A 56,391-nucleotide genomic window follows, 5' to 3' on the forward strand; every position below is an offset into this window, starting at 1 on the left:
CCGCGCTGGATCGCCGGCCCGCGGCAGACCAGCAGCGGGCAGGCACTGTGGTGCGCCAGGTACGCCGCGGTCGATCCCCAGCCGTGACCCAGTGCGACCTCGTCGCGGTGGCGGATCACGAGCAGGCAGGCCTGCATGGATTGGCGTAGCAGAGCCTCGGCGGCGTTCTCGTCCGCCAGTTCGGTGTGCAGCGGCAGGTCGGGATGCTGGGTACGGATGCGGCGGGCGGCCAGGTCGAGCAGGTGGTGGCCGTCGTCCGGATCGGGGCGCATCATGCGATGTCGCTGCGACTCACCGTGCCGCCCCGGCCATGCGTGCACAACCGTCAGCGGCACCTGTCGATGCGCTGCTTCGGCGGCGGCGACATCCACGATATCCAGTCCGGCCGGCACTCCATCGACGCCGACCACGACGGGCAGCTTCTCCTCTACCGACACGACACTGTACATGACTTCACGCTAGGTGACCGAACAGTCACGACAGCAGGGCCATTGGACCCTGTCTGCGGCCCTTCGACGGGCGTGCCATGGGAGGAGGAGGTCCACACCATGAACAAGAAGATCATCGTCGGGTACGACGGATCGTCGGCCTCCCACGCCGCGATGACGTGGGCGCTGGACGAGGCAACCCGCACCGCGAACCCCGTGGAACTCGTCTACGTCGACGAGTACCCGATCTGGCAACCCGCGGCGAGCATGGTCCCGTCGCCGGGCGGGCGCCCGCAGTCCTACACCGGTGAGGTCATCGAGCCGATGCTCGAGCGAGCGGCCACCGCGGCGGCGCAGAGTCACCCGCTCGTGACCGTGACGACCGCGATCGTGCCGGCCTATGTCGTCCCCGCCCTGGTGGAACGCTCCGCCCGGGCATCCCTGGTGGTGCTCGGCGGCGACGGGCGCGCCGCCGCCGCGGTCAGCGGTCGCGCCCACTGCCCGGTCGTGGTGGTGCGCGGCGAACCGGCAGCGGCCGGGCCGGTGGTGGCCGGCGTCGACGACTCCGCGGTGGCCGCCGAGGTGCTCGCCTTCGCCGCCGAGCAGGCCGCGGCCCTCAAGGCGCCGCTGCACATCATCCGGGCGTGGAAGCCCGTTACCGGGCTGTGGGAGCAGTCCGCGATGGACGCCCACACGGTGACCGCCGCCGAACGCGAGCCGTTCGACACCATGGTCACGCTGATCCGCGACACCTACCCCGACCTCGAGGTCGAAGCCGAGGCGCTGGTGGAGAGCCCCGCCCGGGCGCTGACGCATGCCGGGGCGACGGCGCAACTCCTGGTCGTCGGCGCGCGCCGGCGAGGACCGCTGCGGGGCGCGCTGGCCGGTTCGGTAAGCCGGCACCTGCTGCGCCACGCCGGCTGCCCGGTCGCCGTGGTGCCCGACCGCATCGGACGGATCTAAGCCCATGAACACCGGGCCGCACGACATGACAGCCCTTCCCGACCTGCTGCACGAGCAGTCCCGGGGCGGCCCGGTGCGCGAGCGACGCCCGGTCTACGTCGATCTGCTCCCGCCGTGCAACGCCGGATGCCCCGCCGGGGAGAACATCCAGGCGTGGCTGGCCCTGGCGCAGGCGGGATCCTACGAGCAGGCCTGGCGGGCGCTGGTCGCCGACAATCCGCTGCCGGCGGTGTGCGGCCGGGTGTGCTATCACCCCTGCGAAGCCGCCTGCAACCGGGCACAGCTGGACAGCCCGGTCGCGATCCACAGCGTGGAACGCTTCCTCGGCGACCTCGCGCTGCACCGGCGATGGGCGTTCGCCCCACCGCCCGAGCCGTCCGGACGGCGGGTGCTGATCGTCGGCGCCGGCCCGTCCGGGCTCTCCGCCGCCTACCACCTGGCCCGGCTCGGTCACCACGTGGAGATCCACGACGCGGGCGCCGACCCCGGCGGCATGATGCGGTACGGCATTCCGGCCTACCGGCTGCCGCGCGACGTGCTGGCCGCGGAGATAGCCCGCATCGCCGCCCTCGGCGTGGTGATCGAGACCGGGCATCCGGTGCGGGATCTGGAGGCGGAGCGCCGGGCCGGCCGGTTCGACGCGGTCTTCGTCGCCGTCGGGGCCCACCTGTCACACCGGGTCGACATCCCCGCTCGCGAGGCCGGGCGCATCATCGACGCGGTCGGCCTGCTGCGCAGCGTGAGCTCCGGCGAACGGCCCGTCCTCGGGCGGCGGGTCGCGGTGTACGGCGGCGGCAACACCGCGATGGACGCGGCCCGTGTCGCCCGGCGGCTCGGCGCCGACGAGGCCCTGATCGTCTACCGGCGAACCCGGGAGCAGATGCCCGCACACGCCGAGGAGGCGCAGGAGGCCGAACGCGAAGGCGTGAAGATCAACTGGCTGCGCACGGTGCAGGCCTTCGACGGCCCGGAACTGACCGTCGAGGTGATGGAACTCGGCGCGGACGGCCGTCCGGTGCCGACCGGACGCACCGAAACGCTCGCCGCCGACACCCTGCTGCTCGCCCTGGGACAGCGCGCCGACACCGCCTTCCTCAGCGGGATACCAGGAGTCGCATTCGGCCCCGGCGGCACGGTCGTGGTGTCGCCGTCGTTCATGACCGGCTGCCCCGGGCTCTTTGCCGGTGGGGACATGATCCCCGCGGAACGAACCGTCACCGTCGGGGTGGGACATGGACGCAAGGCCGCCCGACACATCGACGCCTACCTGCGCGGCGTCCGAAAGACGGCACCGGACAAACATCCGGTCGCAGCGTTCGACCTGCTGCACCCCTGGTACTTCGCCGACGCCGGACGCCGGGCCGAACCCGAACGCGACCTCGCCCGCCGCGTCACCGACTTCACCGAAGTGGTCGGCGGCCTCGACGAGGCAGCCGCCCGGTTCGAGGCTCAGCGCTGCCTGTCGTGCGGCAACTGCTTCGAATGCGACGGCTGCCTGGGCGCGTGCCCGCACGATGCGGTGATCAAACTGGGCCCGGGCGACCGGTACCGGTTCGACTACGACCGGTGCACGGGCTGCGGCACCTGCTTCGCCCAATGTCCGGTGCACGCCATCGAGATGCTGCCGGAGGTGCCCCGATGACCCCCGCCACGCCGAACCGGGCCACGATGGACGGCAACGAGGCCGCCGTGTCGGTCGCTTACCGGCTCAACGAGATCTGCTGCATCTACCCGATCACCCCGTCCTCGCCGATGGCCGAGCTCGCCGACCAGTGGTCGGTGGCCGGGCGGCGCAACCTGTGGGGAACGGTGCCGGTCGTGGTGGAGATGCAGAGCGAGGGCGGCGCGGCGGGCGCTCTGCACGGCGCCCTGCAGAGCGGCGCGCTGACCACGACGTTCACCGCCTCCCAGGGCCTGCTGCTGATGATCCCGAACATGTACAAGATCGCCGGAGAGCTGACGCCCGCGGTGCTGCACGTGGCGGCCCGCTCCCTCGCCACCCAGGGATTGTCGATCTTCGGGGACCACGCGGACGTGATGGCCGCCCGGGCCACCGGCTTCGCCATGCTCGCGTCCGCCTCGGTGCAGGAGGCCCACGACTTCGCGCTGATCGCCCAGGCGGCGACGCTGCACAGCCGGGTGCCGTTCGTGCACTTCTTCGACGGGTTCCGCACCTCGCACGAGCTGAACACCATCGAGACCCTCGACGACGACGATCTCCGTGCCCTGATACCGGCCGACCTGGTCCGGGCACACCGGGCCCGGTCGCTGTCGCCGGAACGCCCGGTGATCCGGGGCACCGCACAGAACCCGGACGTCTACTTCCAGAGCCGCGAGACGGTCAACCCGTACCACGCCGCCGTGCCCGCGGCGGTGCAACAGGCGATGGATCTGCTCGCCGCGCGCACCGGCCGCGGATACGGCATCGTCGACTACTGCGGCGCGCCGGACGCCGACAAGGTCATCGTCATCATGGGCTCGGGAGCGCAGACCGCGGCACGGACCGTCGCCTACCTCAACGCCCGGGGCGAACACGCCGGTGTCCTGCAGGTCCGGCTGTTCCGGCCGTTCCCGGTCACCGCGTTCGCCGCCGCGCTGCCGTCCACCGCCCGCCGGATCGCCGTGCTGGACCGCACCAAGGAGCCCGGCTCGGCCGGTGAACCGCTGTTCCTCGACGTGGTCGCGGCGCTGGCCGCCTCGGGCCGGCCGATGCTCGCCGTGATCGGCGGCCGGTACGGCCTCGGCTCCAAGGAGTTCACCCCGGGCATGGTCGCCGCCGTGCTGTCCGAACTGGGGCGCGAGCGGCCCCGGCAGCACTTCACCGTCGGCATCAACGACGACGTGACCGGCAGCAGCCTGCCCTGCCACGACCTGGACATCGAGGAGCCCGGCACGACCCGGGCGGTGTTCTTCGGGATCGCCTCGGACGGGACGGTCGGCGCCAACAAGAACACCATCAAGATCCTCGCGGCCGAATCCGGCACCCACGCGCAGGGCTACTTCGTCTACGACTCCAAGAAGTCCGGCGGTCTGACCGTCTCCCACCTGCGGTTTGGCCCCTCCCCCATTCACGCGCCGTACCTGATCGGCCAGGCCGGATTCGTCGCCTGCCATCACGCCGGGCTGCTCGACCGCGTCGACGTGCTGGGCCGGGCCGCCCCCGGCGCCACGGTGCTGCTGAACACCGCGGCCGACGACGTGTGGGATTCGCTGTCGCGCCCCGTGCAGGACCAGGTCATCGCCAAAGGGCTGCGCCTGCACGCCATCGACGCCGACCGCGTCGCCGCCGACGCCGGGCTGCCGGGCCGCAGCAACACGATCCTGCAGACCTGCTTCTTCGCCCTCTCCGGGGTGTTGCCGCCGGACGAGGCGGTTCGGCGGATCAAGCAGGCGATCGACAAGACATATGCCAAGCGCGGACCGGGGGTCGTGGCCCGCAACCACGCCGCCGTGGACGCCGCACTCGACCAGCTGCGGCCGGTCCCCGTACCCCCGGCAGCAGGCACCGGCCGGGAGCCGCCGCCGCTCGTCCCGGCCGGTGCCCCCCGCTTCGTCCGCGAGGTCACCGCCGCGATGATGTCCGGCCGCGGCGACGAGTTACCGGTCAGCGCCCTGCCGGTGGACGGCACCTACCCCGGCGGCACCACCGCCTACGAGAAACGCAACCTCGCCGACCTGGTCGCCACCTGGGATCCGCAGATCTGCATCCAGTGCGGCAACTGCGCGTTCGTGTGCCCGCACAGCGTCATCCGCTCGAAGCTCTACGACCTCAAAGAGCTGGCCGGCGCGCCGGACGGGTTCGCCACGGCGCCGCTGAACGCACGCGGGCTGCCCGACGCCGGCTACACCCTGCAGGTCTATCTCGAGGACTGCACCGGCTGCGGGCTGTGCGTGCAGGCCTGCCCGGTCACCGGCGCGATCGACCTGCGCCCGCGGGAACCGCAGCTGGCGGCAGGGCGGGAGAACATCACATTCTTCGAAGAGCTTCCGTACGCCGACCGCTCGCGCGTGGATTTCGGGACCGTCCGCGGCGCCCAGTTCCTTCAGCCGCTGTTCGAGTTCTCCCTGGCCTGCACCGGCTGCGGGGAGACGCCGTACCTGAAGGTGCTGTCCCAGCTGTTCGGTGACCGGCTGATGGTCGCCAACGCCACCGGCTGCTCCTCCATCTACGGCGGCAACCTGCCCACCACGCCGTGGACCCGCAACGCCCAGGGACGGGGCCCGGCCTGGTCCAACTCGCTGTTCGAGGACGACGCCGAATTCGGCCTCGGCTTCCGGCTCGCCGCCGACCTGCACTGCGGCCTGGCCCGGACCCGACTCGGCGAACTGCGTGACCGGCTCGGCCCGGACCTGGTCGACGCGACACTGACGGCGCCGCAGCGCACCGAATCGGAGTTCGCCGCCCAGCGCTCGCGTCTCGCCGAACTCGCCGGGCGGCTGGCGGCGCTGCCGGACGCCGACCCGGCCGTCGCCGATCTGCGCAGCGTCCTCGACCATCTGGTGCGGCGCAGCGTCTGGATCGTCGGCGGTGACGGGTGGGCGTACGACATCGGCGCGGCCGGCCTCGACCACGTGCTGGCCAGCGGCTGCGACGTCAACGTGCTGGTCCTCGACACCGAGGTGTACTCCAACACCGGCGGGCAGAAGTCCAAGGCGACCCCGTTGTCGGCGGTGGCCCGGTTCGCTGCGGGCGGCAAGACCACCCCGAAGAAGGATCTGGCATTGCAGGCGATCGCGTACGGCAACGTCTACGTCGCCCGCATCGCGATGGGCGCCGACCCGCAGCAGACCCTGCAGGCGCTGCGCGAGGCCGAGGCGTACGACGGCCCTTCGCTGGTCATCGCGTACGCGCACTGCATCGCCCACGGCATCGAGATGCGCGACGGGCTCGGCCAGCAGCAACTGGCCGTGCAGACCGGCTACTGGCCGCTGATGCGCTACGACCCGGTGCTGCGCGCCGCCGGCGCCAACCCGTTCCTGCTCGACTCGCCCCGGCCCACCCGGCCGCTGTCCGACTTCACCGGCCGCGAGTTGCGGTTCCGGCAGCTGCGCGACAGCGACCCGGCCGAGGCGGACCGGCTCGCCCGGCTCGCGCAGCAGGCCACCGACCAGCGGTGGCGGGTGTACGAGGAGATGGCGGCCCACGGGCCGGAGCGGTTCCCCGCCGACGCCCGCCCGGCTCGGCCGGTCACCGGCGATCCGCGGCACGCCGGCCCGCCGCCGTGATCTCCGCCGCCACGCCGCGCGCCCACGCCCGGATCCGCGGTGGGTTGCGGAAGTCGCCGGCGTGGCCCTCCTGCGCCATCCGCCGGGCCAGGAACCCGAGCCAGCCGTGTGCCTCCGCGCTCATCCGGCCGCCGAACGTCACGTGCTCGCGGGCCCCGAGCAGTCGCACGGCCACCGCGGCCTGGTGGTTGGGCGGCAGGTCGGTGTCGTCGGCGGTGTGGTCGAGCGGGCCGCTGCTGAACAGCCAGACCGGACGGCCCGCGAACCCGCCGGCGAAGCGCTGGGCGAACGCGCGGGCATCGGTGTGCCAGCCGCCCGCATACATCGCCGCACCGAGCACGAGCGCTTCGTACCCGCCGACGTCGTCGACGTCGGCGGCCGCCAGCACCCGGGTCTCGAGCCCGGCCGCGCGCAGCTCCTCAGCGATCCAGCCGGCGATCTCGGCGGTGGAACCGCCGCTCGTCGCATACGCCACCAGTACCGTCATGCCGCTTCCTCCTCCGGTCGCAGCGGATACGCGGACCGGAGCAGCTTCGCGCGGCGGTGACGCCGGCGACCAGTGCCGTTCGGCCCCACCTGTCAGCACCCTGTACCGGAAGGAGCTCACCATGACCACGGCACCCAGGATCCCGGAAGCACCGGCGCACGCCCGCCCGGCCCGGGCGACCGCCCTCGCCGGGTTGTGCCTGACCCTGGCCGGCGCCGGCATCCTGATGGGCAGCATCACCGCCGAAGCCCTCTTCGACGGCGCCTATTCCACCCACGCGGACACGCTGAGCCACCTCGGCGCCTCGGAACCGCCGGACAGCGTCGTCACCCAGCCGTCCGCAACCATCTTCGACGTCACCATGCTGGTCACCGGGGCGCTGATCCTGACCGGCGCGTGGCTGATGCTGCGGGCGTCCGGGCCGAAAGCGGCGGGCGTGTGCACCGCGCTGCTCGGCACCGGCGTGCTGGGCGTGGGCTTCTTCCCGCTCACCCGTCCCGGCCCGCACACCGTGTTCGCGCTGACCGCGTTCGTCGCCGGCGGGCTCGCGGTGATCCTGTCGGCGCGCGGCACCGGACAGCCGTTCCGCGCGCTGTGGACCACCCTCGGGACGATCTCGCTGGTGGCCATCGCCCTCGGAATCTTCTTCCTCGACTGGGCACCGGTGGCGCGGCTGGGCGAGGGCGGCATCGAACGGTGGAACGCGTACCCGATCGTGCTGTGGCTGGTCGCCTACGGCAGCTACCTGATCGCAACCGCCCGCGGACGGGAGTCGATAAACATCGATGAGTGACCTAGGCTTCCGGGAGCGCTCCCAGTCGTCTAGTCCGAAGGTGTGCCGATGAGGCGTTCCGCCGCTCTGTTGTCCACCGCCGCGCTGGTCGCCGGCGTCGCCGCCGCTCCGGGCGCCGCACCCGCCGGGGCGCATCCGCCCCGATGCGGCGGCTATGTCGGGCTGACCTTCGACGACGGCCCGGCGGCCGGCACCACCCGGGCGCTGCTCATGGCGCTGCAGCGGGCCGGGCTGCGGGCCACCATGTTCAACACGGGTAAGAACGTCGAGGCCGATCCCGATCTGGCGCGGGCACAGCTGGCCGCCGGGATGTGGATCGGCAACCACAGCTGGGATCATCCGTTCATGACGCAGCTGACCCCGGACGAGCAGGCGTCGCAGATCTCGCGTACCCAGGACGTCATCCGCCGCGTCACCGGCGTGGTGCCCGACCTGTTCCGGCCGCCCTACCTGGACACCGACGACGCGCTGCGGGCGGTGCAGCGGCAATTCGGGCTGACCGAGATCAACACGGATGTGGACTCCCGGGACTGGGACGACGCGAGCGTCGACGACATCGTGGCGAGCGTCGGGCGGATGCAGGCCGGCGACGTCATCCTGATGCACGACTGGCCGGCCAACACCATCGCCGCGATCCCGCGGATCGCCGAGGACCTGCGCCGGCGCGGCCTGTGCGCCGGCCGGATCTCGCCGGTCACCGGGCGCGCCGTCGCACCGGACCACCGGGCCCTGGGCGCCGCGCACACCGCGGGCCGGGTCGAGGACCGCGGCGCGGCCGTCCGCTACACCTGGCCCGGCGTCTATTTCGAGGGCCGCTTCCGGGGCACCAGCGTCGGCATCGCCCTCGACGACGCGGTGAACGACTACGAGATCCAGGTCGACGGCGGCGCCTCGGTGAATCTGGTGCGGCCGGGCCGTACCACGCATTGGATCAACGGCCTGACGGCCGAAAATCACAGCGTACGGGTCGCCAAGCGCACCGAGAGCCCGTGGGCGGCCGGCCAGTTCGGCGGGTTCGTCGCCGGGCCCGGAGGCACGCTGCTGGGCAGGCCGGCCCCGCGTAGCCGGCAGATCGAGTTCATCGGCGACTCGTGGACCGCCGGATACGGCAACACGTCGACCGAGCGGGACTGCACCGGCAACGGCGGCGTCGACCGCAACAGCAACGCGAACCAGTCGTTCGGGGCGCTCACCGCCCGGACGCTGGACGCCGACTACCAGATCAACGCGTGGTCCGGGCGGGGCATGGTCCGCAACTACAACGGCGGCGACCCGGGCACCGACTTCCGCACCTGGTACGACCGCACCCTGCAGGCCGCCGGCGACGAGCCGTGGCGGCCGCGCGGATGGAGGCCGCAGGTCGTCGTGGTCGGGCTGGGCATCAACGACTTCTCCACCCCGCTCAACCCCGGCGAACGGTGGACGGACGAGGCCGCGCTGGCGGCGGACTTCCGTGCCGCGTACCACGGGTTCCTCGACAAGCTCCGGGACAGGTACGGCCCGCGCACCCGGATCGTGCTGACGTACCCGTCGCTGGGGAACACCACGGCACTGGCCGACGCGGTCGAGCAGGTCGTCGCGGAGCGGGCGGACCGGCGGGTGCGGTCGCTGCACTACGACAACGCGGCTCTCGGCCTCGACCTGCTCGGCTGTGACTGGCACCCGTCGGCCCGCGACCACGAGTTGCTCGCCGGGGCGCTCACGCCGGTCCTGCGGAACTTGATCTGACCGGGAGTTGCTGCGCCGCCACTCTCAGGCCGGCCGCCCAGCCCGGGGCCCGGCCGTGCGGCGGCAACCGCACGGCGTGCACCGGGTGGCCGCTGGCGGACAGGGCCCAGGCGATCAGTGAGTTGGAGTTCCACATGTCGCCGGTGCCCTGCTCGTCGCGGCCCCAGGTGGCGCACGGGAAGTCCGGCAGCAGCCGCAACAGCCGCTCGGTGCGTTCCGCGTCGACGGCCAGGTTCTGCGGGCTGGCGACCGCGTACGCCAGATCCGGGATCCGGCCGTCGCGCCAGCATCGCACTTCGTACCGGAACAGCCGCGAGTGGCCGAGCAGCCGAAGACCGACGGGTCCTTCGGCGACCACACCGCGGCCGTCCGCCGCGTTGCCCCAGACAGGGGCCATCTCCACCGTGTACGTGCGGTCGTCCGCCCGTACACGGAGCGCAGAGTGATACAGCTCGTACCCGGTCACCGCCCGGTAGAGACGGCCGGCGCGGCGGACCGGCCACGGGCCGCCGGCGCCCAGCGGCAACCAGTAGAGATCGACGTGGCCGGTAGATCGCGGGCTGGTCATCGGCGGAAGTGGTGCTGCCGGGCGTGGGTGGCGGCCTCGACGGTCGCGGCAGCGGCGAGGACCGCCACCCATCGTGTCGTCCACGGTCCACGAAGTCATCGTGGCCTCCTCTCCTCCACCCGACGGTAGGAGCCGCAGGAGCCACCCAGCAGAGGCTAAGGACCCGTAGCCGTCCGTCCGCCCGGCGCAGCTCAGCAGATCCGGGGCAGCTGCTCACCGGCGAGCAGGTCGAGCACCCGTCGCGAGCCCATCGCGGTGCGGACCACGACCGGACCGCCGTCGGTCACCACGCCGATGCGGACCGCGCCCGCGCCTTCGGGGTGGGCGCGCATCGCGGTCAGCACCGTGTCCGCGTGCCCGGGTGCGACGAACGCGACGAGGCAGCCCTCGTTCGCCACGTACGCCGGGTCCAGGCCGAGCAGCTCACAGGCGGCCCGGACCGGCTCGGGCACCGGCAGCGCCCGCTCCTCGATCTCCATACCGACACCGGACGCCGCGGCGATCTCGTTGAGCGCCGAGGCCAGCCCGCCGCGGGTGGGGTCGCGCAGCGCGTGCACGCCGTCGCCGGCCGCGGTCAGCATCGTCGCGACCAAACGGTGCAGGGGCCGGGTGTCGGAGGCGACGTCCGCCTCGAAGCCGAGTCCTTCGCGAGTGCTGAGCACGGTGACGCCGTGGCATCCGATCGGCCCGGACAGCAGGATCACGTCGCCCGGGCGGGCCCCGGCAGCCGTGGGGGCCGGGCCGGGCAGGCGCCGGCCCAGGCCGGTGCTGACGACGAAGAGCCGGTCGGCGGCGCCCCGGCCCACCACCTTGGTGTCGCCGGTGACCACCGGCACCCCGGCCGCGTGGGCGGCGGCACCGACCGCGGTGGCCACCCGCCGCAGCACGTCGAGCGGCAGCCCCTCCTCCACGACGTAGGCGATGCTCAACGCCACCGGCATCGCCGCCCGCATGGCGAGGTCGTTGACGGTGCCGTGCACGGCGAGCGCGCCGATGTCGCCGCCGGGGAAGAACAGCGGGTCGACCACGTACGCGTCGGTGCTGATCGCCAGTTCGCACTCGCCCACCGCGAGTACCGCGGCGTCCTCGAGCGGGCCGCCGGGCGCGGCCGCCCCGAGCGCCGGCACCAGCAACCGGGTGATCAGGTCGGCGGAGAGCCGGCCGCCGGAGCCGTGCCCGAGCAGCACCCGCTCGGTCTCGGGCAGCGGCGCCGGGCACACGGCGGCGGCGGGATCGGCGGGGTTCATGACGGGCCTCCCGGTTGCGGCGCCCGGCGGCGCCCGGCGGTGAAGTAGGCGGCGCAGGTCCCCTCGGCCGACACCATGGGCGCGCCCAGCGGGGTGCGCGGCGTGCACGCGGTCGCGTACGCGGTGCAGTCGGTGGGTAGTCTCGCGCCGGTCAGGATCTGGCCGGCGATGCAGGCCGGGTGTTCCCGGGTGGTCAACCGGCCCACGTCGAAGCGTTGTCGCGCGTCGAACGCGGCGAACTCGTCAGTCAGGGTGAGCCCGCTGCCGGCTATGGTGCCGATGCCGCGCCAGGCCCGGTCGGTGACCCGGAAGACTCGCCGGATCACGTCCTGAGCGCTGGTGTTGCCGTCCCGGCGCACCGCCCGGGCGTACTGGTTCTGCACCTCGTGGCGGCCCTGCTCCAGCTGCCGGACCGTCATCAGGATGCCTTCCAGCAGGTCCAGCGGTTCGAAGCCGGTCACCACGATCGGCACCCGGTGAGCGGCGGCGAGTGGCTCGTACTCGGTCCAGCCCATCACCGCGCAGACGTGCCCGGCGGCGAGGAAACCCTGCACCTCGCAGCCGGGGGCGCGCAGCACGGCGGTGATCGCCGGCGGGACCAGGACGTGGCTGACCAGCACGCTGAAGTTCGTCAGACCGAGCGTGCCGGCGTGCAGCACCGCCATGGCGTTGGCGGGGGCCGTGGTCTCGAATCCGACGGCCAGGAAGACCACCTGCCGGTCGGGGTGCCGCTGGGCCAGGGCCACGGCGTCCATCGGCGAGTAGACCACCCGTACGTCCGCGCCGCGGGCCCGCAGCGCCAGCAGGTCGGTGCGGGATCCGGGCACGCGCAGCATGTCGCCGAAGCTGGTCAGGATGACGCCGGGCAGCGCGGCGATCGCCATGGCCCGGTCGAGGACCTCGAGCGGGGTGACGCAGACCGGGCAGCCCGGACCGTGGATCATGCGGATGCCGCCGGGCAGCAGTTCGTCGATGCCCTGCCGCACGATGGTGTGGGTCTGCCCGCCGCACACCTCCATCAGCGTCCACGCCCGGGTGGTGACCCGGCGCAGCTCGGCCAGCAGCGCCCGGGCCAGGTCCGGATCGCGGTACTCGTCGAGGTACCTCATCGGCCGAGTTCCTGATCGAGCAGGTCACCCATGGCCCGCAGCACCTGCAGGGTGCGCCGCGCCTCGGCGGCGTCGACGACACTGATCGCGAACCCGACGTGGACGATCACGTAGTCGCCGGGACCGGCCTGCGGGGTGTACGCGAGGCAGACCCGCTTGCGGACACCGCCGAAGTCGACGGTGCCCATCCGCAGGCCGTCCTCGTCGGCGACGTCGGTCACCAGGCCGGGAATGCCCAGACACATGTCAGCCTCCTCGGCCGAGCCGGGCCGCGGCGATCACCGCTTGGCCGTAGCCGATCCCGCCGTCCCCGGCGGGCACCTCCCGGTTGAGCAGCCCGGTCAGGCCCACCGCGCGCAGCGCGGCGGGTAGCTCGCCGGCCAGGATCCGGTTCTGCAGGCAGCCGCCGGACAGGCAGACCGTGGTCACGCCGGTGCGTTCCGCGGCCCGGGCGCACAGCTCCACGGTCACGGCGATCACCGCCCGGTGCACGGCGGCGGCGAGCTGTTCGGCCGGTTCCCCGTCCGCGCTGCGGCGCAGCAGCTCGCCGAGGGTGCCGGACCAGTCGTAGACCCAGAGCCCACCGACCCGGGTGAGCCGCCAGGGCAGCGGCGCGGCAGGGCTGCCGGCGCGGTGCGCCGCCGTCTCCAGCAGGACCGCGGCCTCGCCCTCGTACCCGGCGTCGTCGCAGAGGCCGAGCAGGGCGGCGGCCGCGTCGAAGAGCCGGCCCGCGCTGGACGCGTGCGGGCTGCGTACCCCACGCGCGATCATCCGGCGGATCAGCGCCTGCTCCACGGCCGGGATCCGGGCGAGCATCGCCGGCAGCGGGCCGGGCGGCAACGGGAACTCTCCGCCGTACAGGTAGCCCAGGGCCATCCGGGCCGGCCGGCGCACCGCGGCCTCGCCGCCGGGCAGCGGTGCGGTGCCGAACCGGCCCAGCCGCCGGAATCCGGCCCAGTCGGCCAGCAGGAGTTCCCCACCCCAGAGCCGGCCGTCGTCGCCGAGCCCGAGCCCGTCGTAGGCGATGCCGAGGAACGGCGCCTCGATGCCGTGCTCGGCGGCGCAGGACACCACATGCGCGTGATGGTGCTGCACCCCCATGCGGCGCGCGGATGGCGCCACCCGGGCGGCATACGCGGTGGACAGGTAGTCGGGGTGCAGGTCGTGGGCGACCACGTCGGCCTCGAACCGGTGCAGGTGGCTGAGCTGCGCGACGGTCGCCTCGAAGGCGGCGAGGGTGTCCGCGTCGGCGAGGTCGCCGCCGTGCGGGCCGAGCAGGACCCGGCCGCCGCGGGCCAGCGCGAAGGTGTGCTTGAGCTGGGCGCCTACGGCCAGGATGGGGCGTGGCGTGGCGACCGGCAGCGGCAGCGTCCCCGGGGCGAAGCCGCGCGCCCGGCGGATCATGCGCCGGCGCCCGGCGGTCACCTGGACCACCGAGTCGTCGTAGCGGGCTCGGATGGGCCGGTCGTGGCGCAGGAACCCGTCGGCGATCCCGGCCAGCCGCCGGGTGGCGTCGTCGTCGTCGATCGCGATCGGCTCGTCGGCCCGGTTGCCGCTGGTCACGATGAGCGGCCGGCCCAGGGATCGCAGCAGCAGATGGTGCAGCGGGGTGGACGGCAGGAACAGCCCGGCCCGGTCGAGGCCGGGGGCGACCTCGGACGCCAGGTCCGCGCCCGGCCGGATGGGCAGCAGCACGATCGGCCGCGCCGGGCAGGTCAGGGCCGCGAGCTCGGCCGCACCGAGGTCGGCGACCAGCCGGGCACCGGCGATGTCGAGCACCATGACGGCGAACGGCTTACGCGGCCGCCGCTTGCGGTGCCGCAGCCGCCGCACGGCGGCCTCGTCCGTGGCGTCACAGACGAGCTGGTAGCCGCCGAGGGCCTTGACCGCGATGATCAGGCCGACGGAGACGGCGCCGGACGCAGCCAGCAGGGCCTGCTCGCCGTCCGCGCACCGGTTGCCGGCCGTCCAGATCAGGTGCGGGCCGCAGGCGGCACAGGCGACGGGTTCGGCGTGGAAGCGCCGATCGGCCGGATCCCGGTATTCGGCGACACAGCGGCGGCAGAGCGGGAAGCCGGCCATCGCGGTGCGGACCCGGTCGTAGGGCAGCTCGTCCACGATGGTGGCGCGGGGCCCGCAGGCGGTGCAGTTGAGGAACGGGTAACGGTATCGCCGGTCCGCCGGGGTGAACAGCTCCCGGAGGCAGTCGTCGCAGGTGGCGAGGTCGGCGGGCAACCCGGCGAAGTCCGCGGCGGTGTCGGTGCCGCTGCTGGCGACGATCCGGAAGCCGGGGTCCGGCGGCACCGCGGCGGGCAGGAGGACGATCTCGTCCAGTTCCGCGGCCGGTGGAGCCTGCTCCCGCAGCAACGCCACCAGCCGGGTGACCGTCTCCGGTGAGCCGGCCACCTCGATCAGCACGTCGCCACCGACGTTGCGGACGGCACCGCGCAGCCCCAGCCCGGTCGCCAGGCGGTGCACGAACGGCCGGAACCCGACACCCTGCACGGTGCCGTGCACCCGGACCTGCCAGGCCTGCGGCGTGTCGACGACGGTCATGACCCGGTCACCAGCGTGCAGATTCGGTCGGCGACCGGATCGATCGCGGCGGCGACGGGCGCGCTGAGCCCGGCGCCGACCTGAAAGCACCCGCCGAAGGTGACCAGGACGACAAGGCGCTGCGGCATGCAGTCCAAGGCCTGGGCCAGGGCGATGGTGGCGTTCAGGCCGATGCCGTGCCCGGACGCGGCGGCGGGGTCCGGCCGCAGGCCGTCCGGCAGGGTGACCTCCTGCCATCGACCGATCTGACCGTCCTGCCCGGGGGCGACGTCGACCACGACCGCGAGTCCGGCGCCGGACCAGGCGTCCAGCATCCGGGTCGGCTCGCCGTCGTTGACGCGTAGCCGGACCCCGGCGAGCCGGTCGTCGTGGGCGGCGCGGAACGCGAGTTCGGCGACGACCGCGACACCGAAGCCGTCGTCGTGGCGGTACTCGTTGCCTACTCCGATCACCACTGGTGCGCCCATGTCAGCTCCGGTCCATGCGCAGGTCGAGGAAGTGGGTGGCGCACGAAATGCACGGGTCGTAGTTGCGGATCGCCTGCTCGCACGCGGCGGTGAGCTGCTCGTCGCCGAGATCCAGGCGGGCGGTGACGAACCGGGTGAGGTCGTCCTCGATCGCGGCCTGGTTCTGCGCGGTGGGTGGCACGATTCGGGCCGAGGTGATCAACCCGTCGGCGTCGAGCGCGTAGCGGTGAAACAGGGTGCCGCGCGGCGCCTCGGTCGCGCCCCGCCCCACACCGGCGCGGGGTGGCACCGCGACGGCGGGCTCCGGCGGCGGCTCGTAGGCGTCGATCAGGCGGATCGCCTCCTCCACGGCGTACACCGTCTCCACCGCGCGGACCACGATGCTGCGGTACGGGTTGCGGCACTCGCCACCCAGCCCGGCGTCGCGTGCGGCTTGCGCGGCCAGCGGCGACAGCAGGCGGTGGTTGAGGGTGTACCGGGCGGCAGGCCCGGTGACGTACCGGCCGCGCCCGGCGAGCCGGGCATGCAGCGCCGTGGAATGCGGCACCTGCTCCTCGATGACGTGCTGCTCGAACTGGCCGGCGCCGAAGCCGAGGCCGCCGGTGGTGACGACGGTTCCCGACTCGATGGCGTACTGATCGGGGTCGGTCAGCGCCAGCATCTCGTGGTCGTGATGGAAGTCCGGGAAGTCGAAACCGGCCACCCACCGTACGGTCTCCAGGGCCTGATCGAGCGCGTGCCGCAGCCGTTCGCGGACCGGGGTGAAGGCGGCGGGTGCCGGCGCGTGGTAGAAACCGCCGACCCGCACGTTGATCGGGTGGATGGCCCGGCCGCCGATCACCTCGACCAGGTCGTTGCCGGCCTTCTTCAGGGACAGGCCGCGTTCGACGAGATCACGGCGGTCCTGTGCGAGCGCCAGGGCGCTGCCGTAGCCGAGGAAGTCCGGCGCGTGCAGCAGGTAGATGTGCAGGGTGTGGCTTTCGATCCACTCGCCGCAGTACAGCAGCCGGCGCAGGGCGGTGACGGCGGGCGGCACGGTGACGCCGCAGGCGTCCTCGACGGCCGCGCACGCGCTCATCTGATACGCCACCGGGCAGATGCCGCAGATGCGGGCGGTGATGTCGGGGGGTTCGGTGTGGCGGCGTCCACGCAGGAACGCCTCGAAGAAGCGCGGCGGTTCGTAGATCTCCAGCCGCACGTCTTCGACGGCGCCGCCGCGGACCCGCACGTGCATCGCGCCCTCCCCTTCGACCCGGGCGAGCGCGGGCACGTGGACGAGACGTTCGTAGCGGTGGCTCATGACCGTTCACCCGCCGTCGTCTCGAAGGCGGTGACGTTGAAGGTCCGATACATCCGGGCGATGTCGTCCGTGGCCGTGCCGGCGGCGCGCAGCAGGGCGGCCTCGGCGGCGCCGTTCGGTGTCTCGGCCGGACCGAAGCAGCCGAAGCAGCCGCGCCGGAACGCCGGGCAGATCGCCCCGCAGCCGGCCCGGGTCACCGGTCCCAGGCAAGGTTCGCCGTAGGCGACCACGACGCACACGTTGTTGCGGCGTTTGCACTCGAAGCAGACACTGTGGCCGGGCAGGTCGGGCCGCCGCCCGGCGAGCAGCGCATCGATCGTCTCCAGCAGTTGGTCCTTGGCGATGGGGCAGCCGTGCAGCTCGTAGTCGACGTTCACATGAGCGGCGATCGGCGTGGAGGTGGCCAGCGTGTCGATGTATTCCGGGCGGGCGTAGACGACGGAGGCGAACTCGGCGACGTCGGCGTGGTCGCGCAGGGCCTGGATGCCACCGGCGGTGGCGCAGGCGCCGATGCAGACCAGCACCCGCGACTGCTCGCGGATCCTGCGGATGCGCGCCGCGTCGGCGGCCGTGGTGATCGACCCTTCGACCAGGGAGATGTCATAGGGGCCGGGCAGCGCGTCACTCGAGGCCTCCAGGAAGTGCGCTATCCGGATCCGGCCGGCGACGGTGAGCAGCTCGTCCTCGCAGTCGAGCAGGGTCAGCTGGCAGCCGTCACAGGACGCGAACTTCCAGACGGCGAGCGTGGGTGTCCTGGTGTCCATCACAACTCCGGCACGGTGAGCAGGGATTCGGCGACCGGATAGGCGACGACCGGGCCGTCGCGGCAGACGAGCAGCGGCCCGAGCTGGCAGTGGCCGCACCAGCCCGCGCCGCAGCGCATGTTGCGCTCCAGCGACATCTGGATCCGCTCGGCGGGCACGCCGCGGTCGATCAGGGCGCGTGCGGTGAATCGCATCATCGGTTCGGGCCCACAGACGTACGCCACCGCCACCGCCGGATCGACCCGGGCGCCCGGCACGAGGGTGGTGACCAGGCCGACGTGCCCGGCCCAATCGCCGGACGGCCGGTCCACGATCACCTCTACCTGGCCGTGCCGGCTCCACCGGCGCAGTTCGTCGGGGTAGAGCAGCTCGCCCGGCTGCCGGGCGCCGGCCAGCACGCAGAGCCGCCCGACGACGGCCCGGTCGGCCAGCAGCCGCCGCACGACCGGCCGCAGCGGGGCCAGGCCGATACCGCCGGCGATGACCAGCACGTCGTGGCCGGCGGCGGCCGCGGTGTCCCAGGTGGTGCCGAACGGCCCGCGGACGCCGACGAGATCGCCCGGAGCGCTGTCGTGTAGCGCCCGCGAGACCGCCCCGACGGCACGGATGGTGTGCTGCGGGCGGTTGCCGTGGCTGCCGCTCACCGAGATCGGGATCTCACCGATCCCGTACGCGGTGAGCATGGCGAACTGTCCCGGCCGGAACACCGGGAGCGGCTCGGCGATCGGCGCCAGTTCGACGGTGACCGTGTCGGCGGTATCCGCGCGGCGGCTCACCACCCGGTGCGGGATCGGGATCGCCGGGTTCACGGACGGCCCCACAGGTCGAGCAGCCGCAGCCGGGCGGTACGCAGCCGGTCGCCGAGCACCGGGACGATCCGGCTCAGGATCGCGTAGCCGAACTCCGGGTCCCTGGCGCAGCGTTCCCGGACCGCCTCCGCACCGAATTCGATGGCCTGCACGGGACCCCGGGCCACCGCGCCGAACTGCCACCGGTACGGCGGGAACAGCCAGGACCAGCCCAATACGGTGCCCGGCCCGATGGTTTCGAACACCTGTGCGCCTCTACCGGGCACGTGCAGGTCCAAGGCGACGGTGCCGTCCTCGATCAGCCAGAACCGGTTCGCCGGATCACTTTCGGAGAAGATCCGGTAGTCATCCGGATAGTGCATCGCGATCGCGTGCTCGGCGAGCTCGGTCAGCAGCGCCGGCCGCAGCCCGGCCAGGAACGGGTGCGTCATGGTTCCGCTGTTCATGACGGGTCACCTCCGTCGTGGTGCGCCGACAGCGCGGCGGCTTCCCGGGTGATGTCGATGCCGGCCGGGCACCAGGCGATGCATCGACCGCAGCCCACGCAGCCGGAGGTTCCGAACTGCTCGTGCCAGGTGCCGAGCTTGTGGCTGATCCACTGCCGGTACCGGCTCTCGCCACTGGCCCGTACCGCACCGCCGTGCAGGTAGGAGAAGCCGACGCTGAAGCAGGAGTCCCAGTGCCGCCACCGTTCGGTGTGCTCACCGGTCAGATCGGTGACGTCCTCGGTGGTCGTACAGAAGCAGGTGGGACAGACCATGGTGCAGTTGCCGCAGGTCAGGCAGCGGGAGGCGACGTCCTGCCAGTGCGGGGACTCCCGGCTTCCCGCGATCAGCGCGGGCAGCGGCTCGTCCGGCATGGCGCGGCTCATCGCGGCGGCGGCCTGCCGCACCGCCGCGGTCGCCGCGGCGACGTCCGCGGCCCCGGCCGGCTCTCCCGGCACGGCCGCCAGCAGGTCCGCGCCGGCCGGCGAGCCGGACCGGGCCAGGAATCGGTGGCCGCCGTCGAGCAGTTCGGTGAGCGCCACATCGAAGCCGCCGGTCGCGGCCGGTCCGGTCCCCATCGAGGTGCAGAAGCAGGTGGCCCCGGGTTCGGTGCACTCTGCCGTGATCACGAGAGTGCCGTCGCGGCGGGCGGTGTAGACGGGTTCCGGATGCCGGCCCTGCGCGAGGACCCGGTCCAGGACGCCGAGCGCGGCGACGTCGCAGGGATGCACGCCGAGGAACGCGAAAGTTTTCGCGGCCGGTTCCGGCCCGGTGGTGGTCATCCCCTCGGGGGTACGGTCGGCCGCCCAGAGCCGGGCTCGTGGCGGGTGCAGGAAGTCTTTGATCGACTGCGGTCCCGCGCAATGCGCGAAGACCGCGCGGTCGTCGCGCCGCCGGAGCCGGTAGCGACCCGCTTCGGTGTCCGCGCTCCAGCCGTACGGCAGGTCGTCCGCCGAGGCGAGTTCGGCGAGCTGGACGGCGCCGTCGCGCAGCGCGGGGCCGACGACGGTGTAGCCGCGCTCGTGCAGTACGTCGACGAGCGCGCCGAGACCGGACACGTCGATGAGCCGCGCGGTGTCGCCGGATTCCATGGCACCTCCTCATGCCGTCCATCCGTGCTGCGAGACGCCGCCCGGCCGCAGTCGCAGAGCCCCGGCCGGAGGGGGTCAGCTCCGGCCGGGGATGCCCGGCCCTGCCGGCAACCACAGGACCGGTGGCCCCTGGGGTCTGGCGGAGACAGCACCGGACCGATCGACGTTCACCTCTTCATTCCACCGTGCGCCCGGCTGCTCACGCCGCACAGGGCCGAAAGTCCCGCCACCCCGGCGGCAGCCTCGCCGTGCCTGACCCGTTCGGGACCTCCGGCCCTGTCCGGCGGGCCGCGGGGACGGCTACCAACGAAAGGAGGCATCGGGACCGCGACGGAGGGTGAGGATCGGAAATGTCCGGGTACGTGTACGACTTCATCGAGGGCGGCAAGGATCTCAAGGACCTGCTCGGCGGCAAGGGCGCCAACCTCGCCGAGATGACCAGGATGGGCTTGCCGGTTCCGCCCGGCTTCACCATCACCACCGAGGCGTGCCGGGCGTATCTGAAGACCGGCGCCATGCCGGACGGCCTGCTCACCGAGGTCGAGGATCACTTGCGGCTGATCGAGACGCGGATGGGCAAGACCTTCGGCGACCCGCAGGATCCGCTGCTGCTGTCGGTGCGCTCCGGCGGGAAGTTCTCGATGCCGGGGATGATGGAGACGATCCTGGATATCGGCCTCAACGACACCAGCGTGCTGGGGCTGGCGCAGCGCAGCGACGACGAGCGGTTCGCCTGGGATTCCTACCGTCGGCTGATCCAGATGTTCGGCAGGACCGTGTTCGGGGTGCCGTCCGAGGCGTTCGACGCGGAGCAGGGCGACGGCGAGGACCTCGTCCGGGCGTACCAGAAGGTCTTCGAGACGCACACGGGCCGCGCCTTCCCGCAAAGCCCGCACGAGCAGCTGCTCCTGGCGATCGGCGCGGTGTTCCGGTCCTGGAACTCGCCGCGGGCCGTGCTCTACCGCCGGCAGGAGCGCATCCCGCAGGACGCGGGCACCGCCGTGAACGTGATGGCGATGGTCTTCGGCAACCGTGGCGCGGACTCCGGGACCGGCGTGGCGTTCACCCGGGACCCGGCCACCGGCCGGCGCGGCGTCTACGGCGACTATCTGCGCGACGCGCAGGGCGAGGACGTGGTGGCGGGCATCCGCAACACGGTCGGCCTGCACGAGCTCGCCGACATCGATCCGCGCTCCTACCAGCAGCTGCTGTCGGTGATGCAGCGGCTGGAGCAGCGCTACCGGGATCTGTGCGACATCGAGTTCACCATCGAGAACGGCACGCTGTGGATGCTGCAGACCCGGGTCGGCAAGCGGACCCCGGCAGCCGCGTTCGTGATCGCCGCGCAATTGGTGGACGAGGGCACCATCACCCTCGACGAGGCGTTGCAGCGGGTCACCGGCGAGCAGCTCGCTCAGTTGATGTTCCCGAGCTTCGACCTCACGGCGGCGCCGCGGCCGCTGACCACCGGCGTGCCGGCATCACCCGGGGCGGCCACCGGCGCGGTCGTGTTCGACTCCGCCGCCGCGGCCGCCGCCGACGGGCCGGTCGTCCTGGTGCGCCGCGAGACCAACCCGGACGACCTGCCCGGCATGATCGCCGCGCAGGCGATCCTCACCAGCCGCGGCGGCAAGACGTCGCACGCCGCGGTGGTGGCGCGAGGCATGGGCAAGACGTGCGTGTGCGGCGCCGACGAGCTGGAGATCGGTACCGACTCGCTGACCGTGAACGGTCAGGTGATCTTTGAGGGGGACGTCGTCTCGGTCGACGGGACGAGCGGGCACGTCTACCTCGGCGAGGTCCCGGTGCGCCCCTCCCCCGTGGTCCGGTTCTTCGAAGGTGAGCTGACCGCGCACGACGATCCGCTGCTCTCCGCCGTGCAGCGGCTGATGATCCACGCCGGTCACGTCGCCCGCATGGGCGTGCACGCCAACGCCGACACCGCCGCGGACGCCGCGCGGGCCCGCCGGTTCGGCGCGACCGGGATCGGTCTGTGCCGTACCGAGCACATGTTCCTCGGCGAACGCCGGGTGCTCGTCGAACGGTTGATACTCGGGGACCACGACGACGCCCTCGCCGAGCTGCTGCCGCTGCAGCGCGCCGACTTCACCGAGCTGCTCGCGGCGATGGACGGCCTTCCGGTGACGATCCGGCTGATCGACCCGCCGCTGCACGAGTTCCTGCCGTCGCTGGAGGAACTGACCGCCCGGGTGGCCCGCGCCGAGGCGCTCGGTGAGAATCCGGGCCACGACGGCGAGCTGCTCCAGGCGGTGCGGCGCATGCACGAGGCCAATCCGATGCTCGGTCTGCGCGGCGTACGCCTGGGCCTGGTGGTTCCCGGCCTGTTCGCGATGCAGGTGCGGGCCATCGCCGAGGCCGCGGCGGCGCGGGTCGCCGCGGGCGGCGACCCCCGGCCGGAGATCATGGTTCCGCTGGTCGCGTCGGTCCGGGAGCTTGATTTCGTACGGGCGGAGTCGGCGGCGATCCTCGCCACCGTCGAAGGAGCGCCGCCGATCCGGATCGGCACCATGATCGAGGTGCCCCGGGCCGCGCTGACCGCCGCGGAGATCGCCTCGGCGGCCGACTTCTTCTCCTTCGGCACGAACGACCTCACCCAGATGACCTGGGGGTTCTCCCGCGACGACGTGGAGGGCGCGTTCTTCGGCCGCTACCTCGAGCTCGGTGTCTTCGGGGCCTCGCCGTTCGAGACGCTCGACGTGAGCGGCGTGGGTGAGCTGGTCCGCATCGCCGTGGAACGCGGCCGGCGGGCCCGTCCCGGGCTGACCGCCGGCGTGTGCGGCGAGCACGGCGGCGACCCCGCCTCGGTGCGGTTCTTCGCCGGCGCCGGGCTCGACTACGTGTCCTGCTCGCCGTACCGGGTGCCGGTCGCGCGGCTCGAAGCCGGCCGGGCCGCCCTGTCACCGCAATCTCATGATTCAGCCGTTTGAGGAGGAGCCATGCGAACCCCCACCATCGTCGTCGCCACCGACGGCGCCCCGTCGGGCGAATCCACTGTGCGGTGGGCGGCCCGTGAAGCCGAAAGCCGCGGCATTCGGCTCCGCGTCGTGCACGTGCTCGAGTGGGACATGAACAATGCCCGCTACGACTACTACGGCCAGCACTTCGAGGCGGCACGCAGGCTTGCCGAGACCGTCACCGCCACCGCCGCCGACGTCGCCCGCACGGCCGCCCCCGGCGCCGAGATCACCATGGCGACGCTGATCGGCCACCCCACCGCGCGGCTGCTCGAGGCGGCCAGAGGCGCGGAGTTGCTGGTCGTCGGAAGCCGCGGCCACGGCGGTTTCGCCGACATGCTGCTCGGTTCGGTGAGCCAGCGCATCGCCACCCACGCCCCGTGCCCGGTGGTCGTCGTCCGCGGACGCCCCGATCCCGGCGGCCCGATCGCGGTCGGCGTCGACGATTCCGAGGCCTCCGCGCACGTGCTGGACACCGCCTTCGGCATGGCGGCCGGCCACGGCAGCGACCTCGTGGTGATCCACGCCTACCTGCCGGCCGTCCCGCTGTACTACCAGGACGTCCCCGCGAACACCATCAACACACCGGGGCAGGACGACGCCGAGCGCGATCGGGTCGAGGAGCAACTCGCCCCGTGGCGGGCGAAGTACCCGCAGGTCAGAGTCGAAACCCTGCTGTCGCACGACAGTGCCGCGAGCGTGCTCACCGGGGTGTCGCACGGTACCCGGATGATCGTGGTCGGCACGCGCGGCCACGGCGTCGTCGCCGGCACCCTGCTCGGCTCCACCGGCCTGCAGCTGCTGCACCACGCGGACTGCCCGGTCTACCTCGACCGGCCCCGCAAGGAAGGAGACCTGTCATGAGCATGCGGCTGCGCCTCTCGCACTGCGGCCTGAGCGCCGGCAAACGCGCCCGGCTGCACCGGCTGCTCTACAAGCACGGGCTCGGCAACGGCACCGCGCTGTTCCTGCCCTACGACCAAGGGCTGGAGCACGGGCCGCGGGACTTCTTCGCGGACCCGATCGCCGGCGACCCCCGCTACATCGTGAAGCTGGCACTCGAGGGCGGCTTCAACGGCATCGCCATCCAGGTCGGGCTCGCCGAGAAGTTCTACTGGGACTACGCCGGCGAGGTGCCGTTGATCCTCAAGCTCAACGGCAAGACCGACATCCCGTCCGACGAGCGCGCGCTGTCACCGGTGCACGCCTCCGTCGAAGACGCCGTCCGGCTCGGCGCCGACGCCGTCGGATACACCCTCTATGTGGGTTCGCCGGCGCAGGAGGCGGACTTCGCGCAGTTCCGCACCGTCCGCCAGGACGCGCAGCGACTCGGCATGCCGCTGATCGTCTGGGCGTACCCGCGCGGCGCGGCGATCGAGCAGAAGGGCGGAAAGGATTCGTTCTACGCCGTGCACTATGCCGCGCGGGTAGCCAGCGAACTCGGCGCGGACATGGTCAAAGTCAACTTCCCGCATCCGGAGAAGCACACCGCGGTGCCGGACGCGTACACCGGCGACTTCACCAGCCAGCAGGCGATCGAGGCCGTGGTCCGCGCCGCCAACCGTACGATGCTCCTGGTCTCCGGCGGCAGCCGCAGCGGCGACGACGCGATGCTGCAGAAGGCATACGAGTCGATGTCGGCCGGAGCGACCGGACTGATCTTCGGTCGCAACGTGTGGCAGCGGGACCACGACGAGTCCCTGCGGTTCGTCGCCCGGCTGCGGGACGTCCTCGCCAAATATCCGACCGAGTAGGACCGGCGGCGAGACTCCTCCGTGGATCAGGCCTTGCGCCTCTCCCCCACGGTCGGGAACTGCTCCACGGTGGAGACATGCGAAACCGGGAACACCTGCTGTTCGCCGCCACCACGCTGCTGTTGCTGGCGGGACTCGCCCTCTCCGCGGCCGGTGGACCGGCCGCGGAGTTGTGGATCATCGCAACCGCGCTGGGCCTTATCGCCTCGACGCGGACGCTGATCGCCGCGGCACGCCGGCGCGAGGCCGGCGTCGACGTGATCGCCTGGCTGGCGCTGGCCGGCGCGTTGTGGATCGGGGAACCGCTGGCCGGGGCGGTCATCGCGGTCATGCTGGCGAGTGGCGCCCTGCTGGAGGCCCGCGCCGCGGAACGGGCCCGGCGCGCATTGACCGCGCTGGTGTCGCGGGCGCCGAGGACCGCCCGCCGGGAAACGCCGGCCGGGGTGACCGAAGTACCGGTCGCCGCGGTGCGCGCCGGCGACCACCTCGTGGTCGGCGCCGGAGAGATCCTCCCGGTCGACGGCCGGCTGGCCGGCCCGGCGGTGCTGGACGAGTCGGCGCTGACCGGCGAGCCGGTGCCGGCCGAGCACCGGGCCGGCGAGGACGTCCGCAGCGGCGTCGTCAACGCCGGCCAGGCGCTGCGGATGACCGCGACGGCGACCGCGGAGAACTCGACGTACGCCGGGCTGGTCCGCCTGGTCGAGCAGGCGCAGGCACAGAGCGCGCCGTTCGTGCGGATCGCCGACCGTGTCGCGGTGGCCTTCGTACCCTTGACCCTGCTCCTCGCCGGTCTGGCGTGGGCGCTCGCCGGCGATCCGGCACGGGCCGTGGCGGTGCTGGTCGTGGCGACCCCCTGCCCCCTGCTGCTGGCCGCGCCGATCGCCGTCATGTCGGGTATCTCGCGGGCCGCTCGCGCCGGGGTCGTCGTCAAGGGCGGTGGCGCCCTGGAAAGCCTCGCAGCCGGCCGGGTGGTGCTCTTCGACAAGACCGGGACGCTGACCGCCGGCCGGCCGGTGCTCACCGATGTGGTGGTCCCCGTCGCCGGACCGGTGGACGCGAGCGAGGCTCTGCGCCTGGCCGCGAGCCTGGACCAGAGCTCGGCACACATTCTGGCCTCCGCGCTGGTGACGGCCGCCCGCGATCGTGATCTGCGGCTGGTGACGCCGCGGCAGGTCCGGGAACGTCACGGCCACGGCATCGAGGGTGTCGCCGGTGACCGGCGGGTGCGGCTGGGCAAGGCCGAGGCCGTCGTCGCCGGGCGGATGCCCACCTGGATGCGGCATGCCCGCAGGCGGGCCGCCCTCGACGGGTCGCTGACCGTTTTCGCCACCGTCGACGACGAGCCGGCCGCTGTGTTCCTGCTGGAGGATCCGGTACGGCCGCAGGCACCCCGCATGATACGAGCGTTACGGGCGGCCGGGATGGCACGGCTGGTCCTGCTGACCGGAGATCACGTGGAGGCGGCCGAGGCCGTGGGACGGATCGTCGGCGTCGACGCGGTGCACGCCGACTGTGATCCGGGCGAGAAGCTCGCCCGGGTCCGGGCCGAGCAGCGCCATGCACCGACGATCATGGTGGGTGACGGGATCAACGACGCTCCCGCGCTGGCCGCCGCCGGTGTCGGGGTCGCGCTGGCCGCCCGCGGGGCCACCGCATCGTCGGAGGCGGCCGACGTGGTGCTCATCGTCGATCGTGTCGACGCTCTGGCCGATGCGATCCTGACCGCTCGCCGCTGCCGGCGTATCGCCTGGTGGGCCGTCACCGCCGGGATGGGGATGTCGCTGGCCGCGATGATCGTGGCGGCGGCCGGGTACCTGAGCCCGGTGGCCGGCGCGTTGCTGCAGGAAGGCATCGACGTGGCCGCCATCGCGATCGCTCTGACGGCTCTGGTGCCGGGCCGCTCACACACCGTGCGGCTCCCGGACGCCGACGTCACCACACTGCGGCGGCTGTACGCCGAGCATCAGGACGTACGAGCCGTGGTCGAGCAGGTTCGCACCGTCGCCGACGCGCTCGACCGGCCGCCGTACGACCTGCGCCCGGCCCAGGCGCTGCTCGACGACCTCGAGGCACGGCTGCTGGCACACGAGCGGGCGGAGGAGGCAGAACTGCTGCCGATCATGGCCCGCGCCCTCGGCGGGGTCGAGGCGACCAGCGCGCTGAGCCGCACCCACGCGGAGATCGAACACCAGGTCGGGCGCCTGCGCCGGGAAGTACGAGATCTGGGATCCGAGGCGGAGCCGGAAGACGCCACGGACGTGCGCCGGCTGCTCTACGGGCTGTACGCGATCCTGCGGCTGCATAACGCCCAGGAGGAAGAGGGCATCTTCAGCCTCGCCCCGGAACCCACCAGGTCGTGAGTCCGCGGCGGCGGCCGGTCGGGACGGGCCGGAAGGCCCGGCCGATGCCTCCGGTCGCCTCATCCACCACGGCGCCGGCCCGCCTACCGTCGATGGTGCGGCCCTCAACGCCGATCCGTCAGGAAGTCGCCATGGACACTCTCACCCCACCGTGCACCGACGTCACCGCCGACGAGCTGATCGCCGCTATCCGTACCTCCCCGCGAGGGCCCCGCGTCGGCGCGTTCTTCGACTTCGACGGCACCCTGGTGCAGGGCTACACCGCGGACGCTCTGTTCCACGATCAAATCCGCCGCGGTCATCTCTGCGGTCTGCACCTCGCACGCTGCGTGCTCGCCGCCGGCCACAGCCTGCTGAGCGGCGATCCGCACCGGCTGGGCCGTGCCGGGTTTCCCGCCCTGCGCGGCCGTACCGTGGCGTCGGTGACGCTCGAGGCGCAGCAGCTGTTCGCCTCGAGGATCGCCGGGCAGATCCGGCCGGAGGTCCGCGACATCGTGCGCGCCCATCGGCGGCAGGGACACACCGTCGTGGTGGCCTCCGCGGCGACCCGCCTGCAGATCGAGCCGGCCGCGAACGACCTCGGCATCGCGCATCTGCTCTGCACCGAACTCGAGGACGACGACGGTGTCCTGACCGGTCGCAGCCCCACCGGCATGCTGTGGGGAGACCCGAAAGCCGCGGCGATCCGGCGGTTCTCCCGCGAATCCGGGATCGATCTGCGACGCAGCTTCGCGTACGGCAACGGGCGGGAGGACATCGCGTTCCTGTCCGCGGTCGGCCGGCCGTATGCGACGAACCCGCACCCGATGCTGCGCCGCGCCGCGCAGGACAACGCCTGGAGCGTGCTGGCCCTGCGGGAGCCGCCGTCGGCGGGCCTCGGCGCCGCACTCGGCACGATCGGTGCTCTCATCGGTGTCAACGGTGCGCTCGGCGCGGGCGTCACCTACGGCTGGCTCACCGGTGACCGGCGCCGCGGCAGCAATCTCGGCATCGGGCTGGCCGCCGACCTCGGTCTTGCCCTGGCCGGCGTGAGACTCCGGGTGACCGGCGCGGAGAACCTCGAGACAGCACGTCCCGCGGTCTTCGTCGCCAACCACCAGAGCACCCTGGACGTCCTCGTACTCGGCGCGTTGCTGCGGCACGACTTCACCGCGGTGGCCAAGCAGGAGGCCCGCCTCGATCCCCGGATGCTGATGATCAGCGCCTTCCTGGAGCCCGCGTGGATCGACCGCTCCGACATCCGCAGCGCACGACGCACGCTCGACCAGGCGGCGCAGCGGATCCGCGCCGGCACCTCCGTACTCGTCCTGCCGGAGGGAACACGCATGCCGACCCCGACCCTGGGCCGGTTCAAGAAGGGCGCCTTCCACCTCGCGATGCAGGCCGGCGTGCCGATCGTGCCGATCGTGCTGCGCAACACCGGAGAGCTGGCCTGGCGGCGCTCGCTGGCCGTCACCCCGGGCACGGTCGACGTCGTGGTGCTGGACCCGATCGAGACCACCGGCTGGACCGCCGCGCAACTGGGTGAGCGGGTCGCCGAACTGCGAGGCCGGTTCGCGGACACCCTGGAGAACTGGCCGGAAGGCGGCGCAGGACGACACGTCCCGGCAGCGCCGCCAGCAGTGCGGGACGGCGCCGGCACCACCGGCGCGCGTCCGCGGAGGCGGGACGCGTGCTACGCCGGCGCCGCGCCCACGCCGGCGAGCCACGCGCGCAGGCGCCGGGGGTCCGCGACAGCACTGCGGTAGCCGAGGTATCCGTCCGGCCGGGCCACCCGCACGTCTGGTCCCGGCCGGTCGGTCAGCCGGTGCGCGTGCACGCGGCTCGACAGCAGCGTCCCGCCGTCGGCGTCACGGTCGAGAAGCAGATGCAGCCCCGGCCCGGCGATCAGGTCGTGCAGCAAAGCGGGCCCGCCCGCGCAGGTCACCGTGGCCTGCGGCAACCGGGCGCCGGCACGGACGCCGCGATGTGGGACGGGCGGGTCGTCACAGGCCACCAGACCTGCTGGATAAACAGCGTCGAGCTGCGACAACACCCGGGCCGCGGCGGCGAGCGGCCAGCGGGCGTGCAGAGCGCAGGGCACCATCGGCGCCAGGAGGGGACCGATGGTGCCTCGCAGCCAGCCGGCCAGCGGGCCGGTCGAAGCCTCGCCCCAGAACAGCAGGTGCGTCAACGCCGATATCTGGCGTGCGATCGGGCGGCGCTCGCGCTGATAGGAGTCGAGCAACTCGTCCGGGCGCGCAGCGGCCGGTGCGAACGCCAGCTTCCAGCCCAGGTTCGCGGCGTCCTGCAGCCCGGTGTTCATGCCCTGCCCGCCCGCCGGGGAGTGGGTGTGGGCGGCGTCTCCGGCGAGCAGCACGCGACCGTGCCGGTATGCGCCGGCGAGCCGGCGTTGTATCCGGATCCGGGTCGACCAGATCGGCTGCGTCACGGTGATCGCAAACCCGGCGGCGGCGATGAGCGCCCGCAGCTCCTCCGCCGGCACGGGCGGGCCGCAGTGCCCGGGCGGCGCCGGCCCCGGCTGTGCCGGTCGGGTCGCGAGCAGCCGCCACGGCGCGCGCTCACCCGCGGCGAACAGGAACAGCAACCCGTCACGTCCGATCATGACGTGCAGTGCGCCGGGTGTCAGGTCACCGTCCAGCCGCAGATCGGCGAGCACGACCTCGACCGGGTAGTCGGCACCCCGCCAGGCGATGCCCAGACGGCGCCGGACCGTGCTGTCCGCACCGTCGCATCCGGCCAGGAATCGGCAGGTGACGCGTTCGCCGCCATGGTCACGGCGCAGGGTCACCACCGGGTCGTGATCTGGGGCATCGGTCGCTTCCACGCCTGCCAGCTCGGTTCCGCGTTCCACGTCGACGCCACGTCCGGCGAGCGCCCGGGTCAGCACCGCCTCGACATCCGCCTGGCGCAGCACGGCCAGGTACGGGTATGCCGTGTCGTCCCAGCCGAACCCGCCCAGCGTGACCGGCACCACCCGGGGGCCGATCCGGAGCCGGGCGTGGGGCGTGACGTCGGCCCGGTCCAGCAGCTCGCCGGTGATGCCGAGTGGACGCAGCACCTCGAGGGTGCGGGCGTGCACGAGCAGTGCCCGGGAGGGGCGGAAGGCCGCCGGGCGCCGTTCCACGATCCGCACCGAGGCGCCGTGGTCGTGGGCGTACAACGCCAGGGCCAGGCCGGTCGGGCCGGCCCCGGCCACCAGAAGATCCGGCCGATCGGTCACGGCAGCACCACCACCGGACGCCACCAGTCGGCAGGGTTCGGCGACGACCGCCCGCCCAGCAGTCCGGGGTCGGCCAGCAGGTCTCGCAGGCGCAGTCCCGGCACCACGCGGTACCCGATCGATCCCGGGACGCTGACCAGCTGGAGCACCCGCCACAGTGCCCGGGCGTAGTCCTCGGCCCGGCCGGGACCGTCCCATTCGTAGACTCCCCGGTAGCAGCCGTTCTCGTCGTGGGCCATCCACAACTTCGACACCAGCCCGGGGAAGCCGGCGAACAGCGGCGTGTTGAGCAGGCTCTCGGCCCTAAACCAGCGGTGCCCGCGGCCGCGGACCAGCCGCAGCCGGAACCCGACGACCAGCACGCAGGGGTCGCGGGACGCCACCGGACGCAGCGCGGTCTCGCGATAGACCCAGGACTCGGTGCCGTCGCCGAAGCGCAGCCGCATCCCCCGGTGCGACACCGGCAACGTGATGCGGCCGCTCGCGAGCAACCGCGCCGACGTGATCACGCACCGCGCCACCGCGCGCGCCGCAACGCCGACAGGTAACGGGCGCTGTTCGTCGACGGCCATGCCGATCAGCTGCTCAGGTGGACCGGACGGTGCGTGATGTCCTCGATGTCGGCGGCCGTGGCGTCGAGCAACTGGTAGGCCAGGTCGGCGAGCGCCCGCGCGGTGGCCAGCTCGTCGCCGATCTCCGGAACCTCACGGTCGCGCGGCGCCCGCCGGGACGTGCCCTCACCCCGCAGCTGCGGGCGGGCGTCGGTCCGCAGGATCGCCACCGCATGCGTACGCCGTTCGTCCTCGTGCTCGCTGATACTCACCTCGACGTTCCAGGTCCGGGTGTGGATCATGGTGCACCTCCTCGACGGTCTCCCCTCACTGGACCGCGCGCCGGCGCCCTCGTCCAGTGCCGTTGGCCGTGCCGGGCGGCGGGACCTTCGGCCCCCCAGGTGGGGAAGACCGGCACAGGACCGGCCGCCGGGCGCGGCGGATAGTCGGTGGTGGATATCGACTGAAGGAGGAGACCATGACCACCATCGGCCGCGGTGCGGCCCAGAACCTCGAGCAGGCGCCCGCGCCCGGCTCGATGCTCACCACCACGGCGGCCCGCTCTCTCGCGGTCCTGCGCATCTCACTCGGATTCGTCTTCCTGTGGGCGTTCCTCGACAAGACCTTCGGCTTCGGGTACGCGACCCCCTCCGAGCGCGCCTGGCTCAACGGCGGCTCCCCCACCAAGGGCTTCCTGTCCCACATCGAGGTCGGCCCGTTCCAGGGCTTCTTCAACGACATCGCCGGTCAGGCCTGGGCCGACTGGCTGTTCATGCTCGGCCTGCTCGGCATCGGCGTCGCCCTGATCCTCGGGATCGGCATGCGCATCGCCGCCGCGGCCGCGACCGTCATGATGCTGCTGATGTGGCTCGCCGAGTTCCCGCTCGACAAGACCACCGCCGCCGGCGAGCCGTCCGGCTCCACCAACCCGATCGTCGACTACCACATCATCTACGCCCTCGGCGCGATCGTCACCGCGCTCACCTACGCCGGGCACACGTGGGGTCTCGGCCGGCAGTGGGCCAAGCTCTCCTTCGTCCAGCGCAACCGCTGGCTGATCTGACCCTCCCCACCCCGCCGCCCCGGACGAGACCGTCCGGGGCGGCCGGTCGTCCCCCGCCCTGGGGCAGGACGGCCCTGCCGGCGCCCGCCCCGGCGGCGCTGTGCTGGGAGCGAAAGGAGGCGTCATGAACTCCTATCCGTTGCGCGTCGAGGCGCGCCGTGACGAACCTCTGAGCCGTGGGCTCTGGCTGGTGAAATGGCTCCTGCTCATCCCCCACTACGTCGTTCTCGCCGTGCTCTGGACCGGGCTGGTCGTGCTCACCCTCGCGGCCTACCTGGCGGTGCTGGTCACCGGTCGCTACCCCCGGTCCATCGAGGCCTACAATTTGGGCGTGCTGCGCTGGACGTGGCGGGTCGGCTTCTACGGCTACGGCGCGCTCGGCACCGACCGGTACCCGCCGTTCACCCTGGCCGACGTCGCCGACTACCCCGCCCGCCTGCAGCTGGACGAGCCGTCCCGGCCGCCCCGATGGCTGCCGCTGGTGGCCTGGCTGTTCGCCATCCCGCACCTGTTCGTGCTGGCGGCTCTGGCCGGTGCGGTGACCTGGACCTACGGCGACAACGACGGCCGATCCGCGATGGGCGTCGTGGCGGCCGCGATCGTCGTGGTGGGCGGTGCCCTGCTGTTCACCGGCCGCTACCCGGCCGGGCTGTTCGACCTCGTCGTCGGCGTGATCCGCTGGAACCTGCGGGTGGCGGCGTACTTGATGCTGCTGACCCCGCGCTACCCGCCGCTGCGCCTGGATCAGGGCGGCACCGAACCCGGTGACCTACCCGACGACCATCCGCGGCCGGCCGGCCCGGGGCGCTCGCGGTCCGCCGCCGGCCCGGTGACCGCGCTGATCGCCGGCGTCGTGCTGCTGTTGCCCGCGCTCGGCGCCGGCGTCGCCGGCGGCGGCCTGCTCGCCCTGAACGCCGACCGCGATGACGACGGCTTCGTCGCCAGCCGGCTCGTGAACTTCAGCAGCTCCACCGCCGCCATCACGGCGGAGGACGTGAAGGTGTACGACGCGGACCGGTGGGTCCGCGACCTCGCCGGCATCGACCAGATACGCATCACCACGACCGCCACCGGCAACCGGCCGGTCTTCGTGGGTATCGGCCCCCGCGCCGCGGTGGACCGCTGGCTGTCCGCCACCACCCACGACCGGATCACCGGCGTGACCGGGCGGCACGTCACCTATCAACGCGAATCCGGCTCCATGCAGGTGCTGCCCAACCCGGCCGGCCAGGACTTCTGGCTCGCGTCGGCATTCGGGCCGCGGAGCGCCACCCTGACCTGGACGGTCAGTGAGGGTGATTTCACCGTGGTGCTCGCCAACCTCGGCGGCGCCCCCGGCGTCTCCGCCGACGTGCGCGCCGCGATGCAGATCGCGGACGTCACCAGCTTCGGGGTCACGCTGCTGATCACCGGCGGCGTCCTGCTGGTGATCGCGCTGACCCTGATCATCGTCGGTGGTGTCGGACTCGGACGCCGGCACGGTGGCCCGCCGACCGGCCCAGGCCCGGACAGCGGACCACCCGAGCACGCCCCACCGCCGGACCGGCAACCCGTGACGGTCACCTGACATCCGCTCACCGCGGCGGCCCGGGACCTACGGCCCGGGCCGCCGGGACCTGCCGCCCTGCCGTACCGCATCGACGAGGATGACGATCGAAGCAGGAACGGCGAAGGGAGGGGCATCATGCGGACCCCGTACATCGTCGTCGCCGTCGACGGCGGCGAGTCCGGTCTGGCGGCGGCACGCTGGGCCGCAGGTGAGGCGCGGCGGCGCGACCTGCCACTGCGGATCGTCCACGTCCTGGACTGGGAGTGGCGGACCGCCCGGTACGACTTCGGTGGCCGGCAGTTCGAGACCGCCCGGCGTATCGCCGACAACGTGGTCCGCAACGGGGCCCGGGTCGCGGACATCATCGCACCGGGGCTGAGCGTGGACACCGACGTGCCGATCGGAAACCCCGTCGCCCAGTTGATCGCGGTGTCGGAGAACGCCGGCCTGCTCGTGCTCGGCTGCCGCGGCCTGGGCGGTTTCGCCGGGCTGCGGCTCGGCTCGGTCAGCCACCGTGTCGCGACCCATGCGACCTGCCCGGTCGTCGTGATCCGCGGCGACGCGAAACCCGAGGACGCGCCGGTGGCCGCCGGGGTGGACGACTCCGCGTCCGCCGACACCGTGCTGCAGGCGGCGTTCGCCGCCGCCGAGGCGCGCCGCACCCCGCTCGTGGCGGTCCGGTCCTACCGGCCCGAGCCGCCCCTCTACGCCGGGAAGATGCCCCCGCCCGGCGGCGCCGACCCGGCGCGGGCCGCCGCCGAGCAGAAACGCCTCGACGACCAACTGGCGCCCTGGCGGACGAAGCACCCGGCGGTGGCCGTGGAGTCCCGGGTGACGCACGAGACCGCCGCCGCCGCGCTCACCGCGCTCTCCGAGCTCGCCCAACTGGTCGTGGTCGGCAGTCACGGTCACGGTGTGATCACCGGAACCCTGCTCGGGTCGACCGGGCTGCAGCTGCTGCACCACGCCGACTGCCCGGTGCTGATCGTGCGGTCACCGGGACGGTGAGGCAGCAGGGTCGTAAGCCTCTACGGTCACGCCGGGTTTGCGGCCTACCGTGGAGGCCACCGACCGGGAGGTGAGCCATGGGCACCTCATCGTCACCTCTGGTGATCGCCGGAGTGAGCGGGTCACGGTCCAGCCGGCGCGCCGTGCGGATCGCCGCCGAGGAAGCGGCCGTGCATGGGTACTCGCTACGTCTGCTGCACGCCTTCAACTGGCTTCCGGCACTGACCGGCACGCCGCAGACCTCCCCCGCCCGGCTGCTGGAGCAGGCTGCCGAGCAGGCGGCCGACGCCGCACCGCTCCTCACGGTCGACACCGAACTCGTGGAAGGCCCTCCGCTACAGGGCCTGCTGCGCCGGTCCCGCGGTGCGGTGCTCATGGTCGTCGGCGACGGTGACCTCGAGTCGCACGTCTGCCTTCCCCGTGACACCCTGCCGATCCAGCTCGCCGCACGCGCCACCGTCTCCGTCATGGTCACCCGCGCGTCACCCGTTCGCGACGGCCCCGTGCTGGCCGGTGTCAGCGGCGCCGACAACGCCGAGGCCGCGCTGGACGTCGCGTTCGACATGGCAGCGCACCGGCGCACCGGATTGATCGTGATGCACGCCTGGCAGGATCCGGGCGACCCTCGCGACGTGGCGGTCGGCACCCTGGTCGAGGCCCGGGTCCAGAAGTACGGGATACCCGCGCAGATGCGCCTCGTCGAGGGCGACCCGATCGAGGTCATGCGCCGCGAGTCCGGCACCGCCGGTCTGATCGTGGTGGGCGCTCGCGGGCGGCGACCGTACCGAGGTCTGCTCGGGTCGGTCACGCAGACGCTGCTGCACCACGGCAGCGCCCCCGTCGTGGTGGTCCGCGGGGTGCCGTGGGTGCCGGAGGTCCCGGACAGTGGAGCCTTACGGGACGTGCGCGTACACCCGGCCGCCGCCTAGCGTCGACGGTATGGGGAGGCGTTCGGGCCGGAGAACACCCCGCGCAGTGGGACGGGTCGCGGGGCGGGTTCACACCGGTCGTGTCGCCGCCCGGGTGCCGCCGCTCGAGAACGCCCGCACCGACATCGCGCCGCTCGGCGAGCTGCCGCCACCGGTCTTCGCCGATCCCGGCGGCACCCGTCACCGGAGACTGCGGCGCCTCTCCTACACCGTCGCCATCACCCTTTTCGTGCTGCTGCTGGCCTTCTGGTTCAGCCAGCTCGGTGACGGGATCCTCGGATGAGCGTCTACCCGGGCACCCGGCCCACCGAGCAGGCACCCGCGGCGCCCCGCCGGCGGCTGCTGCCCCGCGCTCTGGTCGTGTTCGTGCTGCTCGCGGCGCTCGTCAACATGCTGATGGTGGAGGCCTCCATCCCGTCGCTGTACATCCCGGACAGCGCGCCCCGGGGAGTCCGCCCGTACGACGCGGTGCCCGCCGTCGTGCACGTGGGCGGCCCGATCATCGATCTCACCGGCCCCGAGCCGGCCACCTACCGGGCGCCGCCGAAGACCATCGCGCTGACCTTCGACGACGGACCGGACCCGGCGTGGACCCCGCAGATCCTCGACGTGTTGCGGCACCACCAGGCCCACGCCACCTTCTTCGTCCTCGGGTCCCGCGTGGTCCGCAACACCGATCTCACCCGGCGGATCACCGACGAGGGCCACGAGATCGGTGTGCACACCTTCACCCACCCCCGTCTGACGGCGTTGCCGGCCTGGCGGCAAGGCTTCGAGCTCAGCACCACCCGGTCGGTGGTCGCCTACGCGACCGGGCGCGCCAGCACCCTGTACCGGCCGCCGTACTCCTCGACGAACGACGCGCTGGACAACACCGACGTGGCCGCCCTCCGCGACACCGGCCTCGACGGCCTGCTGACCGTGCTCAGCGATCTGGACAGTGAGGACTGGCGGCGCCCCGGCGCCGACACGATCATCCGGCGGGCCACCCCGCGCGGTGACGCCGGCGCAGTCGTGCTGATGCACGACGCCGGCGGTGACCGCTCGCAGACGATCGCCGCCCTGGACCGGCTGATCCCGCAGCTCCAGCAACGCGGCTACCGCTTCGTCACGGTCTCGGAGACACTGCGGGGCCGCGGTCCGGTGACCGACCCGCCGGCCACCACGGCGCAGACCCTGCGTGGTGGCGCGGCCGTCGCGATGGTCGGGATCGCCGATGTCACGCTGCGGCTGCTCTGGCTGCTGCTGCTCATCGCCGGGGTGCTGTTCGCCGCCCGTACCCTCATGGTTCTGATCTTGGCGGTGCAGCACGCGCACCGGCGACGCACACCGTCCTGGAGCTGGGGACCACCGGTCACCGACCCGGTGAGCATCATCGTGCCGGCGTTCAACGAAGCCACCACGATCGCACCGGCCGTGCGCTCCCTCGCGCTGTCGGCCCACCCGGGCGTCGAGGTCATCGTCATCGACGACGCCTCCACCGACGGCACCGCCCAGGTCGTTGAAGATCAAAAGCTGGGCAATGTACGCGTGATCAGCGTCCCCTCCGGAGGCAAGGCCAGCGCCCTCAACACCGGCACGGGTTTCGCCCACCACGACCTGATCGTCATGGTGGACGCCGACACCGTAGTGGAACCGGACGCGATCCACCGGCTGGTGCAGCCGTTCGCCGACCCCCGCGTCGGAGCGGTCTCCGGAAACGTCAAGGTCGGTAACCGGCACGGGCTGCTGGGCCGGTGGCAGCACATCGAGTACGTGATCGGCTTCAACCTCGACCGGCGGCTCTACGACACCCTCGGGTGCATCCCCACCGTCCCCGGCGCGCTCGGCGCGTTCCGCCGCACCGCCCTGCACGACGCGGGTGGTCTGCACACCGACACCCTCGCCGAGGACACCGACCTCACCATCGCCGTGCACCGCGCCGGATGGCGGGTGGTGTTCGAGGACGCGGCCCGCGCCTGGACCGAGGCGCCCACCGGTCTGCGGCAGCTGTGGCGGCAACGGTACCGGTGGAGCTTCGGCACGATGCAGGCGCTGTGGAAGCACCGCCGAGCCGTGCTCACCGGCAAGCCCCCCGGCCTGCCCTTCGTGGTGTTCTTCACGGTGCTGCTGCCGCTGCTCGCGCCGCTCATCGACATCATGACCGTCTACGGGGCGGTCTTCCTCGACCGCCCGGAGGCCGTCTGGGGATGGCTGGCCATGATGGCCGCGCAGACGGTGACCGCCGTGGTGGCGTTCCGCCTCGACCACGAGCCGGCGACCCCGCTGTGGACGCTGCCGCTGCAGCAGGTGTTCTACCGCCAGCTGATGTATCTCGTGCTCATCCATTCCGCCCTGACCGCCTTCTCCGGACAACGCCTGCACTGGCAGAAGCTGCGCCGTACCGGGGAGGTCGCCGTACCGATGAAGTGAGGTCGTCATGGGACACCAATCGGGAGAGCTGATCGGCGGCCGGTACCGCCTCGACGACCGGATCGCCTCCGGTGGCATGGGCGAGGTGTGGCGCGCGACCGACACCACCCTGGGCCGCGACGTCGCCGTCAAGACCATGCACGCCGACCGGGCGGCCGACCCGCAGTTCCAGACCCGGTTCCGGCACGAGGCACAGGCCATGGCCGCGCTGCACCATCCGGGCATCGCTGACGTGTACGACTACGGCCAGGAGCCGGACCAGGACGCCTACCTGGTGATGGCGCGGGTGGACGGGGTGCCGCTGGACCGCAGGATCGGTGAACAGGGCCGGCTCTCGCCCGCCGAAACCCTGTCGATCGTCTCGCAGGCGGGACGGGCCCTGCAGGCCGTGCACGGTGCCGGCATCGTGCACCGCGACGTCAAACCCGGCAATCTGATCATTCAGCCGGACGGCGCCGTCGTCCTGGTGGACTTCGGCATCTCCCGGTCGGCACGCTCCGAGGCCCGCACCGCCGCGGGCGAGGTCGTCGGGACCGCGAACTACATCGCGCCGGAGCAGGTCTCGCAGAGCCCGGTCGGCCCGGCCGCCGACGTGTACGCCCTGGGCGCCGTGGCATACCACTGCCTCGCCGGGCATCCGCCGTTCCTGGGCGGGACGGCGGTGGCCGTGGCCCTGCAGCACCTGCGCGACCAGCCGCCCGCCCTGCCCGCGGACGTGCCTCCGCAGGTCCGGGACCTGGTCTTCACAGCTCTCGCCAAGGACCCGCAGCAACGCTTCGCGTCGGCGGCGGCCATGGCCGCGGCCGCCGATCGGCTCGCCGGTGCGGCGCCGGCGGAGTCCGCCACGATGCTGATCACGCCGGCGGCCACGACCGTGCGGGCGAGCTCGGCAGCGCCCGCGGACCAGCCCGCCGCGCGCGGCCGACCGGCACTCATCGCCGTGCTGGCCGCCCTGCTGGTGCTGATCGGGGCGGGCAGTGTCCTGGCCTTCGCCGACCCGTTCGACTGGTTCCCCGCCACCCCGGTGCCGTCCACCTCGGTGCCGTCCGCCTCGGTTCCCGCCGAACCGTCCGCGACCCCACCAGCCCGCCCACCGCAGAACGGCGGCGCGGGCGGGCAGACCAGCCGGCCGGCGACCACCACGGCTCCCCCCAGCTCGCCCACCCCGGACGGCAGTTCCCCCGTACCGGTGACCAGCTCACCCACGCCGGCGAGCAGCTCCCCGCCGCCGCCCGCGTCACCCTCCAAGGAGGTCAGCAGTGAACCCCCGGCAAGCAGCCCCAGCTCCACGGCCCCGCGGGCCGGAGCGTAGCCGCGTCCGCATCGAGGTCGTCCGGGACGTCACCAGCGAGCTCGTCGACGCCCTCGGCAGGCTGGTGCCCCAGCTGTCCAGGACCGCGGCGCCCGTCACCGCAGCGACGGTGCGGGCCGTCGCCGGCCGGCCGGGCAATCACCTGCTGATAGCGCGTGCCGGCGGCGCGATCGTCGGCACCCTCACCCTCGTCGTGTTCCCGATACCCACCGGGGTGCGGGCCTGGATCGAGGACGTCGTCGTCGATGAGGCCGCTCGTGGCCACGGCGCCGGCACCGCCCTGATCCAGCGGGCCGTCCGGATCGCGCACGACGCCGGGGCACGGACCGTCGACCTCACGTCGCGGCCATCCCGCCCCGCGGCCAACCACCTTTACGAACGTCTGGGATTCCGGGTCCGCGACTCTCATCTCTACCGCCTCGCACGCCAGGAGGACTGACATGAACACCACCGAGAAGACCCGGCCGCCGGTGGCGGCGCGCCGCACCGGCTACGGCGTCGCCGCGGCGCTCGCCGTGGTCATGCTCTATCTGATCAACGGCGCTCCCGGCTGGGACGCGGTGCCGTTCCTGACCGCGGACACCGCCGGCGTCATCCCGCTGGTCAACCTCTCCCTCATCGTGGGTCTGGTCGTCGATCTCACCGAGCTGGTGGCCGACCCGCCCTGGCTCGTCGCGCTCGGCGGCATCCTCTCCACGGCCGCCGGGTTGCCGGCGCTGATCGCCCTGTGGCGGGTCTTTCCGTTCGACTTCGGCACCGCGGCGTTCGACTGGGCGCTGCTGACCCGCGTGGTGCTCGTCGTGGGTGTCGCCGGCAGTGTCATCGGGTTGATCGCGCAGAGCGTGCGGCTGGCAGGCGCCCTGCACGGCCGGCCGGTGGCACACGCCCGCCCCGCCGATCGATGACGGTACGGGGCCGGTGGGTGCACCCACCGGCCCCGGCCACCTGCGGCGCGTCATCCGGCCAGGAACACCGGGCAGTGCCCGTGGTGCAGCACGAAACGACCCACCGGGCCGAGCCGGTGACGTCCGGCTGCCCGGCCGATCACGAGCGCGGCGGCCCGGGTGGAGGCCTCGACCAGCTCGGCCGCCGGGTCACCGACCACGGTACGACGCAGCACGGCGACACCACCGATCCGCTCCGAGCGGTCCGGCACACCGGCGGGCTCATCGGTGACGTGCAGCAGGACCACCGTGCAGCCGCGGATGCGCGCCTCGCACAGCGCGAATGACGTCGCCTCGGCCGAGGTTCCCGAGCCGTCGATGCCGACGATCAACGGCCGTCCGGCCGGCTCCGGCCCTGCCACCGCGTCGGACACCCCCACGACCAGCACCGGTCCGGGATGCCGATCCGCGACACGATCCGCGACGCTGTGCCGGAGCACACCCGCGAGCGGCCCGTGCCGGTGACCGACCACGATCAAATCGGTGCCGGCGGCAGCCGACAGCAGCACTTCACTGGCGCCCATACCCACCGTGATGCGGGTGGTGACGGCCAGTTCCGGCGCCCGCTCCCGCACCCGCCGGGTGAGGCGGCGCAGCAGCTGGGAGTCCCGCGGCGGTGTTCCGGCATGAGCGATCAGCAGGGCGTGCCCCCGCAAGCCGGCCTCGATCGCCGCGTGGTCCACGGCGACATGATCCCCCGCCGTGTCGTCGACACCCACCACCACCGTGCCGGGCACCGTGGCGGGCTCGGCAGGGCCGGCCGCCGGCACGGCGGTGTAAGGGTCGGTGTAGGAGAACGAGCCGAGGTAACGGTTGATCACCTCGCCGTATGCCGTGCTCCGGCGCGAGGCACCTGCCTGGTGTCGCGCCTCCTGCTCCACCTCGAACTTGCCGAGCTCGCTCATGGCAGCCTCCCGAGCCCCTCTGCGCGATCCGCGCCGGGAACGAGAACGGCACCCCGGAAACCAGCGGGGCGCCGGCGACGCTGCCGACGCTCCTCACCTCCATGACACCGCGATCCACCCCGCCCGGACAGTGCTGACCGGACCGGATCGCGGGCCATCAGCCCCTGCTCAGCACTTTCGGGACCACCGGCCCTGCCCGCTCCCCCGCCCGACGGCACACACTGACGGCACACGATCAATCACAACGAGGTGATCGCCATGACCAACGCGGTGATGCACTGGGAGATCGGTGGGCGGGACCTGCCCGCACTGCGCGAGTTCTACGCCAAGACATTCGGCTGGACCATCGACGACGCCGGCGAGGACTACTGTCTGGTCGAACCGGTCGGCGGGGGAACCGGCGGCGGGCTGATGCAGACGCCGCCGGGGATGCCGGCGTACGTCACCATCTACATCGACGTCACGGATCTGACCGCGACACTGCACACGATCATCGAGAGCGGCGGTACCCTGCTCAAGCCGCCCACCCGGATCAACGACTCCCTCACGTTCGCGCTCTTCCAGGATCCGGCGGGCAACACCGTCGGGCTGCTGCAGGGCGCGCCGCTGATCGGCAGCTGAACCGGCGCGGCACACGGGTGCGCGGCCCGGAGGCCGTGCACCCGCTGACCGTTCATCGGGAGGATTCCACCGTCGCCAACGACCCGTTGAACCCCTTCTGCTCGGCCGCCGTCGCCTGTCCCGGCCGGCTCACCCGGTCGAAGAAGCGGAGCAACTCGACCGGGAACGGCATGACCAGCGTGCTGTTCTTCTCCGCCGCCACATCCACGACCGTCTGCAACAGCCGCAACTGCAACGCACCCGGAGTCGCCGCCATGGCCTGAGCCGCATCGGCCAGCCGCCGGGACGCCTGGTACTCCCCGTCAGCGGCGATCACCCGCGCCCGGCGTTCCCGTTCCGCCTCGGCCTGTCGCGACATCGACCGTTTCATCGAGTCCGGCAGCGCCACGTCCTTGACCTCCACCCGCTCGATCAGCACCCCCCAGGGCTTCTCGGTCGGGGCGTCGATCGCCGCCTTGAGCTCCGCGTTGATCCGCTCCCGGTCGCCGAGCACCGTGTCCAGGTCGGCCCGGCCGATGACCGAGCGCATCGACGTCTGCGCCACCTGCAACACCGCCGCACCGTACGCCCGCACGTTGACCAGCACCCGGATCGGGTCGAGGACCCGGTAGTAGACCACCGCGTCCACCGTCAACGTGACGTTGTCCCGGGTGATCGAACCCTGCGCGGGAACTGGCATCACGACGGTCTGCATGGACACCTTCACCATGCGATCCACCAGCGGGATGATGAACCGCAGGCCCGGCTCGCGAGGCGGCTCCAACACCCGCCCGAACCGGAAGACCACTCCACGCTGGTACTGCTGAACGACCTGCAGGCTGAGCCACAGCAGCACCAGCACGACGACGGCGACGCCCGCGACGATCCACCAGGTCTCCATGATTCACGCTCCTTCGACCGGTGGCAGACCGGGCAGCCGCCCGGCTCATTCCAGCTTCGATCCGCGACCTCCGGCGCCGGCAGGGTATTTCGGCCCGGTTCCTCAACCCCGGCAGGGGTTGCGTCGTGCCACGTCCAGCAGGTGCACGACCTGGTCATCGCTGACCGGGCGGAAGTCCTTGTAGAACCGGCCGACGGCTCCGAAGTCGGTGGGCTGCCGCAGGCACACCACTCGGTCGGCCACCTCGGCGAAGGCACCCGTCGCCTCCTGCGGCGCGACCGGCACCGCCACGATCACCTTGCCCGCCCCCAGCGCCCGGGCGACCCGGCAGGCGACCCGGGCCGTCGCGCCCGTGGCGATCCCATCGTCGACCACGACCGCGGTCCTCGCGTGCAGCGCGATCCGGGGCCGGTCACCACGCAACGCCTTCACCCGATGCTCGAGCTCGACCCAGGCGTGGGCCTGCGTGGCGGCCACCACCTGGGGGTCGATACGGCTGGAGTCCAGAAGGCCCTGGTTGACGATGGTGGCACCGTCCTCGCCGACCGCACCCATGGCCACCTCAGGCTGCCATGGAACACCGACCTTGCGAACAACGATCACCTCCAGTGGGAGGTCGAGAAGCCGGGCCACCTCGAACGCCACGACGACACCGCCACGGGGCAGTCCCAGCACGACAGCGTCGCTGCCGCGCAGATCCGCCAGCACGTGACCGAGCAGCCGACCGGCCTCCCGCCGATCACGAAACATCACGCACCTCCGGTCAGCCGTTGATCGCCGCAGGCTCCGGCATCGACTCCGCCGCCGAGCTGTCCGGTTCCTGCCGCGGGACGGCCTGGCCGGTGCCGACGTCGAAGAAGTACGCCGCATCAAGATCCACTGCGAGCCGGACGGGCCGGCCGATCACCAGGTCAGCGTGTTGCTTGACCTTGGCAGTCCAGAGCCGGGAGCCGGTGGTGTCGTCCACCGCGACCGGCACCTCGACGTCACCGGGGTGCGCAGCGGCCGTACCGCCGCTGGGCGCCTCGAACAACACGTGTTTCTCGTCGCCGAGCGCCTCCACGCCCAGCGGAACAACCTGGATCACCGCGGCCGAGTCCCGGCCGGCCAGCGAGAACGCCGACGGGCGCAGGCCGACCACCACGGACTCGTCCAGGTACGCGGTCAGGCCCGGATAGCGGCGCAACGCCCCGGCCATCGGGAATTCGGAACCGTCCAGGGCGATGGCGACCGGGTCACCGGGACGCAGGTGGACAGTCGCGAAGTTCATGCTGGGTGAACCCATGAAACCGGCGACGAACCGGTTGGCCGGCTTCAGGTACAGCTCCTCCGGCCTACCGACCTGTTGCAGCCGGCCGTTGTCGATCACGGCGATACGATCGCCGAGCGTCATGGCCTCCACCTGATCATGGGTGACATAGACGGTGGTGATCCGGTATCGCCGGTGCAGCCGGGCCAGCTCGGCGCGCATCGATACCCGCAGCTTGGCGTCGAGGTTCGACAGCGGCTCGTCGAGCAGGAAGACCCGTGGTTTGCGGACCAACGCCCGGCCCATGGCGACCCGCTGGCGCTGGCCACCCGAAAGCGCCTTGGGCTTACGGTCCAGCAGATCGTGCAGGCCGAGCAGGTGCGCGGTGTCGGTGACCTGAGCGCGCAGCTCTACGGGATCAACGTGCCGCAGCTTGAGGGCGAAGGCCATGTTCTCCTGCACCGTCATGTGCGGATAGAGCGCGTAGTTCTGGAACACCATGGCGATGTCGCGTTCCTTGGGCGCCCAGTCGGTCACCCGCTCACCGTCGATGAACACGTTCCCCGCGCTGATCTCCTCCAGCCCGGCGATCATCCGCAACACCGTCGATTTACCGCAACCCGACGGCCCGACGAGTACCAGGAACTCGCCGTCGCCGATGGTGAGACTGAGGTCGTCGACAGCCGTGGTCTTACCGGAGAACACCTTCGTGAGGTGGTCCAGCCGCACGACGGACATGCCGCCTCCTCCCCTCAGGCAGTCCGGCAGGTCCGACGCCCTTCCTCGCGAATCGCACGGGCCGCGTGTCACCTTCGAGCGTGGGCAGGCGCACCCACGATCGACCAGGGTCGATCGGCCCGGATCGAGGAGGTGACGTCCAGGCCGGTACGGCGCACACCGAAGGCAAGGGCCTGTCGGCCCTGGACGGCTGAGTCCGAACGCCCCACCCTGAGGGCAGTCAGGCGACACGAAGGCGTGATCACGATGGCGACCGATGCGTTCATCGACGATCCCGAGGACGCCGACACGCTGGCATCCGACGGCGGAATCGTCACCATCCGGCCGGTCCGGCCGGGCGACCGGGCAGCGCTGGCCGCCCTGTACGCCGGTGCGTCCCGGCGCAACCTGTGGCTACGGTTCTTCATCGTGCCGGGCCGGGCGACCCTGACCGCCGAACTGGACTCATTGTGCCGGCCGGAGACCGGCGACCGCCTGTCGGTGGTCGCCCTGGACGGCCCCGCCCTGATCGGTGTGGCATCCTGCGCCCGTCTCGACCCCGGCAGCCGGATGGCCGAGATCGCGCTCTTCGTCGCCGACGATCAGCACGGCCGCGGGATCGGCACACTCCTGCTCGAGTTCCTGGCCGCTCGGGCGCGCCGCGCCGGCATCACCGAGTTCGTCGGGTCCACGCTGCGCGCCAACACCGGCGCCCAGCGTCTCATCCAGGACTTCCATGCCCACGCGCGGACCAAGGCCGGCGCCGGGCTGGTCCGCCTGGACGTCGATCTCACCGACCAACCGGCATTCGACGAGGCCGTCGACGCCCGGGAGCGGGTCGCCGAGCGCGCCTCCCTGCGCTCACTGCTGGCCCCGGAATCGGTCGTGGTGGTCGGCGCCGGCCGGCACCACGGCGGTGTCGGCCACGAGGTGCTGTGCGCGCTGCGAGACTACGGTTTCCCCGGCCGCCTGTACGCCGTCAACCCGCACGGCATGCCGGTCTGCGGCATTCACGCCCATCGTCACCTGGCCGACCTTCCCGAGGCGCCGGACCTCGCGGTGATCGCGGTGGCGGCCGACCTGGTGCCCGGTATCCTCGACGCGGCCGGGCGGCGTGGCGTGCGCAGCGCCGTCGTGCTCAGCAAGGGATTCGGCGCCGCGAGAGCCGTCAATCGCCGCCGCCGCGCCGAAGTCCTCAAGATCGCCCGGGAACACGGGATGCGGCTGCTGGGCCCGGCCACCGTCGGCCTGATCAGCACGGATCCCCGTATCCGGCTCAATGCCTGCATGTCCCCGGTGCGACCACCGGTCGGCGGCCTCGCCATGGCGTCGCAGTCCGGCGCCGTCGGCATCGCGATGCTGGCGGCGGCGACCGAGAGCGGATGCGGGGTGTCGACCTTCGTGGCCCTGGGGGAGAAACTCGACGTCAGCAGCAACGACTTGATCGCGTACTGGTACGACGACCCACGCACCCGGGCGGTGGCCCTGCACCTGGAGTCCTTCGGCAATCCGCGCAAGTTCGCCCGCACGGTCCGCGCCCTCAGCCTGCGCAAACCCGTTCTCGCACTGGAGAGCGGGCGGTCCCGCGCCGGACGGGCCGGCTCCCGCGAGACGGTCGAGGCCCTGTTCACCCAGGCCGGCGTCATCCGCACCACCGGCATGGAGGAGGTGCTGGACACGGCGCGGATGCTCATCGATCAGCCGCTGCCGGCGGGACGCCGGATGGCGATCGTCGGCAACGGTGGCGGGTTGAACGTGCTCGCCGCCGACAGCGCCGAGGCACTCGGTTTCACCGTGTCGCCGCTGACCCGCGCGACGCGCCGCGAGCTTCCCCGCGGCCGCGACAACCCGGTGGACCTCGGGATGGACGCCGGCGCGGCGGCGATCGCCTCAGCAGCCGAGATCGTCGCGAACAGCGGCGAGGCCGACATCCTCCTGCTGATCATCGTGGCGACCAGGGCCAACGTCCCGGCGGGCATCGTCAAGGCACTCGGCGACGTCGTCGACGACCATCCCGACCTCACGATCGCGGCGGTCGTCACCGGAAGCGTCGACGATCTCCACCTCTTCGGCGGGAGAGGCGCGCCGGTCTTCACGGCGCCGGATCGCGCGATCCGGGCCCTGGCGTACGCTCACCAGTACGCGGCCTGGCGCCGGCAACCGCTCGGGCGCCGGCCACACCTGGCCGGTATCGATCGGAGATGCGCCCAGGCCGGGATCGATCAGGCCCTCGCCGCCGGCGACGACGTCCTTCCCCGCGACGCCGTACACGGCATTCTGAACGCCTACGGCATCAGCGTCGCGCCCACGACGTCCGCCGCCCCCGCCCTGACGATGACCGCCGGGATCCGGCACGACCCGCTGTTCGGCTCGGTGGTACGGCTCGCGTTGCGAGGCACCCCGGCCGGCCTGCTCGACGGTCACAGTCTGCGACTCGTACCGCTGACCGATCTCGACGCCCGGCGGATGTGGAGCGATCTGCGCGCCGCACGCCTGCTGACCGGCCGCCGCGACGGTCCGCCGGTGGACACGGCCGCCCTGGAGGAACTACTGCTGCGGCTGAGCCTGCTCGCCGAGAACCACCCGGAGATCGCCGAGGTGGAATTGACGCCGGCGCCGACCGGCCCGGGCGGGATCACGGTCACCGGCGCATCCCTGCGTCTCACACGCGCCGCGGCGGATTCCGACCCCTCGGTGCGCAGGCTCTCCGCGGCAGCCCGCGGCTGAGTGCAGGGAGAACAGGACTTCGGACCCTGTCCGCGTCAGCCGTGGTTTCTAACCTTGAGGTATCCCGCGGAGGTGACGCGATGTCCGTGATCCGCACACAGCAGTTGCACGAACTGGCCCGTCTGCACGATCCCGGCGGCATCCTGTCGGTGTACGTGACTGCCGACCCCCAAGCGGAGACTGCGGTGCCGGCACCCTGGCAGGTGAGCATCCCGCACCTGCTGGCAGAACTGGGCCGCACGCCGCCGGACGCGGCACTGCGACAACGCCTGTCCACGCTGCGACCGGAGCTGAACCGGCTGCTGGACGCCGCGGCGCCGGGCCGCGGGCGTGCCCTGTTCGCCGGGATACAGGGCGGCGGCGTGCGCCTGTTCCAGCTTCAGTGGCCGCTCGGCAACGGCGTCCGGCTCGGGCAGTCCGCGTACCTGCGCCCGCTCGCCACCGCGTACAGTGCGGGATCCCCGGCCGGCATCGTCGCGGTCACCGGCCACGGTGTCCGGCTGATCGACCACCGGGTCGGTGTCGCTGAGGAGATCAGCGCACTGCCGTACCCATCGCTGGTCTCGCCCGGGGTCGCCGCCGGCACCCGCCCGGGCCGCCGCAGCGGCACGCACCGCGATCTCGAGGACCGGCGGGCCTCCGCCCACCTCGAACGGTTCCTGGCCGAGAGCGCCGGCACGCTGATCCACCACTGCGCCCGGACAGATTGGGAGCATCTGCTGGTCACCGGCGACGGCGACCTGGTCGCCGCCTTCGTCGCCGGGCTGCCGCCTCTGCCCCACACCCGCGTGGTGACCGCCGGACACGTCATCGCCGCGGGGCTGGCGCCGTCGCGGATCGCCGCATCGACCGCCGCCGACCTGAACGCGGCCCGCGATCAGACCCACGCCCGGCTCGCCCGGCAGGCCTGCGACATGGCCTACGCCGGTGGCGCGGCGACCACCGGTCCGGCGGACACCCTGCGCGCCGCGCGGCAGGGCCGGGTACGCCGCCTGCTGCTGGACGCGGCGAGCGGAGGTGCCGCCGACGAGATGATCGAACACACGCTGCGCGGCGACGGTGACGTCACCCTGGCCGCCGGCGAGGCAGCCCGCGTCCTCGGCGCGAGTGGCGGAGTCGCGGCCCTGCTGCGGCCGTGACACCCGGATGTCCGCAGGCAGGCCGAAGGACCCTGTCCGGGGCAGGCCGGCACTGCCAGCATGGACGGTGCGGGACGGCAGACCGGCAGGTCGTCGACTGAGGCGAGGAAGGTGGCCGCGATGCGGCAGACCATCCGGCTCGGCAGGATCCACGGGATCCCCGTGGGCGTGCACTGGTCTGTGCTGCTGATCCTGGCGTTTCTCATCGACGGGCTTGCGGTCACCCTGCTGCCCACCGCAGTACCCGGTTATCCCGTGGCCGCGTACTGGCTGACCGCCGCCTGGATCGCGGTGCTGCTCCTCATCGCCCTGACCGGTCATGAGCTCGCGCACGCCCTGACCGCGCAGCGCTTCGGCATCGGGGTCGACTCGATCACCCTGTGGGCGCTCGGCGGGGTATCCGTGATCGACGATACGAGGCGGCGGCCTCGTACCGAAATGCTCGTGGCCCTGGCTGGCCCGGCGTTCAGCCTGGCCTTGGCCGCGATGTTCGCGGCGATGTCGTTCCCGGCACGGCTGCTGAGTTCCGATCTGCTTCCCTTCGGGTTCGCCTGGCTCGCCGGCGCCAACGTCGTGCTGGCGCTGTTCAACTCTCTGCCGGGCGCACCGCTCGACGGCGGGCGGATTCTCGCGGCGGCTCTGTGGTGGCTCCGGGGCGACCGCGTCGCGGCCCAGCGGATCGCCGCGTGGAGTGGCATGGTCCTGGGCCTCGCGCTGAGCGGCCTCGGCCTGATTCTGCTCCTCGGCTCCGCGACGACGACAGGCCTCTGGTTCGTGCTGCTCGGCTGGTACCTCGTCGTCGCCGCCCGCAGTGAGCAGAACGGCACCGAGCTGGCCGCACTGCTGCACGACGTCCGGGCAGGCGACGCCATGAGCGCACCTGCCGTGTGCGGCTACACCGGGCACACGGTGGCCGAGTTCGCCGCGGGTACGGCACGGTTCTGCCCCCACCGTGCCTACCCGGTCATCGACATCGACGGCCTTCTTGCCGGCATGGTCACCACCGCTGGCCTGGCGGCGGTGCCGGCGGAGCTGCGCAGCACGACCCGGCTCACCCGCATCATGATTCCGGCGGCGCGCCTGGCGTGCGCCGAGCCGGACGCGCCGGTGCTGGACGTCATCAGCGATATGAACAACCGTCTCCGGACCCTGGTGATCGTCGACCAGGGCCGGCCCTGCGGCGTCCTCACCGCAGGTGACATCGCCCGCGTGGCGGGTGTGACCCGGCTCGGCGTGCTTCCGGCGGAACGGCGCAGCGCCGATCCCGCCGCGTGACCTCATCTTTGCGGAGGGCATCGTGGGAACCGCGATCCAGACCTGGCAACTGAGCAAGACCTACCGCTCCCGGGCGGCCCTCGCGCCGATGGACCTCATCGTGCCCGACGACGTCGTCTTCGGCTATCTCGGCCCGAACGGGGCCGGCAAGACCACCACGATCCGGCTGTTCGCCGGCCTGCTGCGGCCCACCGGCGGGCGCGCGGCGGTCGGTGGGTTCGACGTGGTCCGGGAACGCGAGCAGGCGCAACGGCAGATCGGCTATCTGCCGGGAGATTTCACCGCCTATCCCCGGCTCACCGCGGCGGCGTATCTCGAGCATCTCGGTCATCTGCGCGGCGGCCCGGACCGGGCTCGCACCCGGTCGCTCGCCGACCGGCTGGACCTGGACCTGGGCGTACGCATCGGTGCGATGTCGCACGGCACGCGGCAGAAGGTCGGCATCGTGCAGGCGTTCATGCACTCACCCGCCCTGCTCGTCCTGGACGAGCCCACGGCCGGCCTCGACCCCCTGGTGCAGCGGGAGTTCCTCACGCTGGTCCGCGAGGCACGGGAGCAGGGCCGCACGGTGTTCCTGTCCTCCCACAACCTGTACGAGGTCGAGGCCGTCGCCGACATGGTCGGCATACTCGTGCGGGGCAGGCTCGCGCTGGTCGAGGCGGTCGAGAAGCTCAAGGCTCAGGCGGTACGCCGCATCGATCTCACCTTCGTCGGATCCCCACCGGACGCGATGTTGCACCGGATCCCCGCCGTCCGTGATGTCACCGTGGTCGGCAGAACCGCCCACCTGGTCGTCGAGGGGCACACCACACAACTGCTCAACGCGGCGTCGCCGTACGGGATCGAGCAGATCGTCACGCACGAACCGGACCTCGAGGACGTCTTCCTCAGCTACTTCGACACCCGGGAGTGATCGCGATGCGCTCCGTTCTCATCAAGGCTCTGTACGACCAGCGGCGTGCCCTGATCGGCTGGGGCGTCGGCCTGACTCTGATGGTTCTGCTCGAGACGGCGCTGTGGCCGTCGATCGGCAGGATGCCGGAGCTGGGGCAGTTCCTGGACAGCTACCCGGAGGCGATGCGGAAGCTGTTCAACATGGAGGAGTTCGGCACCGGCACCGGCTTCGTCAACGCGGAACTGTTCAGCGCGCTCGTTCCCGTGCTATTCCTCACGTACGCGATCGGACGCGGCGCGCGGGCCATCGCCGGCGAGGAGGAGGCCGGCACCCTGGACGTGCTGCTGGTGACCCCGGTGACCACCACCGGCCTGCTGCTTCAGCAGACCGGGGCCCTACTGGCAGGGCTGCTGATCCTCGGCGCCGTGCTGTACGCGGCGATCGTCCTCGGCTCGCTGCTGTTCGGCCTCGGCATCGGCCTGGTGCCGCTGCTGTCCGCGACGGTGGCCACGGTGCTGCTCGCCTGGGAGTTCGGGTGCCTCGCCCTGGCCGTCGGCGCGGTGACCGGGCGGCGTCCGGTCGCGATCGGCGTCGGCGCGGCGGCCGCGGTCGCCGGCTATCTGCTCTACGTCGCGGGCAAGCTGGTCCAGGCGATCGATCCCTGGCAGTCGCTGTCCCCGTTCGAGCAGGCCATGAGCGGCGGCCCGATCGGGGCGGGCTTCCGGCCGGCCTACCTGCTCATGCCCGCGGTGGCGCTGTTGTTCGTCGCGGCGGCGATGCCCCGGTTCGCCCGGCGCGACATCGCGGTCGCCCATTGAGACCCCTGTTCCCGCAGGCCGCGGGAACAGCATCGGAAAGGGATGACGACATGGCCGGCACGGTGGCAGTCACCGGTGCGGACGGATTCATCGGCTCGCACCTCACCGAAGGGCTGGTCGCGAACGGATACCGGGTCCGCGCGATGGTCCGCCACAACGCCTTCGACAGCGAGGGCTGGCTGGACACGCTCCCCCCGGATGTGCTGGCCGAGGTGGAGATCCTCGCCGGGGATGTCGAGGATCCGGCCGGCGTGGCACGGCTGGTGCGCGGTGCGCACACCGTCTATCACCTGGCCGCGCTGACCGCGATCTCGTACTCCTACCTGGCGCCGCGGTCCTACCTGAACACCAACGTCCTGGGCACCCTCAACGTCCTGGAAGCGGTGCGCGCCGAACGATGCGAGCGACTGATCCACACCTCGAGCAGCGAGATCTACGGCACCGCGCAGGGCGTCCCGATCACCGAGAGCCATCCCGTGCAGGCCCCGTCGCCGTACGCAGCGTCCAAAGTCGCCGCCGACAAACTGGTCGAGAGCTATCACCTCAGTTTCGGAGTGCCGGCCGTGACGCTGCGGCCGTTCAACACCTTCGGCCCGCGCCAGCCCGCGCGAGCCCTCATCCCGTCCGTGATCGCCCAGCTGCTGGCCGGCGCGAGCGAGATCCGCCTCGGCGCCACCGCGCCCACCCGCGACTTCACCTTCGTGGCCGACATCGTCGCCGCCTTCCTCGCCGTCGGCGCCGCCCCCGCGACGACCGTGATCGGCGAGACGTTCAACGCCGGGTCCGGACAGGAGATCTCGATCGGTGACCTGGCGGCCCGCGCCGGCGAGCTCGCCGGCCGCCGGGTGCCGGTGCTCCTGGAGAGCCGCCGCGTCCACCCGCCACGCTCGCAGGCCCGGCGCCTGGTCTGCGACAGCACCAGACTGCGTGACCACACCGGCTGGCGGCCCCGGTACAGCCTCGACGACGGCCTCAAGACGACCGTCGCCTGGTTCCTCGATCCGGACAATCTGGCCCGGTACCACCTCGCCCGATCCCCCCGGTGAACGGCACGGCGACCTACGGGACCTCCGGCCCTGGCGGATTCCCGCCGGGGTCATGAGACTGACGGCCATGGCCTCCCGCGGCGGCAACCCGGACCGCGACGCACCCGCAGGACGGAGCGCGGCGCTCAGCCGCTGGGCGTCCGGCCGCAGCCTCTACCTGGATGATCTGAAGGTCATCCTGGTGGCGGCGGTGATCGGCGGGCACGCCCTGATCGGCTACTCGGCGTTCGACTGGTGGTCCTACTCCGACGTCCGCGAGGTTACCCTGTCGCCGGTCACGGTCGGTGTCCTCATGGCGGTGGCGGTCCCGTTCGGCATGATCGTGATTCCGCTGCTGTTCCTGATCGCCGGCCTTCTCACCCCGCCGTCACTGCGCCGGCACGGCGTCGCCGGATACGCCCGGAGCCGCCTGCTCCGGCTCGGCGTGCCCTTCGCGGTGTTCGCGCTGCTGCTGTGGCCGTACCTGGAGTACGCGTTGTTCCGGCTGGCCGGCCATGTCGACGTCTCCTATCCGGCGTATCTGCGCGTGGTGGGCACCCTGGACACCGGCGTCCTGTGGTTCATCGGCGCCCTGCTGATGTTCTCCCTGGCCTATGCCGCGGGTGTGACGATCGGCCGGGGCCGGCGATGGCCGGGGCCGGGCGAGGCCCGCGCCCGAGATCTGCTCACCCTCACCGCCGCCGTGGTGGTGGTGACGTTCCTGCTCCGGCTCGTGCTGCCCTACGAGACGGACAGCCCATACATCGATGTCAATCTATGGGAATGGCCTCTCTGCGCCGCGCTGTTCGGGCTGGGGGTCGCCATGTCCCGGCACGGGTGGGCGACCACGGTGCCGGACCGGCTACGCCGGCGGTGCCGGGCGGTGACACTCGCGGCCGCCGTGGCGGCAGGGACCTTCCTGGGCGTGGTGCTCGCCACCGGGATTACCGAGGACCAACTCGCGGGCGGGTGGCGCTGGCCCGCACTGCTGTTCGTCGCCGGCGAGACCGTGATCGCCGTGTTCGGGCCGGTGTGGCTGCTGGCGGCGGCCCAGACCCATCTGGGCCGCCGGCCGCGCCGCTGGGGACCGGCCGTCGCGCGCAGTGCCTACGGCGCCTTCATGGTGCAGGGGCTGGTGCTGTTCGCGCTGGCCGTCACGCTCCGGGCGGCGCCGGCGCCGGCCGAGGTCAAGGCGTTGGTGGTGGCGGTGGCAGGGATCGCCGGGTCGTACGGCCTCAGCTGGTTGCTGATCAGCCGGGTGCCGCTCGCCGCCCGGCTCCTCTGACCCGCCGGGAGGCTCCTGGACCAGCGGCCGGCGCGGGAGCGGCTCGGCGTCCTGGATGTCGGCGAGCAGGCGTAGACCGCGGACGGCGCCCGATCGACGGTCACCGCGAGGTCGAAGCGTCCACTCTGGGCGTGCTCCCCCGCCACGCACCTCCTAGGTTCCGGCCACGATCCGGACCCCCGGGGCCGGCGAAGACCACGCTGACGTGGCCGTCCTCGAACCAGCGCACGTAGTACGGGGGCCGCCCGTCGGCGTGCACGAGCGTCGTGACGACGCCGACCCGCCGGTGTTCCCCGACCGGTCCGCCGTCGATGATGACGTGGTCTCCGACCCTGGCTCTCATGATCGGGCCTCCCCGGTGCCGTCCCTGCGGGCCGGGCGGGCGCGCACCGCGCGCCCGCCGTCCGCCCGTTCATGCCGTGCGGAAGAGCTGGGACCCTTTCGCCCTGCTCACCAGCAGGACGGACATGGTTCCGTACCGGCTGATGCCGATGACCCGAACCTCGCGGTCGACGGCCGGTCGCGGGTACACCGTGACCCGGCCCTTGCTCCAGCGGAACGGCACACCGAAGTCGCCGCCACCGGCGGGATTCACGTTCCACGCCGTGCCACCGGCCTCACCACGGTCGTTGATGACCTCGGCGAAGATGGACTGTCCCGGCACCGGCAGAACGGTCATCCGGTGGTGTCGCCAGAGCACCGCCCGGTTGCCGTGGCCGGTGGCGAACTGCACCCTTCCGGCGACCACACCGTGCCGGTTGATGGCGGTTGCGTCGCCGGAAGTCGCCGCGGTGCCGCGCAGCAGGTCGGTCATCCGGCCGTGCTGCCACAGGAACGGGTGGTCCATGAACGAATCCTTGGTCTGGCTGTCGCCGGCAACCTGGCCGCGGTCGTTGATCGCGACCGCCTCGCTGCGTGCGCCGCCCAGGGTGCCCAGCCACCGCAACCGGCCGTGCTGCCACAGCACCGCCTTCGCGTTCCAGGTGCCCTTCGGCGTCACGACGCCGATGGCCTGACCGTGGTTGTTCACCGCGACACCTTCGCTCCGCGCACCGGCGGGCTGGGCCAGCAGGGTCAGCCGCCCGCGCTGCCAGAGGAAGGCGCGAGAGGAGCCGTCGTCGTAGAAGGCGGTGCCGACCACCTGGCCGCGGTTGTTGACCGACGCCACGTAGTAGCGGGTGCCGGCCGGATTCCAGCGGTAGGTGACCTTGCCCTTGTGCCACCGGAACATGCCGCCCCGGCCGCGATTCATCTCCCCGGCGATGTAGCGGTTGTCGCTGATCGCCCACGCCGACGCGTCGGGGACCCGCAGCGCGATGGGATTGCGCCGGCCCTGCCACCAGACGGCGGCCTGCCACGTGCCCGCGCGGTTCTGGGTGCTGCCGGCCAGGTCGCCACGGGCGTTGGCCTGCCCGGCCGTCGATTCGCGGCCACCCAGCGTGCGCAGGGCGATGAGGCGGCCGGTCGCGGCCTGCGGGGCTGCCGTCTGCGGGACCGCCGTCTGCGGTGCGGCCGCCGCTGCCGCGGGTGCGGGTGCGGCGACGGCGATGCTCAGCAACGCCGCCGACAACACGGTGGAGATTCGATTTCGTACGCGCATGTCCTCCTCCTCGGCCGCGCGGGGTCACCCGGGCGAGCTCAGGGCAGGCCGACGTGACCGGCGCGCATCTTCCACAGGTAGTACTTCTCGAAGGCGAGCTTGAAGGCGTGGTTCTGCGGCCCGGGGACCAGCACGCCGTGCTTGCGCGGCGGCAGCATCCGGTCGGCGAGGATGAGGACGCCGTTGTTCCCCGCGTCCATCACGCAGACGGCGGGGATCTCGCCGAAGCTCTTGTGGGCGGCGGGCGCCCCGCCCATCACCTGGGCCGCGATGTTGCGGGCGGCGACGTGTGCCATCTGCTCGGTGGGCAGGCCGGTCTTCGGCACGCCGACCGGGGTGGGCGTGGTCCACGGGGCCTGCACGGCGGCCGCCAGGCCGACAGCGTAGACGTCGTCCCAGAGCAGGGTCTGGTAGGTGTCGCGCACCTCGACGAAGCCGGCCGGGTTGGTCAGGCCCGGGGTCGCGGTGAGGAACTCCTGCCCGGCGAACGGCGGCACGATCATCGCGAACGAGAACGGGATCTTGCTGCCGTCCGTGGTGACCACCGCGCCGTCGTCGACCGCCGCGATGGCGGTGTTCGTCCGGGCCGCGATGTTCTCCTTCTTGAGGAACATGCCGAGCAGTTGCTCACCGTGCGGCAGCCCGCCGATGCCGAAGTGGCCGAGGAACGGCTCCGCCGTCACGTACGTGATCCTGGTCTGCTTCTTCAGGCCCGCCCTCCGCAACTGGTACGCCGTGTTGAAGAGGAATTCGTAGGCGGCGCCGAAGCAGCTCGCGCCCTGGGTCGCGCCGATCACGACCTCGCCCGGATCCTCGCGGAACCGCCGCCACGCCTCGCCGGTGCGGATCGCGCCGTCCAGCGAGGTGATCGTGTGCGAGTTCTCCGCGAGACCGTCGACGGCGTCGAGGCTCTCCCGCGCTCCCGTGGCGATCAGCAGGTGATCGTACGGATGGACGCGGCCCGACGCGGTGCGCACGGTGTGCGCCCGCGGATCGATCAGGGTGGCCGCGTCCCGGCGGAACTCCACGCCGGCCGCCTCCAGGGTCGGCCCCACCGGGAAGGTGATGCCGGCACGGTCGCGTTTGCCGAACGGCAGCCAGATCAGCGACGGGCTGAACAGGAAATGGTCGCGATCGCCGAGCACCGTCACGTC

50 protein-coding genes (2 of these 50 only partly in view) are annotated in these 56,391 nt (G+C 72.4%); 27 read left to right on the forward strand and 23 right to left on the reverse strand.

The features are described from left to right. Positions 1-449, reverse strand: partial view of a universal stress protein gene (locus AB0G10_RS13720; protein WP_360919793.1) — the 5' portion only. It extends 424 nt beyond the left edge of the window; only the first 449 of its 873 coding nucleotides appear in the window; its start codon is at positions 447-449; its stop codon lies off the left edge, out of view. A gap of 99 nt (positions 450-548) precedes the next feature. Here AB0G10_RS13720 and AB0G10_RS13725 point away from each other — a divergent pair, with 99 nt between their 5' ends. From AB0G10_RS13725 to nifJ, 3 genes are read left to right on the forward strand one after another with little or no spacing between them, the layout of a single operon-like run. Further along, positions 549-1,391, forward strand: a complete 843-nt coding sequence (locus AB0G10_RS13725) for a universal stress protein (protein ID WP_360919796.1) — start codon at positions 549-551, stop codon at positions 1,389-1,391. A gap of 4 nt (positions 1,392-1,395) precedes the next feature. Beyond that, a complete protein-coding gene (locus AB0G10_RS13730; protein WP_360919798.1) occupies positions 1,396-3,033 on the forward strand; it encodes an NAD(P)-binding protein in 1,638 nt (545 codons plus the stop codon). Then, positions 3,030-6,617 (forward strand): pyruvate:ferredoxin (flavodoxin) oxidoreductase, encoded by a 3,588-nt coding sequence (gene nifJ / locus AB0G10_RS13735; RefSeq protein ID WP_360919801.1) that lies wholly within the window; start codon positions 3,030-3,032, stop codon positions 6,615-6,617. The genes AB0G10_RS13730 and nifJ overlap by 4 nt, the downstream gene beginning before the upstream one ends. Here nifJ and AB0G10_RS13740 read toward each other — a convergent pair. After that, positions 6,580-7,104 (reverse strand): flavodoxin domain-containing protein, encoded by a 525-nt coding sequence (locus tag AB0G10_RS13740; RefSeq protein WP_360919803.1) that lies wholly within the window; start codon positions 7,102-7,104, stop codon positions 6,580-6,582. The genes nifJ and AB0G10_RS13740 overlap by 38 nt on opposite strands. A 121-nt stretch (positions 7,105-7,225) precedes the next feature. On the opposite strand from AB0G10_RS13740, the gene AB0G10_RS13745 reads away from it, so the two are divergent. Both AB0G10_RS13745 and AB0G10_RS13750 read left to right on the forward strand, forming a co-directional pair. Next, a complete protein-coding gene (locus AB0G10_RS13745; protein WP_360919806.1) occupies positions 7,226-7,897 on the forward strand; it encodes a DUF998 domain-containing protein in 672 nt (223 codons plus the stop codon). A 48-nt stretch (positions 7,898-7,945) separates the two neighbouring features. Next, positions 7,946-9,625: a polysaccharide deacetylase family protein gene (locus tag AB0G10_RS13750; protein ID WP_360919809.1), complete on the forward strand. Its 1,680-nt coding sequence runs from the start codon at positions 7,946-7,948 to the stop codon at positions 9,623-9,625. Here AB0G10_RS13750 and AB0G10_RS13755 read toward each other — a convergent pair. The 11 genes from AB0G10_RS13755 to AB0G10_RS13805 all read right to left on the reverse strand — a co-directional run bounded on the left by AB0G10_RS13755 (position 9,597) and on the right by AB0G10_RS13805 (position 20,021). Continuing rightward, positions 9,597-10,193: a hypothetical protein gene (locus tag AB0G10_RS13755; RefSeq protein ID WP_360919812.1), complete on the reverse strand. Its 597-nt coding sequence runs from the start codon at positions 10,191-10,193 to the stop codon at positions 9,597-9,599. The genes AB0G10_RS13750 and AB0G10_RS13755 overlap by 29 nt on opposite strands. A gap of 191 nt (positions 10,194-10,384) precedes the next feature. Next, positions 10,385-11,440: a hydrogenase expression/formation protein HypE gene (hypE, locus tag AB0G10_RS13760; protein ID WP_360919815.1), complete on the reverse strand. Its 1,056-nt coding sequence runs from the start codon at positions 11,438-11,440 to the stop codon at positions 10,385-10,387. Then, positions 11,437-12,549 (reverse strand): hydrogenase formation protein HypD, encoded by a 1,113-nt coding sequence (gene hypD, locus AB0G10_RS13765; RefSeq protein ID WP_360919818.1) that lies wholly within the window; start codon positions 12,547-12,549, stop codon positions 11,437-11,439. Before hypD ends, hypE begins: the two co-directional genes overlap by 4 nt. Continuing rightward, positions 12,546-12,794, reverse strand: a complete 249-nt coding sequence (locus AB0G10_RS13770) for a HypC/HybG/HupF family hydrogenase formation chaperone (protein WP_360919821.1) — start codon at positions 12,792-12,794, stop codon at positions 12,546-12,548. Before AB0G10_RS13770 ends, hypD begins: the two co-directional genes overlap by 4 nt. A 1-nt stretch (position 12,795) precedes the next feature. Beyond that, entirely contained in the window at positions 12,796-15,105 is a 2,310-nt protein-coding gene (hypF, locus tag AB0G10_RS13775; protein ID WP_360919823.1) for a carbamoyltransferase HypF, read from the reverse strand. Beyond that, entirely contained in the window at positions 15,102-15,572 is a 471-nt protein-coding gene (locus AB0G10_RS13780) for a hydrogenase maturation protease (protein WP_360919826.1), read from the reverse strand. The genes hypF and AB0G10_RS13780 overlap by 4 nt, the downstream gene beginning before the upstream one ends. A 1-nt stretch (position 15,573) precedes the next feature. Further along, positions 15,574-16,872 (reverse strand): Ni/Fe hydrogenase subunit alpha, encoded by a 1,299-nt coding sequence (locus tag AB0G10_RS13785; protein WP_360919829.1) that lies wholly within the window; start codon positions 16,870-16,872, stop codon positions 15,574-15,576. After that, complete coding sequence (locus tag AB0G10_RS13790) at positions 16,869-17,636, reverse strand: oxidoreductase (RefSeq protein ID WP_360919832.1); 768 nt, start codon at positions 17,634-17,636, stop codon at positions 16,869-16,871. Before AB0G10_RS13790 ends, AB0G10_RS13785 begins: the two co-directional genes overlap by 4 nt. Beyond that, positions 17,636-18,445: an FAD/NAD(P)-binding protein gene (locus AB0G10_RS13795; protein WP_360919835.1), complete on the reverse strand. Its 810-nt coding sequence runs from the start codon at positions 18,443-18,445 to the stop codon at positions 17,636-17,638. The genes AB0G10_RS13790 and AB0G10_RS13795 overlap by 1 nt, the downstream gene beginning before the upstream one ends. Continuing rightward, a complete protein-coding gene (locus AB0G10_RS13800) occupies positions 18,442-18,891 on the reverse strand; it encodes a cyclic nucleotide-binding domain-containing protein (RefSeq protein ID WP_360919838.1) in 450 nt (149 codons plus the stop codon). The genes AB0G10_RS13795 and AB0G10_RS13800 overlap by 4 nt, the downstream gene beginning before the upstream one ends. After that, entirely contained in the window at positions 18,888-20,021 is a 1,134-nt protein-coding gene (locus tag AB0G10_RS13805) for a 4Fe-4S dicluster domain-containing protein (protein ID WP_360919841.1), read from the reverse strand. The genes AB0G10_RS13800 and AB0G10_RS13805 overlap by 4 nt, the downstream gene beginning before the upstream one ends. 350 nt (positions 20,022-20,371) lie before the next feature. Between AB0G10_RS13805 and ppdK the strand changes: the two genes are divergently transcribed. The 5 genes from ppdK to AB0G10_RS13830 all read left to right on the forward strand — a co-directional run bounded on the left by ppdK (position 20,372) and on the right by AB0G10_RS13830 (position 28,858). After that, entirely contained in the window at positions 20,372-22,969 is a 2,598-nt protein-coding gene (gene ppdK / locus AB0G10_RS13810; RefSeq protein WP_360919844.1) for a pyruvate, phosphate dikinase, read from the forward strand. Between the two features lie 9 nt (positions 22,970-22,978). Beyond that, on the forward strand, positions 22,979-23,860 hold the full coding sequence (locus AB0G10_RS13815; protein WP_360919847.1) for a universal stress protein: 882 nt from the start codon (positions 22,979-22,981) through the stop codon (positions 23,858-23,860). Continuing rightward, on the forward strand, positions 23,857-24,750 hold the full coding sequence (locus AB0G10_RS13820) for a fructose-bisphosphate aldolase (protein WP_360919849.1): 894 nt from the start codon (positions 23,857-23,859) through the stop codon (positions 24,748-24,750). Before AB0G10_RS13815 ends, AB0G10_RS13820 begins: the two co-directional genes overlap by 4 nt. Before the next feature lie 77 nt (positions 24,751-24,827). Further along, positions 24,828-27,110 carry a heavy metal translocating P-type ATPase gene (locus tag AB0G10_RS13825; RefSeq protein ID WP_360919851.1) on the forward strand — a complete coding sequence of 761 codons (2,283 nt, stop codon included), beginning with the start codon at positions 24,828-24,830 and terminating at the stop codon, positions 27,108-27,110. A gap of 131 nt (positions 27,111-27,241) precedes the next feature. Further along, on the forward strand, positions 27,242-28,858 hold the full coding sequence (locus AB0G10_RS13830) for an HAD-IB family hydrolase (protein WP_360919854.1): 1,617 nt from the start codon (positions 27,242-27,244) through the stop codon (positions 28,856-28,858). Here AB0G10_RS13830 and AB0G10_RS13835 read toward each other — a convergent pair. The 3 genes from AB0G10_RS13835 to AB0G10_RS13845 are packed head-to-tail and all read right to left on the reverse strand — an operon-like array spanning position 28,786 to position 31,186. Then, positions 28,786-30,333, reverse strand: coding sequence for an FAD-dependent monooxygenase (locus AB0G10_RS13835; RefSeq protein WP_360919857.1), 1,548 nt, complete (start codon positions 30,331-30,333; stop codon positions 28,786-28,788). The two genes, AB0G10_RS13830 and AB0G10_RS13835, sit on opposite strands and share 73 nt — an antisense overlap. Further along, positions 30,330-30,905, reverse strand: coding sequence for a hypothetical protein (locus tag AB0G10_RS13840; protein WP_360919859.1), 576 nt, complete (start codon positions 30,903-30,905; stop codon positions 30,330-30,332). The genes AB0G10_RS13835 and AB0G10_RS13840 overlap by 4 nt, the downstream gene beginning before the upstream one ends. Before the next feature lie 5 nt (positions 30,906-30,910). Next, the gene (locus AB0G10_RS13845; RefSeq protein WP_360919862.1) at positions 30,911-31,186 is read right to left on the reverse strand and encodes a DUF1876 domain-containing protein; all 276 of its coding nucleotides are present in this window, start codon (positions 31,184-31,186) and stop codon (positions 30,911-30,913) included. 236 nt (positions 31,187-31,422) lie between these two features. On the opposite strand from AB0G10_RS13845, the gene AB0G10_RS13850 reads away from it, so the two are divergent. From AB0G10_RS13850 to AB0G10_RS13890, 9 genes are all read left to right on the forward strand, one after another. Next, positions 31,423-31,947, forward strand: a complete 525-nt coding sequence (locus tag AB0G10_RS13850) for a DoxX family membrane protein (RefSeq protein WP_360920741.1) — start codon at positions 31,423-31,425, stop codon at positions 31,945-31,947. A 124-nt stretch (positions 31,948-32,071) separates the two neighbouring features. Then, positions 32,072-33,514, forward strand: a complete 1,443-nt coding sequence (locus AB0G10_RS13855) for a DUF4389 domain-containing protein (RefSeq protein ID WP_360919865.1) — start codon at positions 32,072-32,074, stop codon at positions 33,512-33,514. A gap of 117 nt (positions 33,515-33,631) precedes the next feature. Continuing rightward, entirely contained in the window at positions 33,632-34,504 is an 873-nt protein-coding gene (locus tag AB0G10_RS13860) for a universal stress protein (protein WP_360919867.1), read from the forward strand. 101 nt (positions 34,505-34,605) lie between these two features. Continuing rightward, positions 34,606-35,433, forward strand: coding sequence for a universal stress protein (locus AB0G10_RS13865; protein ID WP_360919870.1), 828 nt, complete (start codon positions 34,606-34,608; stop codon positions 35,431-35,433). A gap of 46 nt (positions 35,434-35,479) precedes the next feature. Then, positions 35,480-35,716 carry a hypothetical protein gene (locus AB0G10_RS13870; protein ID WP_360919873.1) on the forward strand — a complete coding sequence of 79 codons (237 nt, stop codon included), beginning with the start codon at positions 35,480-35,482 and terminating at the stop codon, positions 35,714-35,716. Further along, positions 35,713-37,845, forward strand: a complete 2,133-nt coding sequence (locus AB0G10_RS13875) for a bifunctional polysaccharide deacetylase/glycosyltransferase family 2 protein (protein ID WP_360919876.1) — start codon at positions 35,713-35,715, stop codon at positions 37,843-37,845. The genes AB0G10_RS13870 and AB0G10_RS13875 overlap by 4 nt, the downstream gene beginning before the upstream one ends. Before the next feature lie 7 nt (positions 37,846-37,852). Next, the gene (locus AB0G10_RS13880) at positions 37,853-39,157 is read left to right on the forward strand and encodes a protein kinase (protein ID WP_360919879.1); all 1,305 of its coding nucleotides are present in this window, start codon (positions 37,853-37,855) and stop codon (positions 39,155-39,157) included. Next, positions 39,105-39,596, forward strand: a complete 492-nt coding sequence (locus AB0G10_RS13885) for a GNAT family N-acetyltransferase (RefSeq protein WP_360919881.1) — start codon at positions 39,105-39,107, stop codon at positions 39,594-39,596. Before AB0G10_RS13880 ends, AB0G10_RS13885 begins: the two co-directional genes overlap by 53 nt. Position 39,597: 1 nt before the next feature. Then, positions 39,598-40,062 carry a hypothetical protein gene (locus AB0G10_RS13890; protein WP_360919883.1) on the forward strand — a complete coding sequence of 155 codons (465 nt, stop codon included), beginning with the start codon at positions 39,598-39,600 and terminating at the stop codon, positions 40,060-40,062. Positions 40,063-40,112: 50 nt separating this feature from the next. Here the strand turns inward: AB0G10_RS13890 and AB0G10_RS13895 are convergent, their stop codons facing one another. Continuing rightward, positions 40,113-41,006, reverse strand: a complete 894-nt coding sequence (locus AB0G10_RS13895; protein WP_360919885.1) for a universal stress protein — start codon at positions 41,004-41,006, stop codon at positions 40,113-40,115. Between the two features lie 258 nt (positions 41,007-41,264). Between AB0G10_RS13895 and AB0G10_RS13900 the strand changes: the two genes are divergently transcribed. Beyond that, positions 41,265-41,627, forward strand: coding sequence for a VOC family protein (locus AB0G10_RS13900; RefSeq protein WP_360919888.1), 363 nt, complete (start codon positions 41,265-41,267; stop codon positions 41,625-41,627). Between the two features lie 52 nt (positions 41,628-41,679). Here the strand turns inward: AB0G10_RS13900 and AB0G10_RS13905 are convergent, their stop codons facing one another. From AB0G10_RS13905 to AB0G10_RS13915, 3 genes are all read right to left on the reverse strand, one after another. After that, positions 41,680-42,507, reverse strand: coding sequence for an SPFH domain-containing protein (locus AB0G10_RS13905; RefSeq protein WP_360919891.1), 828 nt, complete (start codon positions 42,505-42,507; stop codon positions 41,680-41,682). 102 nt (positions 42,508-42,609) lie between these two features. Further along, positions 42,610-43,257 (reverse strand): phosphoribosyltransferase family protein, encoded by a 648-nt coding sequence (locus AB0G10_RS13910; protein WP_360919894.1) that lies wholly within the window; start codon positions 43,255-43,257, stop codon positions 42,610-42,612. 13 nt (positions 43,258-43,270) lie between these two features. Next, positions 43,271-44,494: an ABC transporter ATP-binding protein gene (locus tag AB0G10_RS13915; protein WP_360919897.1), complete on the reverse strand. Its 1,224-nt coding sequence runs from the start codon at positions 44,492-44,494 to the stop codon at positions 43,271-43,273. A 246-nt stretch (positions 44,495-44,740) separates the two neighbouring features. Here AB0G10_RS13915 and AB0G10_RS13920 point away from each other — a divergent pair, with 246 nt between their 5' ends. The 7 genes from AB0G10_RS13920 (at position 44,741) to AB0G10_RS13950 (ending at position 53,637) form a co-directional block, all read left to right on the forward strand. Beyond that, positions 44,741-47,200: a GNAT family N-acetyltransferase gene (locus AB0G10_RS13920; RefSeq protein WP_360919900.1), complete on the forward strand. Its 2,460-nt coding sequence runs from the start codon at positions 44,741-44,743 to the stop codon at positions 47,198-47,200. Between the two features lie 80 nt (positions 47,201-47,280). Next, entirely contained in the window at positions 47,281-48,339 is a 1,059-nt protein-coding gene (locus tag AB0G10_RS13925) for a hypothetical protein (protein WP_360919903.1), read from the forward strand. 120 nt (positions 48,340-48,459) lie between these two features. After that, entirely contained in the window at positions 48,460-49,614 is a 1,155-nt protein-coding gene (locus AB0G10_RS13930) for a site-2 protease family protein (protein ID WP_360919906.1), read from the forward strand. Positions 49,615-49,636: 22 nt separating this feature from the next. After that, the gene (locus AB0G10_RS13935; protein WP_360919909.1) at positions 49,637-50,527 is read left to right on the forward strand and encodes an ABC transporter ATP-binding protein; all 891 of its coding nucleotides are present in this window, start codon (positions 49,637-49,639) and stop codon (positions 50,525-50,527) included. A gap of 5 nt (positions 50,528-50,532) precedes the next feature. Then, positions 50,533-51,327 (forward strand): ABC transporter permease subunit, encoded by a 795-nt coding sequence (locus tag AB0G10_RS13940; RefSeq protein ID WP_360919911.1) that lies wholly within the window; start codon positions 50,533-50,535, stop codon positions 51,325-51,327. Positions 51,328-51,377: 50 nt separating this feature from the next. Beyond that, positions 51,378-52,373 carry an SDR family NAD(P)-dependent oxidoreductase gene (locus AB0G10_RS13945; RefSeq protein WP_360919914.1) on the forward strand — a complete coding sequence of 332 codons (996 nt, stop codon included), beginning with the start codon at positions 51,378-51,380 and terminating at the stop codon, positions 52,371-52,373. A gap of 52 nt (positions 52,374-52,425) precedes the next feature. After that, on the forward strand, positions 52,426-53,637 hold the full coding sequence (locus AB0G10_RS13950) for an acyltransferase (protein ID WP_360919917.1): 1,212 nt from the start codon (positions 52,426-52,428) through the stop codon (positions 53,635-53,637). A gap of 100 nt (positions 53,638-53,737) precedes the next feature. On the opposite strand, the gene AB0G10_RS13955 is transcribed toward AB0G10_RS13950, so the two are convergent. The 3 genes from AB0G10_RS13955 to AB0G10_RS13965 all read right to left on the reverse strand — a co-directional run. Further along, positions 53,738-53,980 (reverse strand): DUF1918 domain-containing protein, encoded by a 243-nt coding sequence (locus AB0G10_RS13955; protein ID WP_360919920.1) that lies wholly within the window; start codon positions 53,978-53,980, stop codon positions 53,738-53,740. A 69-nt stretch (positions 53,981-54,049) separates the two neighbouring features. Then, positions 54,050-55,237 (reverse strand): hypothetical protein, encoded by a 1,188-nt coding sequence (locus AB0G10_RS13960; RefSeq protein ID WP_360919922.1) that lies wholly within the window; start codon positions 55,235-55,237, stop codon positions 54,050-54,052. Between the two features lie 38 nt (positions 55,238-55,275). Then, positions 55,276-56,391: the 3' portion of an FAD-dependent oxidoreductase gene (locus AB0G10_RS13965; RefSeq protein WP_360919925.1), read on the reverse strand. Its footprint extends 87 nt past the window's final position; the window shows 1,116 of its 1,203 coding nt (coding positions 88-1,203); the start codon falls outside the window, past its right edge; its stop codon occupies positions 55,276-55,278.

It is taken from the genome of Actinoplanes sp. NPDC023714 (assembly GCF_040639855.1).
Taxonomy (GTDB): Bacteria; Actinomycetota; Actinomycetes; order Mycobacteriales; family Micromonosporaceae; genus Actinoplanes.

What these genes read in the sequence shown, in the direction of transcription:
- AB0G10_RS13925 (WP_360919903.1), top strand. Translation starts at nt 47,281, where the DNA reads ATGTCCGTGATCCGCACACAGCAGTTGCACGAACTGGCCCGTCTGCAC.
- AB0G10_RS13890 (WP_360919883.1), top strand. Translation starts at nt 39,598, where the DNA reads ATGAACACCACCGAGAAGACCCGGCCGCCGGTGGCGGCGCGCCGCACC.
- AB0G10_RS13730 (WP_360919798.1), top strand. Translation starts at nt 1,396, where the DNA reads ATGAACACCGGGCCGCACGACATGACAGCCCTTCCCGACCTGCTGCAC.
- hypE (WP_360919815.1), bottom strand. Translation starts at nt 11,440, where the DNA reads ATGAACCCCGCCGATCCCGCCGCCGCCGTGTGCCCGGCGCCGCTGCCC.
- AB0G10_RS13900 (WP_360919888.1), top strand. Translation starts at nt 41,265, where the DNA reads ATGACCAACGCGGTGATGCACTGGGAGATCGGTGGGCGGGACCTGCCC.
- ppdK (WP_360919844.1), top strand. Translation starts at nt 20,372, where the DNA reads ATGTCCGGGTACGTGTACGACTTCATCGAGGGCGGCAAGGATCTCAAG.
- AB0G10_RS13895 (WP_360919885.1), bottom strand. Translation starts at nt 41,006, where the DNA reads ATGAGCGAGCTCGGCAAGTTCGAGGTGGAGCAGGAGGCGCGACACCAG.
- nifJ (WP_360919801.1), top strand. Translation starts at nt 3,030, where the DNA reads ATGACCCCCGCCACGCCGAACCGGGCCACGATGGACGGCAACGAGGCC.
- AB0G10_RS13780 (WP_360919826.1), bottom strand. Translation starts at nt 15,572, where the DNA reads ATGGGCGCACCAGTGGTGATCGGAGTAGGCAACGAGTACCGCCACGAC.
- AB0G10_RS13945 (WP_360919914.1), top strand. Translation starts at nt 51,378, where the DNA reads ATGGCCGGCACGGTGGCAGTCACCGGTGCGGACGGATTCATCGGCTCG.
- AB0G10_RS13950 (WP_360919917.1), top strand. Translation starts at nt 52,426, where the DNA reads ATGAGACTGACGGCCATGGCCTCCCGCGGCGGCAACCCGGACCGCGAC.
- AB0G10_RS13845 (WP_360919862.1), bottom strand. Translation starts at nt 31,186, where the DNA reads ATGATCCACACCCGGACCTGGAACGTCGAGGTGAGTATCAGCGAGCAC.
- AB0G10_RS13910 (WP_360919894.1), bottom strand. Translation starts at nt 43,257, where the DNA reads ATGTTTCGTGATCGGCGGGAGGCCGGTCGGCTGCTCGGTCACGTGCTG.
- AB0G10_RS13875 (WP_360919876.1), top strand. Translation starts at nt 35,713, where the DNA reads ATGAGCGTCTACCCGGGCACCCGGCCCACCGAGCAGGCACCCGCGGCG.
- AB0G10_RS13850 (WP_360920741.1), top strand. Translation starts at nt 31,423, where the DNA reads ATGCTCACCACCACGGCGGCCCGCTCTCTCGCGGTCCTGCGCATCTCA.
- AB0G10_RS13830 (WP_360919854.1), top strand. Translation starts at nt 27,242, where the DNA reads ATGGACACTCTCACCCCACCGTGCACCGACGTCACCGCCGACGAGCTG.
- AB0G10_RS13815 (WP_360919847.1), top strand. Translation starts at nt 22,979, where the DNA reads ATGCGAACCCCCACCATCGTCGTCGCCACCGACGGCGCCCCGTCGGGC.
- AB0G10_RS13800 (WP_360919838.1), bottom strand. Translation starts at nt 18,891, where the DNA reads ATGAACAGCGGAACCATGACGCACCCGTTCCTGGCCGGGCTGCGGCCG.
- AB0G10_RS13860 (WP_360919867.1), top strand. Translation starts at nt 33,632, where the DNA reads ATGCGGACCCCGTACATCGTCGTCGCCGTCGACGGCGGCGAGTCCGGT.
- AB0G10_RS13750 (WP_360919809.1), top strand. Translation starts at nt 7,946, where the DNA reads ATGAGGCGTTCCGCCGCTCTGTTGTCCACCGCCGCGCTGGTCGCCGGC.
- AB0G10_RS13755 (WP_360919812.1), bottom strand. Translation starts at nt 10,193, where the DNA reads ATGACCAGCCCGCGATCTACCGGCCACGTCGATCTCTACTGGTTGCCG.
- AB0G10_RS13790 (WP_360919832.1), bottom strand. Translation starts at nt 17,636, where the DNA reads ATGGACACCAGGACACCCACGCTCGCCGTCTGGAAGTTCGCGTCCTGT.
- AB0G10_RS13770 (WP_360919821.1), bottom strand. Translation starts at nt 12,794, where the DNA reads ATGTGTCTGGGCATTCCCGGCCTGGTGACCGACGTCGCCGACGAGGAC.
- AB0G10_RS13955 (WP_360919920.1), bottom strand. Translation starts at nt 53,980, where the DNA reads ATGAGAGCCAGGGTCGGAGACCACGTCATCATCGACGGCGGACCGGTC.
- AB0G10_RS13805 (WP_360919841.1), bottom strand. Translation starts at nt 20,021, where the DNA reads ATGGAATCCGGCGACACCGCGCGGCTCATCGACGTGTCCGGTCTCGGC.
- AB0G10_RS13915 (WP_360919897.1), bottom strand. Translation starts at nt 44,494, where the DNA reads ATGTCCGTCGTGCGGCTGGACCACCTCACGAAGGTGTTCTCCGGTAAG.
- AB0G10_RS13840 (WP_360919859.1), bottom strand. Translation starts at nt 30,905, where the DNA reads ATGGCCGTCGACGAACAGCGCCCGTTACCTGTCGGCGTTGCGGCGCGC.
- AB0G10_RS13960 (WP_360919922.1), bottom strand. Translation starts at nt 55,237, where the DNA reads ATGCGCGTACGAAATCGAATCTCCACCGTGTTGTCGGCGGCGTTGCTG.
- AB0G10_RS13930 (WP_360919906.1), top strand. Translation starts at nt 48,460, where the DNA reads ATGCGGCAGACCATCCGGCTCGGCAGGATCCACGGGATCCCCGTGGGC.
- hypD (WP_360919818.1), bottom strand. Translation starts at nt 12,549, where the DNA reads ATGAGGTACCTCGACGAGTACCGCGATCCGGACCTGGCCCGGGCGCTG.
- AB0G10_RS13905 (WP_360919891.1), bottom strand. Translation starts at nt 42,507, where the DNA reads ATGGAGACCTGGTGGATCGTCGCGGGCGTCGCCGTCGTCGTGCTGGTG.
- AB0G10_RS13745 (WP_360919806.1), top strand. Translation starts at nt 7,226, where the DNA reads ATGACCACGGCACCCAGGATCCCGGAAGCACCGGCGCACGCCCGCCCG.
- hypF (WP_360919823.1), bottom strand. Translation starts at nt 15,105, where the DNA reads ATGACCGTCGTCGACACGCCGCAGGCCTGGCAGGTCCGGGTGCACGGC.
- AB0G10_RS13880 (WP_360919879.1), top strand. Translation starts at nt 37,853, where the DNA reads ATGGGACACCAATCGGGAGAGCTGATCGGCGGCCGGTACCGCCTCGAC.
- AB0G10_RS13855 (WP_360919865.1), top strand. Translation starts at nt 32,072, where the DNA reads ATGAACTCCTATCCGTTGCGCGTCGAGGCGCGCCGTGACGAACCTCTG.
- AB0G10_RS13940 (WP_360919911.1), top strand. Translation starts at nt 50,533, where the DNA reads ATGCGCTCCGTTCTCATCAAGGCTCTGTACGACCAGCGGCGTGCCCTG.
- AB0G10_RS13920 (WP_360919900.1), top strand. Translation starts at nt 44,741, where the DNA reads ATGGCGACCGATGCGTTCATCGACGATCCCGAGGACGCCGACACGCTG.
- AB0G10_RS13825 (WP_360919851.1), top strand. Translation starts at nt 24,828, where the DNA reads ATGCGAAACCGGGAACACCTGCTGTTCGCCGCCACCACGCTGCTGTTG.
- AB0G10_RS13820 (WP_360919849.1), top strand. Translation starts at nt 23,857, where the DNA reads ATGAGCATGCGGCTGCGCCTCTCGCACTGCGGCCTGAGCGCCGGCAAA.
- AB0G10_RS13725 (WP_360919796.1), top strand. Translation starts at nt 549, where the DNA reads ATGAACAAGAAGATCATCGTCGGGTACGACGGATCGTCGGCCTCCCAC.
- AB0G10_RS13740 (WP_360919803.1), bottom strand. Translation starts at nt 7,104, where the DNA reads ATGACGGTACTGGTGGCGTATGCGACGAGCGGCGGTTCCACCGCCGAG.
- AB0G10_RS13785 (WP_360919829.1), bottom strand. Translation starts at nt 16,872, where the DNA reads ATGAGCCACCGCTACGAACGTCTCGTCCACGTGCCCGCGCTCGCCCGG.